General features: G+C 67.0%; 45 protein-coding genes, 1 tRNA gene and 1 riboswitch (2 of these 47 running past the window's edge). Of the genes, 21 read left to right on the top strand and 25 right to left on the bottom strand.

The window, feature by feature from the left end; all coding sequences use genetic code 11:
* From K368_RS0113830 to K368_RS0113820, 3 genes are all read left to right on the top strand, one after another.
* Positions 1–348 carry the 3' portion of a L,D-transpeptidase family protein gene (locus K368_RS0113830; protein ID WP_027172930.1) on the top strand. 1,755 nt of this gene lie to the left of the window's left edge, so 348 of the gene's 2,103 nt are visible here — the last part of the coding sequence; the start codon falls outside the window, past its left edge; it ends in the stop codon at positions 346–348.
* Between the two features lie 223 nt (positions 349–571).
* A complete protein-coding gene (locus K368_RS0113825; RefSeq protein WP_027172929.1) occupies positions 572–2,107 on the top strand; it encodes a DUF882 domain-containing protein in 1,536 nt (511 codons plus the stop codon).
* Positions 2,108–2,187: 80 nt separating this feature from the next.
* A riboswitch (Fluoride riboswitch) is annotated at positions 2,188–2,259 on the top strand.
* 25 nt (positions 2,260–2,284) lie between these two features.
* Positions 2,285–3,625 carry a voltage-gated chloride channel family protein gene (locus K368_RS0113820; RefSeq protein WP_197031017.1) on the top strand — a complete coding sequence of 447 codons (1,341 nt, stop codon included), beginning with the start codon at positions 2,285–2,287 and terminating at the stop codon, positions 3,623–3,625.
* A gap of 37 nt (positions 3,626–3,662) precedes the next feature.
* Here K368_RS0113820 and K368_RS0113815 read toward each other — a convergent pair whose 3' ends face one another.
* The 5 genes from K368_RS0113815 to K368_RS0113795 all read right to left on the bottom strand — a co-directional run bounded on the left by K368_RS0113815 (position 3,663) and on the right by K368_RS0113795 (position 6,805).
* On the bottom strand, positions 3,663–3,917 hold the full coding sequence (locus tag K368_RS0113815; RefSeq protein WP_027172927.1) for a hypothetical protein: 255 nt from the start codon (positions 3,915–3,917) through the stop codon (positions 3,663–3,665).
* 106 nt (positions 3,918–4,023) lie between these two features.
* Positions 4,024–5,346 carry an ATP-binding protein gene (locus K368_RS0113810; protein WP_027172926.1) on the bottom strand — a complete coding sequence of 441 codons (1,323 nt, stop codon included), beginning with the start codon at positions 5,344–5,346 and terminating at the stop codon, positions 4,024–4,026.
* Entirely contained in the window at positions 5,343–6,089 is a 747-nt protein-coding gene (locus tag K368_RS0113805; protein ID WP_027172925.1) for a response regulator transcription factor, read from the bottom strand. The genes K368_RS0113810 and K368_RS0113805 overlap by 4 nt, the downstream gene beginning before the upstream one ends.
* Before the next feature lie 58 nt (positions 6,090–6,147).
* Complete coding sequence (locus K368_RS0113800; protein WP_018044356.1) at positions 6,148–6,414, bottom strand: DUF2312 domain-containing protein; 267 nt, start codon at positions 6,412–6,414, stop codon at positions 6,148–6,150.
* An 82-nt stretch (positions 6,415–6,496) separates the two neighbouring features.
* Positions 6,497–6,805 (bottom strand): DUF1244 domain-containing protein, encoded by a 309-nt coding sequence (locus K368_RS0113795; protein WP_027172924.1) that lies wholly within the window; start codon positions 6,803–6,805, stop codon positions 6,497–6,499.
* A 355-nt stretch (positions 6,806–7,160) separates the two neighbouring features.
* On the opposite strand from K368_RS0113795, the gene K368_RS0113790 reads away from it, so the two are divergent.
* Entirely contained in the window at positions 7,161–7,433 is a 273-nt protein-coding gene (locus K368_RS0113790) for a hypothetical protein (RefSeq protein WP_027172923.1), read from the top strand.
* 90 nt (positions 7,434–7,523) lie between these two features.
* Here K368_RS0113790 and K368_RS0113785 read toward each other — a convergent pair whose 3' ends face one another.
* A complete protein-coding gene (locus tag K368_RS0113785; protein ID WP_027172922.1) occupies positions 7,524–8,270 on the bottom strand; it encodes an N-formylglutamate amidohydrolase in 747 nt (248 codons plus the stop codon).
* A gap of 205 nt (positions 8,271–8,475) precedes the next feature.
* Between K368_RS0113785 and K368_RS0113780 the strand changes: the two genes are divergently transcribed.
* Together K368_RS0113780 and K368_RS0113775 are read left to right on the top strand one after the other, a co-directional pair.
* Positions 8,476–9,804 (top strand): glycerate kinase, encoded by a 1,329-nt coding sequence (locus K368_RS0113780; protein WP_027172921.1) that lies wholly within the window; start codon positions 8,476–8,478, stop codon positions 9,802–9,804.
* Between the two features lie 124 nt (positions 9,805–9,928).
* Positions 9,929–10,276: a DUF1036 domain-containing protein gene (locus K368_RS0113775; RefSeq protein WP_245259688.1), complete on the top strand. Its 348-nt coding sequence runs from the start codon at positions 9,929–9,931 to the stop codon at positions 10,274–10,276.
* Here the strand turns inward: K368_RS0113775 and K368_RS26035 are convergent.
* Positions 10,245–11,738 carry a glycosyltransferase family 61 protein gene (locus K368_RS26035; RefSeq protein ID WP_081739575.1) on the bottom strand — a complete coding sequence of 498 codons (1,494 nt, stop codon included), beginning with the start codon at positions 11,736–11,738 and terminating at the stop codon, positions 10,245–10,247. The genes K368_RS0113775 and K368_RS26035 overlap by 32 nt on opposite strands.
* A 44-nt stretch (positions 11,739–11,782) precedes the next feature.
* Positions 11,783–11,938 carry a hypothetical protein gene (locus tag K368_RS26680; protein WP_155935144.1) on the bottom strand — a complete coding sequence of 52 codons (156 nt, stop codon included), beginning with the start codon at positions 11,936–11,938 and terminating at the stop codon, positions 11,783–11,785.
* Positions 11,939–12,295: 357 nt separating this feature from the next.
* Here K368_RS26680 and pyk point away from each other — a divergent pair, with 357 nt between their 5' ends.
* The gene (pyk, locus tag K368_RS0113765) at positions 12,296–13,732 is read left to right on the top strand and encodes a pyruvate kinase (RefSeq protein ID WP_027172918.1); all 1,437 of its coding nucleotides are present in this window, start codon (positions 12,296–12,298) and stop codon (positions 13,730–13,732) included.
* A gap of 7 nt (positions 13,733–13,739) precedes the next feature.
* On the opposite strand, the gene K368_RS0113760 is transcribed toward pyk, so the two are convergent.
* From K368_RS0113760 to K368_RS0113740, 5 genes are all read right to left on the bottom strand, one after another.
* Positions 13,740–14,753 (bottom strand): alpha/beta hydrolase, encoded by a 1,014-nt coding sequence (locus tag K368_RS0113760; RefSeq protein ID WP_027172917.1) that lies wholly within the window; start codon positions 14,751–14,753, stop codon positions 13,740–13,742.
* A 6-nt stretch (positions 14,754–14,759) separates the two neighbouring features.
* Entirely contained in the window at positions 14,760–15,398 is a 639-nt protein-coding gene (locus tag K368_RS0113755; RefSeq protein WP_027172916.1) for a hypothetical protein, read from the bottom strand.
* 82 nt (positions 15,399–15,480) lie between these two features.
* Entirely contained in the window at positions 15,481–15,606 is a 126-nt protein-coding gene (gene ykgO, locus K368_RS0113750) for a type B 50S ribosomal protein L36 (RefSeq protein ID WP_003601867.1), read from the bottom strand.
* Positions 15,607–15,837: 231 nt separating this feature from the next.
* A complete protein-coding gene (locus tag K368_RS0113745; RefSeq protein ID WP_027172915.1) occupies positions 15,838–17,181 on the bottom strand; it encodes an HlyD family type I secretion periplasmic adaptor subunit in 1,344 nt (447 codons plus the stop codon).
* On the bottom strand, positions 17,181–18,941 hold the full coding sequence (locus K368_RS0113740; protein WP_027172914.1) for a type I secretion system permease/ATPase: 1,761 nt from the start codon (positions 18,939–18,941) through the stop codon (positions 17,181–17,183). Before K368_RS0113740 ends, K368_RS0113745 begins: the two co-directional genes overlap by 1 nt.
* A gap of 415 nt (positions 18,942–19,356) precedes the next feature.
* On the opposite strand from K368_RS0113740, the gene K368_RS25600 reads away from it, so the two are divergent.
* Positions 19,357–19,770, top strand: coding sequence for a PilZ domain-containing protein (locus K368_RS25600; RefSeq protein ID WP_155935142.1), 414 nt, complete (start codon positions 19,357–19,359; stop codon positions 19,768–19,770).
* Between the two features lie 28 nt (positions 19,771–19,798).
* On the opposite strand, the gene K368_RS0113730 is transcribed toward K368_RS25600, so the two are convergent.
* The 3 genes from K368_RS0113730 to K368_RS0113720 all read right to left on the bottom strand — a co-directional run bounded on the left by K368_RS0113730 (position 19,799) and on the right by K368_RS0113720 (position 22,884).
* Complete coding sequence (locus K368_RS0113730; protein ID WP_027172913.1) at positions 19,799–21,034, bottom strand: DUF1501 domain-containing protein; 1,236 nt, start codon at positions 21,032–21,034, stop codon at positions 19,799–19,801.
* A 22-nt stretch (positions 21,035–21,056) separates the two neighbouring features.
* Complete coding sequence (locus K368_RS0113725) at positions 21,057–22,514, bottom strand: DUF1800 domain-containing protein (protein WP_245259576.1); 1,458 nt, start codon at positions 22,512–22,514, stop codon at positions 21,057–21,059.
* Positions 22,515–22,809: 295 nt separating this feature from the next.
* Positions 22,810–22,884, bottom strand: a tRNA-Val gene (locus K368_RS0113720).
* A 746-nt stretch (positions 22,885–23,630) separates the two neighbouring features.
* On the opposite strand from K368_RS0113720, the gene K368_RS0113715 reads away from it, so the two are divergent.
* The gene (locus tag K368_RS0113715; RefSeq protein WP_155935140.1) at positions 23,631–31,037 is read left to right on the top strand and encodes a type I polyketide synthase; all 7,407 of its coding nucleotides are present in this window, start codon (positions 23,631–23,633) and stop codon (positions 31,035–31,037) included.
* A 55-nt stretch (positions 31,038–31,092) separates the two neighbouring features.
* The gene (locus K368_RS0113710) at positions 31,093–32,466 is read left to right on the top strand and encodes an aminotransferase class I/II-fold pyridoxal phosphate-dependent enzyme (RefSeq protein ID WP_027172910.1); all 1,374 of its coding nucleotides are present in this window, start codon (positions 31,093–31,095) and stop codon (positions 32,464–32,466) included.
* A 189-nt stretch (positions 32,467–32,655) separates the two neighbouring features.
* Here the strand turns inward: K368_RS0113710 and K368_RS0113705 are convergent, their stop codons facing one another.
* From K368_RS0113705 to K368_RS0113695, 3 genes are all read right to left on the bottom strand, one after another.
* Positions 32,656–33,825, bottom strand: coding sequence for a polysaccharide biosynthesis/export family protein (locus tag K368_RS0113705; RefSeq protein ID WP_027172909.1), 1,170 nt, complete (start codon positions 33,823–33,825; stop codon positions 32,656–32,658).
* Between the two features lie 234 nt (positions 33,826–34,059).
* Positions 34,060–35,553, bottom strand: a complete 1,494-nt coding sequence (locus K368_RS24655; RefSeq protein WP_051439875.1) for an LTA synthase family protein — start codon at positions 35,551–35,553, stop codon at positions 34,060–34,062.
* On the bottom strand, positions 35,550–37,040 hold the full coding sequence (locus K368_RS0113695; protein WP_036267001.1) for a capsular biosynthesis protein: 1,491 nt from the start codon (positions 37,038–37,040) through the stop codon (positions 35,550–35,552). The genes K368_RS24655 and K368_RS0113695 overlap by 4 nt, the downstream gene beginning before the upstream one ends.
* Before the next feature lie 305 nt (positions 37,041–37,345).
* Here K368_RS0113695 and K368_RS0113690 point away from each other — a divergent pair, with 305 nt between their 5' ends.
* The 3 genes from K368_RS0113690 to K368_RS0113680 all read left to right on the top strand — a co-directional run bounded on the left by K368_RS0113690 (position 37,346) and on the right by K368_RS0113680 (position 40,497).
* Complete coding sequence (locus tag K368_RS0113690; RefSeq protein ID WP_027172907.1) at positions 37,346–38,653, top strand: capsular biosynthesis protein; 1,308 nt, start codon at positions 37,346–37,348, stop codon at positions 38,651–38,653.
* 222 nt (positions 38,654–38,875) lie between these two features.
* Complete coding sequence (locus K368_RS0113685) at positions 38,876–39,646, top strand: SDR family NAD(P)-dependent oxidoreductase (protein WP_027172906.1); 771 nt, start codon at positions 38,876–38,878, stop codon at positions 39,644–39,646.
* Positions 39,643–40,497 carry a formyltransferase family protein gene (locus tag K368_RS0113680; RefSeq protein ID WP_027172905.1) on the top strand — a complete coding sequence of 285 codons (855 nt, stop codon included), beginning with the start codon at positions 39,643–39,645 and terminating at the stop codon, positions 40,495–40,497. The genes K368_RS0113685 and K368_RS0113680 overlap by 4 nt, the downstream gene beginning before the upstream one ends.
* A 129-nt stretch (positions 40,498–40,626) precedes the next feature.
* Here K368_RS0113680 and K368_RS0113675 read toward each other — a convergent pair whose 3' ends face one another.
* The 5 genes from K368_RS0113675 to K368_RS26675 form a co-directional block, all read right to left on the bottom strand.
* Positions 40,627–41,493: a porin family protein gene (locus K368_RS0113675; RefSeq protein ID WP_027172904.1), complete on the bottom strand. Its 867-nt coding sequence runs from the start codon at positions 41,491–41,493 to the stop codon at positions 40,627–40,629.
* A gap of 391 nt (positions 41,494–41,884) precedes the next feature.
* A complete protein-coding gene (gene ettA, locus K368_RS0113670) occupies positions 41,885–43,537 on the bottom strand; it encodes an energy-dependent translational throttle protein EttA (protein WP_027172903.1) in 1,653 nt (550 codons plus the stop codon).
* A gap of 300 nt (positions 43,538–43,837) precedes the next feature.
* Positions 43,838–44,122, bottom strand: a complete 285-nt coding sequence (locus tag K368_RS0113665; protein WP_027172902.1) for a hypothetical protein — start codon at positions 44,120–44,122, stop codon at positions 43,838–43,840.
* Between the two features lie 19 nt (positions 44,123–44,141).
* Positions 44,142–45,056 (bottom strand): DNA/RNA non-specific endonuclease, encoded by a 915-nt coding sequence (locus K368_RS0113660; RefSeq protein ID WP_027172901.1) that lies wholly within the window; start codon positions 45,054–45,056, stop codon positions 44,142–44,144.
* The gene (locus tag K368_RS26675; protein WP_210164104.1) at positions 45,053–45,352 is read right to left on the bottom strand and encodes a hypothetical protein; all 300 of its coding nucleotides are present in this window, start codon (positions 45,350–45,352) and stop codon (positions 45,053–45,055) included. The genes K368_RS0113660 and K368_RS26675 overlap by 4 nt, the downstream gene beginning before the upstream one ends.
* Before the next feature lie 277 nt (positions 45,353–45,629).
* Between K368_RS26675 and dxs the strand changes: the two genes are divergently transcribed.
* The 7 genes from dxs (at position 45,630) to K368_RS0113625 (ending at position 54,745) form a co-directional block, all read left to right on the top strand.
* The gene (dxs, locus tag K368_RS0113655) at positions 45,630–47,591 is read left to right on the top strand and encodes a 1-deoxy-D-xylulose-5-phosphate synthase (RefSeq protein ID WP_027172900.1); all 1,962 of its coding nucleotides are present in this window, start codon (positions 45,630–45,632) and stop codon (positions 47,589–47,591) included.
* Positions 47,592–47,739: 148 nt separating this feature from the next.
* Entirely contained in the window at positions 47,740–48,780 is a 1,041-nt protein-coding gene (gene hpnA / locus K368_RS0113650; RefSeq protein ID WP_027172899.1) for a hopanoid-associated sugar epimerase, read from the top strand.
* Positions 48,777–49,691, top strand: a complete 915-nt coding sequence (hpnC, locus tag K368_RS0113645) for a squalene synthase HpnC (RefSeq protein ID WP_027172898.1) — start codon at positions 48,777–48,779, stop codon at positions 49,689–49,691. The genes hpnA and hpnC overlap by 4 nt, the downstream gene beginning before the upstream one ends.
* On the top strand, positions 49,688–50,542 hold the full coding sequence (gene hpnD, locus K368_RS0113640; RefSeq protein ID WP_027172897.1) for a presqualene diphosphate synthase HpnD: 855 nt from the start codon (positions 49,688–49,690) through the stop codon (positions 50,540–50,542). The genes hpnC and hpnD overlap by 4 nt, the downstream gene beginning before the upstream one ends.
* Entirely contained in the window at positions 50,542–51,858 is a 1,317-nt protein-coding gene (gene hpnE / locus K368_RS0113635; protein WP_027172896.1) for a hydroxysqualene dehydroxylase HpnE, read from the top strand. Before hpnD ends, hpnE begins: the two co-directional genes overlap by 1 nt.
* A 38-nt stretch (positions 51,859–51,896) precedes the next feature.
* Positions 51,897–53,894: a squalene--hopene cyclase gene (gene shc / locus K368_RS0113630; RefSeq protein WP_027172895.1), complete on the top strand. Its 1,998-nt coding sequence runs from the start codon at positions 51,897–51,899 to the stop codon at positions 53,892–53,894.
* 170 nt (positions 53,895–54,064) lie between these two features.
* Complete coding sequence (locus tag K368_RS0113625; RefSeq protein WP_027172894.1) at positions 54,065–54,745, top strand: phosphorylase; 681 nt, start codon at positions 54,065–54,067, stop codon at positions 54,743–54,745.
* Positions 54,746–54,840: 95 nt separating this feature from the next.
* On the opposite strand, the gene hpnH is transcribed toward K368_RS0113625, so the two are convergent.
* On the bottom strand, positions 54,841–56,004 hold the full coding sequence (gene hpnH / locus K368_RS0113620) for an adenosyl-hopene transferase HpnH (RefSeq protein ID WP_018044393.1): 1,164 nt from the start codon (positions 56,002–56,004) through the stop codon (positions 54,841–54,843).
* A 604-nt stretch (positions 56,005–56,608) separates the two neighbouring features.
* On the opposite strand from hpnH, the gene K368_RS0113615 reads away from it, so the two are divergent.
* On the top strand, positions 56,609–57,671 hold the 5' portion of the coding sequence (locus K368_RS0113615) for an MMPL family transporter (RefSeq protein ID WP_027172893.1). The gene runs 1,604 nt beyond the window's last position; 1,063 of the gene's 2,667 nt are visible here — the first part of the coding sequence; the start codon lies at positions 56,609–56,611; the stop codon falls past the right edge of the window.

Raw genomic sequence — 57,671 nt, 5'->3', positions numbered from 1 at the left:
TATTTCACCCTCGATGCGGACGAGCGCGGGTCTCTCCGCTCGTTTTCGGATCTCTACGGTCACGATGTGCGGATGAAGATCGCCCTCGGCCTCGCACCGGGCAGCCTGCTCGTCGCCAAGGCGCCGGTGAAAGCGCCGGCCAAGGTCGCGGTGCGGCCGACCGCTCCGGCACCGAGCGCGGCCGGGCTTTCGTCCGAGATTCGCCGCGCCGCGTCGCACCCTGCCCCTTCCGGCGCCAATCCCGCGCGGGCGGTCAGGGCGCCGGGCGCCAGGTCCGCCGAGGCGGCCCCCGTCGATCCTTGGGGGCCGGCCCCGGCCCCGGCGCCGGTCTCCCGCGGCTGGTGGTAGCGCCCAGTCATTGTCGTTGCGCGAATGTCACGCAGCGAGGAATGTGCGACGCCGCTCTTGCCGATGCTCAATCCTGCCGGTGGGCCGGCACGATTTCGCCACGGTTCAAACCTAGCCGTTTTGCCGACCGGCGAATGGCTGAGGATCCGATAACTGTCCGTTTACGGTTTTCGGTAACCTTGCGTTCACCATGATCCACGCGACAACGCGTGGTCTGGCAGAGGTGAGGACGATCGTGGGCATTCCGCTGCGTGAAGAGGCCCGGCCGGCCGACCGATCCACTCAGCCGATCTCCCGCCTTCGGGGCTATCTACGCGACGCCTTCTCCCATCCCCGCCTACGCCGTTCGATCATCGCGGCGTCGGGCATCGCCCTGGCGCTCGGCGCGGGCACGCGAGGGACGCAGGATGCAGTCGCCAACGGCGATACCCGCACTCTCTCGATCTACCATACCCATACGAAGGAGAGCGCCACGATCACGTTCAAGCGTGACGGGCGCTATGACCGGGCGGCGTTGGAGCAGCTCAACTGGATGCTGCGCGACTGGCGCATGGACGAGCCCACCAAGATGGACCCCCGCCTGTTCGATACGGTGTGGGAGGCCTACCGGTCGGTGGGCTCGCAGGAGCCGATCACCGTGGTCTCGGCCTATCGTTCGCCCGGCACCAACGCCATGCTGCGCCGCCGGTCGCGCGCGGTGGCCGAGTACAGCCAGCACATGCTCGGCAAGGCGATGGATTTCTACCTGCCGGATGTCTCAATCGACCAGCTGCGCGCGGTCGGCATGCGGATGCAGCGCGGCGGTGTCGGCTGGTATCCCCATGCCGGCTCGCCCTTCGTCCATCTCGACGTCGGCTCCGTCCGCTCCTGGCCGCGCATGAGCCACGACCAGCTGGCCCGCCTGTTTCCCGATGGCAAGACCGTGCATCTGCCCGCCGACAACCGCCCCCTGCCCGGCTACGAGCTCGCCCGCGCGGAGGTACTCGCCCGCGGCGGCACCGTGCTCGGAGTGACCCAGGTCGCGATGATGGACGAAGATGACGGCCCGAGCATCAAGGGCTTCTTCGCCAGTCTCTTCGGCGGCGGCGCGAAGGCGCCCGCCGCTCAGGCGGAAGCTCCGGCCCGCGCCCGTGCGAAGCCCAGCGTCCTCGTGGCCAGCGCCGATCCGGACGACCAAACCGGCACCCGCGAGGCCCTGGCCTATGCCGCTCCGGCCGCGTCCGATGCCCTCAAGGGTGCTCTCCTGCGCCGTGACGGACGCGATGCCCAGAGCCTCCTGACCCAGGACGTCTCCAAGCCGGCGATCGCCGCCGAGGCGGAATCGAGTTCGATCGACGTGCCGCTGCCGCCGCGCCGGCCATCGGAATTCGCGGCCGTGGCCGCCGCCCTCACCATGCCTTTGCCGCCGCCGCGTCCCGTCATTCAGGTGGCGAGCCTCGCGCCCACCGGGATGGCCGCGACGCCCCCCGTCACCGGGACGCCCACCCGTTTCGCCCGGCCCGTCGCCGCCGATGCCGATGCACGCACGCAGCTGCGCGCCCTGTTCGAGGTGGCCGCTGCGGAGACCGCGCCGGCCAGCCGGGCCTCGCCCGTTCACGTCGCCCCGGCCCGTGCCCGCGCCGATGCAGCGCCGGCCGGCCTCGTCGCCCAGGCGGAGAGCGGCGTGCGCAGCCGTTTCTCGGGACGCAGCCCCGGCGACGATCTCACCGCCGCACGCTTCACCGGCTCGTCCACCCGCGCGGTGGCTGCGGGGCGCTGAAGCTCCGCGATCATGATCTGCTACATCGTCGGCGCGGAGCCCCATCTTCGACTTGACGTTCCCTCTGCGCCGCGACACGAATGCCGAACGGCAATGGATTCTGCCGGGCGCTAAGCCGAACCGCCATAAGGGCTGATGATTCCTAACCCTTTTGCCACGCAGCAAGACGGTGGAACCATGCCTGTCTCTCTCAGGAACCGATTAGCCGACCTCAAGCGCGCCACGATGGTCCGCATAGCCTGGGCGATCGCGTTCGCCCGCTGGGCGGTGATCCTCGTGCCGATGGCCGCCGTGGTGGGCTCCCTCTGCGCGGCTTTTCTCTGGTGCCTCGACGTCGCCACGAACGCTCGGTTCGCGCATCCCTGGCTGCTGTTCCTCCTGCCGGTGGGCGGCTTTGCCGTCGGCCTGCTCTACCACCGCGTCGGGCGCGGTGTGGAGGGCGGCAACAACCTCGTCGTCGATCAGATCCATGAGCCTGGTGGCGGCGTTCCCCTGCGCATGGCGCCCCTGATCTTTCTCGGGACCGTGGTGACCCATCTCTTCGGCGGGTCCGCCGGCCGGGAAGGCACGGCGGTGCAGCTCGGCGCCAGCCTCGCCAGCGCCATCGGACGGCTGGCCAGGCTCGATCCGGCGGGCACGCGCATCGTGCTCATGGCGGGCGTGGCGGCGGGATTCGGCGCGGTGTTCGGCACGCCCATCGCCGGGGCCGTCTTCGCCCTCGAGGTATTGGCCATCGGCCGGGTGGAATATGCTGCTCTGATCCCCTGCCTGTTCGCGGCCGTCATCGGCGACTGGGCCTGCCAGGCCTGGGGCATCCACCATTCGCTGTTCCGCATCGCCTATCTGGCGGATGCGACCGGCCCCATCGCCCTCGATCCGATCCTGCTGGCTAAAGTCGCCGCTGCGGGCGTCGCCTGCGGGCTCGTGGCCCTCGTCTTCGCCGAGGCGAACCACATCCTCGGCGGGTGGTTGAAGCGCCTGATCCCCTACGCTCCCCTGCGTCCCGTCATCGGCGGCCTGGCGGTGATCGGCCTCGTCTACGCGCTGGGCACCCGTGACTATCTCGGCCTCGGCGTCACCGCGCCGGATGCGGCGGGCCTGAGCATCGCGAGCTTCTTCGGCCCGGAGGTCCATCCCTGGGCGTGGGCCTGGAAGATCCTCTTCACCGTCGTCACCCTGGCCTCGGGCTTCAAGGGCGGCGAGGTGACGCCGCTGTTCTTCATCGGTGCGGCCCTCGGCAACATCCTTGGCGGTCTGATGGGGGCGCCCCTCGACCTGATGGCGGCGCTGGGCTTCGTGGCGGTGTTCGCGGGCGCCGCCAATACGCCGCTCGCCTGCACGCTGATGGGGATCGAACTGTTCGGGGCGACGCACGGCGTCGCCATGGCGGTCGCTTGCTTTGCCGCCTATGCCTGTTCGGGCCATCACGGCATCTACCTGTCGCAGCGCATCGCCGTCTCGAAGGGCGGAACCGTCGAGCCGGGTTCCACCCTGCGCGAGGCGCGGACCCGGCGGTGAAGCGGCGGGAGGCGGCCACGCACCTCCCGCCCCGTTGTCACTTCTTGTCGTGGCTGTGGCCGTGGGCGTGGCCATCCTTGTCGGAATGCAGCGGCTTCCCATCGCGCCCGACCTCCTTCGATTCCCGCTCGCGCGGATCGTCGCGATGGGCCGGGCCGCCCGACACGGTACCGGTGTTCGGAGCCGAGACGGAGGGGTTGCTGGCGTTGCCGTGCCCATCGATGGCCAGGGCCGGCGCCGCGAGGCCGAAGAGGATGCCGGTGGCGGCGAGGCTGCGCGCGAAGCGTGTCATGGTCGGTGTCTCCGTGGTTGCGCGGCTGCTCCGCCGCGTCGATCCAGGAGATGGCGAAGCCGTTTGACGCCCGCGCGCCCCGTTCGTGACGAAGTGTGTCTCGGGCCTACGCTCGCGGCAGGATCAGCTCGGCCCGCAACCCGCCCTCCGCCCTGTTGGTCAGGGTGAGGCTGCCGCAATCGGCCTGGATCGCGCGCCGGGCGATGGTGAGGCCGAGGCCGGTACCACCGGTATGACGATTCCGCGAAGCCTCCAGGCGCGTGAACGGCGCGAAGGCGCCCTCCACGTCCTGGGGGACGATACCGGGGCCGTCATCCTCGATTCTCAGGACGATCGCGTCCTCGCGGACCTCCAGGGTCATGCCGGCCCGATCGCCATAGCGCACGGCGTTGTCGACGAGGTTCTCCAGTGCCCGGCGCAGGGAGACGGGTCGGATCTCCGACAGCGCCCTGCCGGGGCCGTCATACGTCACGGGCCTGCCGGCATCGGCGGCGGCATTGGCGACGCTCATCGCGAGGCTCGCCACGTTGGTGATCCGGCGCGGCTCCGGGTCCGTATCGCCGCGCAGATAAGCCAGCGTCGAGTCGATCATGGCCTGCATCTCGTCGAGGTCCCCGGACATGGCCTGCCCCTCATCGGCGTCAGTCAGGCGCTCGATGCGCAGGCGCAGCCGGGCGATGGGCGTGCGCAGATCGTGCGATACGGCCGCAAGCGCCTGAGTCCGTTCGAAGACCAGACCATGGATGCGCTGCTGCATGGCATTGAGCGCGCGGGCGATCCCGCGCGTTTCGTCCGGGCCGGCCTCCGGAACGGCGACTACGGGGCCGTTGCCGATCGCTTCCGTGGCACGGGTGAGGCGGCGCAAGGGCTTGGCGATCCGGTGCACCAGCAGCACGGCGGCGAGGCCGACGAGGATCGCCACCGCCGTCGAGACGAAAGCCCAGGCCCCCAGGCGGGCCAGGTTCGGGGCATGGGCGGATCGGAAGGTGAGCGTGCCGCCATCCGGCAGGGAGAGCGTCCCGCTCAAATCCTGTGCGTGCAGCGCATCCTCCCCCTCGCCCATGGCGAGGACGAGCCCGGATCCGAGCCCCGGCTGGAGGGTCAGGATACGGGACCGGAGCGACCAGAGGACGGGATCGTCGCGCTCCGGCGGGCGGATCGCAGGGGCTTTCGACCATCCGATCTCGAAATGCGGCGAGGACAATGCCCTCGCCTCCGTGTCGCGCTCCGTCACCGGCCGCCGGATCAGGCCCTCCCGCGCTAGAGCGAGCTGAGTGGCGAGCTGCTGTGCGAAGGCCTCGTCGGCGGCCGCGACCGCCGATTGACGATAGAGCAGCAATGCGCCGGCATGGACGACGACGATGGCCACGAGCAGCACGGCCATGGTGCGTGCCTCAAAGCTGCGCGCCAGGGCGAGCAGGCGCCTCACGCCCGCTCGACCGTCGCGCTGAAGATATAGCCGGAGCCACGGACCGTCTTGATGATCGCGGTCTGGCCATCCGGCGGCTCCAGCTTTCGCCGAAGCCGGCTGACCAGCGTGTCGACGCTGCGGTCCGACGGCGAGCCGAGGCGGGCGCGGGACAGTTCCAGGATCTGCTCGCGGCCGAGGACGCGGTTCGGATGGTCGAGGAACACAAGGAGCAGGTCGTATTCCGCCCCGGACAGGTCGACGCCCGCGCCTTCGGGGTCGCGGAGCGAGCGGCTGCGCAGGTCGAGACGCCAGCCGTCGAAGCCCAGGCTCTCGCTCCGGGACGCATCCGGAGTGGTGGCGGCGATCCCGGAGCGCCGGAGAACCGCGCGGATCCGGGCAAGCAGTTCGGGCCGGCCGAAGGGCTTTGCCACGTAATCGTCCGCCCCGAACTCGAGGCCGAGCACGCGGTCCGCCTCCTCGTTGCGGGCGCTGACCATGATGACCGGAACCGTGCTCTTCGCGCGCAGGTTCCGCAGGAGATCGATGCCGGAGGCGCCGGGCAGCATCACGTCGAGGAGAACGAGATCGATGCCGCCCTCCGGCAGGAGCCGCCACATCTCCCTGCCGTTGCGGCACCCGGTGACGCGGTAGCCGTTCTCCCGCAGCATGCGGGTGACGAGCATCCGCATGCCGTCGTCATCCTCCACGAGGAGGATGTGAGTTGTGCCGGCGAGGGAAGGCGTGTCGAGGAGCTGAGGCATCGTCGCTATCGCCCTGCCCTGCGCTCGAGAGGATGGGCCGGCACGCCGCGATGTCGGCCTACACCATGCCGAGGGCCTGCATGTAGAGTTCCAGGATCGCCTCTTCCTCCTGGCGCTCGGCATGGTCCTTCTTGCGCAGGGAGATGATCTTGCGCAGGGCCTTCACGTCGAAGCCGGTGCCCTTGGCCTCGGCATAGACGTCCTTGATGTCGCCGGCGAGGCCGGCCTTCTCCTCCTCCAGGCGCTCGATGCGCTCGATGAAGCTCTTGAGCTGGTCGGCGGCAACCGAGGAGGCATCGACGGCGGGTGCGGCGGAAGCGGCCATGAGCGTCTCAATTCCTGATCTGACGCGCATCGGGTCGGATGCGCCGGAGGAGGCTGGTTAAGCGATCACGCTTACCGGAAGCTTAGTGCGGCTCGGCTTGCGCCGTCGCGAAGGCCGCCTGTTGCTCGGGCGAGGCCTCGGCCTGGTTCAGCCGCTTCCATTCCTCATAGGGCATTCCGTAGACGCGCTCACGGGTCTCGTCCTTGGTGAGGCTGAGGCCGCGCTCGTCGGCAGCGTCCTTCATCCAGTTCGACAGGCAGTTCCGGCAGAAGCCGGCCATGTTCATGAGGTCGATGTTCTGGACGTCGCCGCGCTTCTGGAGATGCGCCACCAAGCGTCGGAAGACCGCGGCTTCGAGTTCGGTCCGGGTGGCGGGGTCGATCTCGGTCATCGTGAAATCCTCTGAAGGCGATTGCGGTCGGGCGCCGCTGTGTCCGCTGCAGAATACACCATCGCTCACCTGCGGTCCTATTTCCGTGCGGGGGGGCGATCTTTGCCCTCGAACCGGCACCATGGCGTCACCAGCCGCGTGAAGCGCGTGCTGTCGATGGCCGGGGCCGTCCCTGCTCCGGGCTTCGTGCATCCCGTGCAGGACAAGGCCTCTCATCGGTGCTGGCCAGTCGCCTCGTGCTTGGGGTGCCAAACCGCACGACATTGCGACGGTGGTCGTCCTACATCAGGCCTACACAAGAAATCACGGCCCACCGCCCTATGACGGAGACCGCGAAACTTATTAGGACTCAGTCATGAATACCCGTCTTGCTTCCGCCATCGCTGCCGTCGTTTTGAGTGCGGCCGCCGTTGCTTCTCCCGCTCTTGCCCAAAGCTACACGGCTCCTGCCGGTATCTCGGCCCAGGTGGCTCCCGGCTATGCCGGTCGTCAGGTCGCCGTCGATGACGATCTGACCACGGGCTCCGTCGTCAGCCGGCGCGACAGCGACTCCGCTCGGGAAGGCAATGCCGAGCAGAACAGCTTCCCGGTCTGGCAGTATGGCCGTACGTCCGGCGGCCCCCGCTGAGCCCGGCACCACGGCGATGACGAAGGCGGCGGGGCGTGAGCTCCGCCGTTTTTTCGTGCGCGCACTCGTCTCGTCGCCGCAGGGTGAAAGTCAGCCGGCTTTCGGCATCAGTGGGTGCAGAAGCTTGGCGAATCGTGCCGCCCACTCGATCTGGCCCGGCTCCAGGGCGATCAGATCCTGTCGGATCTCCACGAGGGCGTTGGGCAGGCCGCGCGCGATGGCGTGGCGGTCGATCGTATCCCCCGGCAGGCCGCCGCCATAAGGCTCGTTGTCGCCCACCGTCAAACCGGCGGGATCGGCGCGCAAGCCTGCGATGAGGGGCGCGCTCATCCGGTCGTCCCCATCCCACAGGATACCCACGTGCCAGGGCCGCAGGTAGCCGCGCCAGGACGCGGTGAAGCTGTGCATGGTGACGATGATGGGCGGTGCGCCCGCCTCCGTGGCCTGCGCGACGGCTGCATTCACCGCTTCGTCGAACGGCACGTAGAATCGTCTGATACGCTCGTCCTTGCCGGCCTCGTCGATGCGGGCGTTGCCCGGCACCACGGCACCATCCGACAGGCGCATGACCAGGGTCGGGTCCTCGCGTCCCCGGTTGGGGTCGATGACAAGGCGCGAGAACCGTGTGAGGACGGCCGGCGCACCGAGATGCGCCGCCAGACGCCGCGTCACTTCGGCCGCGCCGATATCGTAGGCAATGTGACGCTCGAATTCCCGTTCCGGAACGCCCAGCTGCGCCAGATCCTCTGGAACGTGATTCGAGGCGTGCTCGCAGATGAGAAGGAGGCCGGATGCGGGATTGCCTGGGATCGTCTCGACGGGATGCGGCGGAAACATGAGGCGGGCACGGTCCTTCGGGGCCGATCGGGAGAAAATCCCCCTGGGCAGGCAGGAAACACGCCGCCGGTCGCGCCATCGTACGCTTGCCGAGGCGGCAGGGCTCGGGCACAGCACGTATAGGCGATCGCGCCGCCACGGCAATAATCCGGCGGACAAGCAATCCGGCCCGCGCGATCGGACCTTGATGAGACACGGACACGCCATGACCGCGCCTTCACCCACCTCGCCCGCTTCCTCTCCTTCGTCCCATGATGCCGCCCGCGGCCTGCTTCTCGGTTTCCTCGACCAGGCGATCGCCGCCGCTCATCCCTCCCGCTGCCTGGTGCCGCACCTGCCCGCGCCTGGGCCCGGCCGGCTGATCATCCTCGGTGCCGGCAAGGCCGGCGGCAGCATGGCCGCCGTGGCGAGCCGATTCTACCGGGAGCAGCACGGCGTCGACGAGAGCCGCATCGTCGGCTTGGCGGTGGCCCGCCACGGCTACGGCGAGGAGGCGCCGATGATTCGTATGGTCGAGGCCGGGCACCCGGTGCCGGACCAGGCCGGCATCGACGCCACCATCGACGCCCTGAAGATCGCGGCCGATGCCGGTCCGGAGGACGACGTGCTGGTGCTGCTCTCGGGCGGCGGGTCGGCCAACTGGATCGCGCCCGCCGGCGACCTCACCCTCACCGAGAAACAGGCGGTCACCAAGGCGCTGCTGCGCTCGGGCGCGCCGATCAACGAGATCAACGCAGTGCGCAAGCACCTCTCCCGGATCAAGGGCGGACGTCTCGCCATGATGGCCCGCAACGCGCGCTCGATCCTGACGCTGGCCATCTCCGACGTGCCGCATGACGATCCGGCGGTGATCGCCTCCGGCCCAACCGTGCCCGATCCCTCGACGCTGGCCGATGCCCGCGAGATCTGCGATCGTCGCAACATCCCCCTGCCCGAGACCGCCAAGGCCCTCCTCAACGACCCGGCCAACGAGACCCCGAAGGCGGGCGACCCCTCCTTCGCCCGAGCCGAGTACCGCATCATAGCCCGTCCCATCGACGCCCTGGACGCGGCGGCGGACGCGGCCAAGCGCGCCGGCTACGAGGTCGTGATGCTCGGCCCCGACGTGGAGGGCGAGGCCCGCGAGGTCGCCGCGGAACACGCCGCTCTCGCGAAGGAGATGAAGGCGGCCGGCCGCAAGGTGGCGATCATCTCCGGCGGCGAACTCACCGTGACCATCGTCGGCGAGGGCCATGGCGGTCCGAACCAGGAATACGCCCTTGCCCTCGCCATCGGTCTCGATGGCGAATCCGGGATCCTCGGCATCGCCGCCGATACCGACGGCACCGATGGCGGACGCGGCGAGGCCACCGATCCGGCCGGCGGTCTCGTCGACCCGACGACGCTGGCACGTGCCCGTGCCGCCGGCCTCGATCCCGCTGCGATGCTCGCGGACAATGATTCGACGAAGTTCTTCGCCACGATCGGCGATCTCGTCCAGCCGGGTCCCACGCGCACCAATGTCAACGATTGCCGCATCATCCTCGTCGGTTAACGGCGTGAGCCGCCGCCGTGCGACCCCCTCCCCGCTGCGTGTGGGGAGGGGGAAGGTTCTCTGGCTCGCCCCTGCGCTGGCCGCCCTGTTTCTCACCGCCTCGCCCGCCCGCGCCGATCTGCGGATGTGCAACCAGACCGCAAGCAAGGTCGGCGTCTCGCTGGGATATCGCGATACGCAGGGCTGGGTGACGGAAGGGTGGTGGGACGTGGCCCCCAAAGGGTGCGAAATCCTGCTGCGCGGAGCCCTGGCGGCCCGCTTCTATTACGTCTACGCGGTGGACTATACCCGCGGCGGCGAGTGGAACGGTCGCTCGCTCATGTGCACCCGCGACACCGAATTCACGATTCGCGGCGTCGAGGATTGTCTCGCGCGAGGCTACGACCGCAACGGCTTCTACGAGGTCGATACCGGTGAGCAGAAAAGCTGGACGATCCAGCTCACCGACCCGAGCCAGCCTGCGGCGCCTTGAGAGTCTTCTTGAGGAAAGTGGTGAAGGCCGGCAAATCGACTGTCCATGCATCGAAACCAGGATGCTGGGGTTCGAGCCACGCCGAATATCGATGGCCCTTGACGATTGAAAGGCGAGCGTAATTGAAACGCAGCTGGTACGTCCCATCCATGATTGGAAGGATTTCGATCACTTGAAGGCCAGGTTTCGCGACAACGATGTGAGATAGTCCAGCGCCGTGAGGAGACATCATGACCGAGGCATGCCGGGCGATAGCGAATTGGTGCCAGAGAGGGATCTTGGAGAACTCCATCACGGTGAATCCGAGCTTTCTCGCTACGGCTTCCACATCGGCTTCATTCTTCATCACACGCCGGACGGCGTCTCGTCGTGTCACGTAGACGCGATCTGGCAGTTCAACGTTGTTGTTTGCGGCCAAGGTGCTCGCGCGTTCACTAAGTTCTTCGTAGATGCTATCTAGATGACGCCATCCTGACATGCCACGGAAACCGACCCGCGCGACCAACAGGCGTTCGACGAAGACCGATCTGTCTAGCTTTTGAACTGCATTTCCAAGATCGAGCATTTCAAGAGTATCTTGCTCGAAGCCGGACCGCGCAGCGTTGAGAAGGATTTTGCATCCCTCGTTTTCCATCAAACCACTGCTTTTGATCCATGCTAGTCTCGGAAGATAATCAATGAGCCAATGATATATTCCGCGGCTTCCACGATTGAGACCAAGCGCGAGCGGTATGTTCTCCGTCTGGGTCCTGTCGGTGACATCGAGGGGGAACCCCTTCGAAACGACGATCGCTTTATTCTCGGTCCAAATTTGCCCGGAGGGATGGGTGAAAACGTTCCTGTACTCGGAAACTGTGGGTTTCAGGGGGCGTGCAATGAGACGATTGAATACTGCAACTTCGCGTTTCAAACCCTTGAGGTGCCGCGCATCAGTGTTGGATGAAGCAACGAGCTTGACGCTACCGAAAACTTCCTGAACAGGCTGAGGAGCAAAGCTCAGTTCGGATACAGTTGGTTTTATCGACGATCCGCCTCCACTCACCTTCGCGACCAGATCAAGAAGTTCCCGTTTGATCTTGGTGTCGCGCAGGTGCTTAAAAACGAGGCCAGTCGACTTGAGGAAACGTGTCGTATCGTGAAGGGATGGCGTATCTATGAGTAGGCGGGCCGCCAGATGTGCGCGCTTGTTAACAGCAAGTTGCCGCACAGTCGCAAACTTTACCGCTTGCGGAAGCGCTGCGTTGGGAAGATCCTTTAAAATGCAACCGATAATATCGTCGTCAGAAAGGATGAAAGCAGCCTGCAAGCGTTGAAGAAGCAGCTGTGGCTGTTGTTTAATCAACTCAGAGTTGTTAGTAATTGCTATTACTTGATCCCAGCGATTGGCTGCTGCCTCTTCGCGGCAGGTCTTTACTGCTTCTCGTGCACGAATAATAATTGTGGAAGGGGCGCCAAATAGCACTGATCAATAATCCTGTTGTTAATCGAAAGTTTAGTTGAGGAGATTCAGAATTTTTCTGCCTCTGCTGTGCGGATAGCAATACGCTTCTGTTTACGTTCCGCCTTCCGAGTCTCAATGTGAGAGTCCTTGCGCACCCTTATGCGGGCCTGACGCTTCATTTCAGCTTTTTCCGAACGAGGAGGGGCATGTTGTTCGCTCATCGAACTCACTCCTGTCTAATCTCGACTCAGACCCGACTGGGCGTCCGGCATCGCACGTGCGGGGTACAGCATGCCGGACAATTCTGTAAACCCGAACACCTTCCCGCAGCAGGTGATTTTGGGTTGGCAAGGTTCGAGTGTGGAGCCCATGATCCACGCGTATCGTCTTGCGGCTTGCGAGGCCGGCGAACGTGCCCTTCACTCACGTTGCTCCAAAGGCGGCACCACCCCCCTCGGTGGTGCCGGAGAGAACGAGTTTCAGCAGCTTGACGTGTGTGCCGTCGCAGTGCTTCTGCCCCCCTACCCCCAATCGGCCGATCGAAACCGACGGGTATCCTCGAAAAACTGGAGACCGGAGTGAAACGCTCGCGCCGCACGAAGATCATCGCCACCCTCGGTCCGGCTTCCGACACGCCGGAGATGATCGAGAAACTGTTCCGCGCCGGTGCGGACGTGTTCCGGCTCAACATGAGCCACCTTCCGCGCGAGAAATTGCCCGAGAAGATCGAGGTGATCCGCACCATCGAGCGCGAGTTGCGCCGGCCCATCGCGGTCCTGGTGGATCTCCAGGGGCCGAAACTGCGGGTCGCTGCCTTCGCCGACGGCAGCGCGATCCTCGAGAACGGGGCCTCCTTCGTCCTCGATTCGGATCCGACGCCGGGCGATATCCATCGTGTCTACCTTCCTCACCCCGAGATTCTCTCCGCGCTGGAGCCGGGGCACGTCGTCATCATCGATGACGGAAAGCTGCGCCTTGTCGTGACCGAGGTCTCCGAAGGACGTGCGGTGACCGAGGTCGTCATCGGCGGCAGGATTTCCAACCGCAAGGGCGTGTCCCTGCCCGACACCGTGATTCCGGTGGCGGCGATGACCGAGAAGGATCGTGGCGATCTCGAAGCCGGGCTCAATGCCGGGGCGGATTGGATCGCGGTCTCCTTCGTCCAGCGTCCCGAGGACGTGGCCGAGGTGAAGAAGGTCGCCGCCGGCCGCGCCCTGGTGATGGCCAAGATCGAGAAGCCACAGGCCCTCACCCGCCTCGACGAGATCATCGAGATCTCCGACGGGATCATGGTCGCGCGCGGCGATCTCGGCGTGGAGATGCCGCTGGAGCAGGTGCCCGGCGTGCAGAAGCGGATCACGCGTGGTGCCCGTCGTCTCGGCAAGCCCGTCGTGGTTGCGACGCAGATGCTCGAATCGATGATCACGGCACCGGTGCCGACACGCGCCGAGGTCTCGGACGTGGCGACCGCCGTCTACGAAGGCGCCGATGCGGTGATGCTGTCGGCCGAAAGCGCGTCCGGCGCCTTCCCGATCGAGGCGATCTCGATGATGAGCCGCATCGCCGAGCAGGTGGAGCGCGACGCCCTGTATTGGACGATCCTCACGGCGCAGCGTTCGGAGCCCGACGCCACCGCATCGGACGCCATCGCGGCGGCCGCCCATCAGATGGTCGACGCCCTCGGCCTCACCGCCATCATGGCCTGGACGCATTCGGGATCGACGGCTCTGCGCCTTGCCCGCTCGCGCCCCAACGCCACGATCATCGCGCTGACCCCGAAGCGCGAGACCGCCCGGCGTCTGGCGATGTGCTGGGGTACGCACCCGATCGTCACCAACGACGCCAGCGATGTGGACGACATGGCCTTCCGCGCGGCGAAATTCGCCGTTCGCGAGCGCTTCGCCGAGATCGGTGATCGCGTCATCGTGGTGGCCGGCGTGCCGTTCGGGACGCCGGGCGCCACCAACCTCGTGCGGATCGCCTTCGTCACCCGCGATCACGCCGCGAGAGCCTGATCGCCTGTCAGGGCGCGACGGGCTCATGTCTCGTCGCGCCGATCCGGGTGGCGAGCCCTTCGACGGCATCTACGAGGGCGTCCGTTGCCATGTAAGGCACCATGTGGCCGATGCCGGGCAGGAGAATGAGCCGGGCGCCGGGGATGATCCCGGCGAGGGGTTCGGCATGGCGCGTTGCCGGAACGGCGGCATCCGCATCGCCGGAGATGATCACTGTCGGTGCGGCGATGGTGCCATAGCGCGGAGCCTGGGCCGCCAGGGCGGCGGGCAGGCCGATCAGGTCTTCGAGATTTGCGAGCATCGTCGAGGGGCGCAGCACCAGGGCTGAGCGGCTCCGCTCGAGATAGTCCCCGGGGATTTCCTGCGGCCGAAAGGCCGCACGGCCTGCGCGTTCGAGATAGTAGAGGCCGATCGGTGTCGCGACGGTGCGGCTGAGCAGCCATGCGACCGGAGGCTTCAGGGCGAGACGGTAGTACCACGGCAGGGGCGCCATGGCGGGAAACGGCATCGCCACCGGTGCAACCAGAACGAGGCCCGAGACGACCTCCGGATGGTCGAGGGCGATGGCGCCGGCCAGGGCGCCGGACCAGGAATGTCCGAGCAGGATCACGGGGCCCGTCCCCATCCGCTCGATCGCCTGTGCGATCGCATGGCCCTGCGCCGCCGGGCTCGCCCCATCACGACCGCCAAGGCGGTCGCTCCAGCCGTATCCGGGCCTGTCGAAGGCAATTACGCGAAAGCCGCTCTCGGCGAGCCTGCGGCCGACACCTTCCATCGGGTCGGCCGCGTTGGCGGAGGCTCCGTGCAGGAGCACGACAGTCCCCTTCGACGACGCTTTCGGGCCGGCCTCGATGGTGGCGAGCCGCCCGCCATCCACCTCAATGAAGGGCCCTTGCGGCGGAAACCGGGTGCCGACCCGCAATGTAACGATCAGGGTGACGAGGGCTCCGGCCGCGAGCACGCAGACGATCACCCCGAGCATCGCGCCCGCGATCAGTCCGAGCCAATGCAAAAGTATCATGTCCGGCTAGAGATCCCGCCCGTCAATCTCCGGCGCCAATCGATCGATGGCGCTCTGAAGCTTCTCCATGCGCGGATAGATTGCGGAGGCGCGGCGGAAGGCATCCAAGGCGCGACGCTTGTCATCCATGGAGAGATAGATCCGTCCCAAAGCCGCCCAGGCCTCGTAATGCCGTGGTTCCAGCACCAGCGTCCGCTGCAGATCGGCCACGGCGTTGGTCTGGTCGGTGAGAAGCCAGAACACCGTGGCCCGCCGGTTCCAGCCCTCGGCCCATTGCGGTTCTAGATGGGTGGCGCGGTCCATCAACTCGACGGCGAGGGCATAGTCGCGGCCCGACATCGCCTGACGGGCGCGTTCCGTGAGAAGGTCGGCGGTGGCGCTGCCGGAGCGGCCGAGGCGCTGCTCGATCAGACGGGAGATGCCTTTGGCCTCGGCATCGTCCTCGGACGCCTTCAGCCTCGCATACAGATCCTCGAGGCTCGGCGCCTGCACCTTCCTGGGTGCATCCTTGCCGTCTCCCTTGCCCTGTCCGGTCTCCCGGCCCGCTTGCGGAAGCGCGTCGGCGGACGATAGCCCATACGAAAAAAACGCGGCGCTCAGGAGCGCAGCGTTGACAAGAATTCCGAATGGCCGGGACAGCGTCATGACAGCGAGCTTCCTCGCCCTTCACGCCGCCGTCAACAGGCAGGCTTGACGCGGCTGCCCATGTTCCGGGCAGCCCGCAGCCTCAGCCCTGGCGGGCCTTGAAGCGCTTCTGCGTCTTGTTGATGACGTAGACGCGGCCCTTGCGGCGCACGAGCTGGTTGTCGCGGTGACGGCCACGGAGGGACTTGAGGGAGTTGCGAATCTTCATCGGTCTCACGTCGGCCGGGTTTGAGCCCGCCGCCTGTCCATAGGGTCTCGGGGACGAGGCACCTTGGAAAGGCGTCCTCGGCGATGGCAGTTCACACATCGCGGAAAGGCGGTTGCCATATCAGGCTTGAGCGCCTGAAGGCAAGGTACAACCGACCTGCCGGTGATGCGGATTCTTCAAACTTTTGCGCTGGTGCACGTCCGGGGCCTCATTGTCCGTCGTTCGAAGCCTTCAGCGCTCTCGCCAAGCCTTGGCGATCTGATCGGTCAGGGGCTTCGTCAGGTAGGAGAGCACGGAACGGTCTCCGAGCTGCATGTACGCCTCCACGGGCATGCCCGGCACGAGCTGGACCTTTCCGAGGCGCTCCACCTGATCCTCGGGCAGACGAATGCGCGCGGTGTAGTAGGTCATGCCGCTCTTGGGATCCTGGGAGACGTCGGCCGAGACGCGGCTCACGATCCCGTCGATCTCGGGCGTCACCCGCTGGTTGAAGGCCGGAAAGCGCAGGACCGCTCGCTGGTCCACGCGCACGTTGTCGATGTCCTGCGGTTGGATCCTGACCTCGACGATCAGCTTGTCGGCGTCGGGCACGATGAGCATCGCCGGCTCGCTGGGCACCACGAGACCGCCGATCGTGTGCACCGTCAGCTGGTGGACCGTGCCGTTCTGGGGCGAGCGCATGTCGATCCGCTTGAGCTGATCCTCGGCGGCGATTCGCTTCTCCACATATTCCGACCAGCGACCGCGGATCTCGGCGAGCTCCTTGCCGGTCTCGGTCCGCATGTCCTGGTCGATCTGGAAGATCTGCAGCTCGATCTCGGTGATCTTGCCCTTGGCCGATGCGGTGGAAGCGATGAGCTGCCCGCGCTCGCCCTGCAGGCGGGCGCCGTCCCGTTCCAGAGCGGTGACGCGCGAGAGCGGCACGAGGTTCTTGCCATAGAGCTCGCGCACGCCCTTCAGCTCGGTTCCGATCAAGGCCGTTTCCCGCTCCTTGGCGGCGGCCTGCTCGGTGAGCCCCTTGATCTCCTCGCCAAGCTGGGAAACGCGCTCGCGCAGCTGTGCCTTCTGGCCCTCGCGGCCAGCGACGCGGGCAAGGAACAGGCGGGTTTCGCTGTCGACCAGATGGGCGACGGACGGATCCTTGGCCTTGCGGGCCAGGAGATCCGGCGGGAAGGCGATCTCGGATGCGCCGTCGCGCTCGGCCTCGTCGCGGGCCCGACGGGCCGCGAACTCATCGAGCGCCTTCAAGATGATGTCGAGATTGGCCCGGGTCTGGGTCTCGTCCAGGCGGATCAGGATGTCGCCGGCCTTGACCCGCGCGCCTTCCTTCACCCGCAATTCCCCGACGACTCCGCCGGTGGGGTGCTGCACCTTCTTCACGTCCGATTCGACCATGAGCTGGCCCGGCGCGATCACGGCACCGGAAATCATCGTGAAGGTGGCCCAGCCGCCGACACCGATGACGAGGACGGCGCCGACACCGATCGCCGCTGCGAGATGACGGCGGATCGACCCGTTGGCGGTGGAGCGGATTTGAGCTGCGGGGAATCCGTTGGGCGACAGTGCGATGGCCATCACGCGCTCTCCTGCAGGGTGGCGACGTTCGCGCCGGTACGTTGTGCGGCGACTGGCTCGGCGGCGGGAGCCGGCGTCGATCGAAGGACGCGCTTGAGCACCTCGTCCTTCGGGCCGAAGGCCTGGGCGCGCCCATCGGCCATCATCAGGATCATGTCGACGGCCGCCAGAGCGCTGGGGCGGTGCGCCACGACGATGCAGATGCCGCCGCGCTGCCGTACCCCGACGATGGCCTGGGTCAGGGCGTTCTCACCCTCCCCATCGAGGTTCGAGTTCGGTTCATCAAGCACCACGAGGAAGGGGTCGCCGTAGAGCGCCCTCGCCAATCCGACCCGCTGGCGCTGCCCCGCCGACAGCCCCGCCCCGCCCTCTCCGATCCGGGTGTCGTAGCCTTCCGCCAGACGCAGGATCATCTCATGGATGCCCGCTGCCTTGGCGGCCGCGATGACCGCGCCCGACTCGGCATTGGGGTCGAACCGGGCGATGTTCTCGGCGATGGTGCCGGCAAACAGCTCCACCTCCTGCGGCAGGAAGCCGATATGGGGCCCGAGATCGGCGCTCGACCATTGGTCGATGGCCGCACCGTCGATCCTGACCTTGCCGCGCACGGGCGGCCAGACGCCGACGATGGCGCGGACGAGGCTCGACTTGCCCGAGGCGCTCGGACCGATGATTCCGAGCCCCTGCCCCCGCTGCAGGGAAAGGCTGACATCCTGTACAACGATGCGCTGGGTCCCAGGCGGTGCGAGGGTGACGTTTTCGGCCACGAGGCTCTGCGACGGCGCGGGCAGAGCGTGGGGCTGTTCGACGGCGGGCAGGCGGGCGAACAACTCCGAGAGCCGTGCCCAGCTCTGGCGCGCCTGCACAAATCCCTTCCAGTTGGCGATGGCGAGTTCCGCCGGTGCCAGGGCCCGGGCGACGAGGATCGACGAGGCGATGATGACGCCGGCCGAGGCGAGATTGTTGATGACGAGCCAGGCGCCGAGGGCGAGCACGCCCGATTGCAGCGCCATGCGGAACACTTTCGAGCCCGCGCCGAAACCGCCCGCGACGTCCGAGACGGTCATCTGGGACTGCATGTAATCGCGGTTGGCTCCGCCCCAGCGATCGGCGAAACGCCCCTGCATCCCCATGGCGGCCAGCACCTCGGCGTTGCGGCGCCCGGCTTCCGCCAGGCCGTTGCGACGCATGCCGTGGGCAGTGGCGGTCTGGGTCGGGGCGCGGGTCGACCGATCCGTGGTCAGGGCCAGGACCGCCAGGACCGCCGCGCCGACGAGGGCCGCGATACCGATGAGGGGGTGGAACAGGAAGCAGATGAAGACATAGATCGGCATCCACGGCAGATCGAAGAAGGCCGACGGGCCCGTGCCGCCGAGGAAGGCGCGCAACTGGTCGAGGTCGCGCAGGGGCAGCAGCCCGTCGCCCGGGGTCGCGCCCTTCAGGGGGGCCCGCACGACGATGTCGAACACCCGCGCACTGAGAGCTTCGTCCAGCGACGCGCCGACGCGCGCGAGGATGCGCGAGCGGATCGTCTCCAGGACGCCCTGAAATCCGTAGAGGACGAGGGCGAGGATCATGAGGCCGACGAGTGTCGGCACGCTCCGGCTCGGAATGACGCGGTCGTAGACTTCGAGCATGAAGAACGAGCCGGTCAGATACAGAATGTTCACCAGCCCGCTCATCACCGCGACGCCGATGAACGCGGCCCGACAACTTGCCAACGCCGAAATGATTTCGGCCGATTCCCGCCCCTTAGCCACTGCCGCCCCCGCCGTCGCGTTCGATTGTCAAGTTTAGATGGGATAGTATTCTGTGATACCGTTTGGGAACGGCGGTCCGACACTCGCTCCCTTTATAAGAAAAGCGAGAAATCGAGAACTCGAAAACATGCTTCTGCGGTTGGATTATGGCCGTCTGTGTCCAGCGGGTGCGTCTCTCGCGACGTATGCCCCCCGGATCTCGCGGCCTCAGGGGGGAGATGAATCGTTTCATCCGCCCGAGACACGGCGTTCGTATTGGGAAGAGGAAACGATGCCGCCGGCAGGGGTGGGTGGCCGATGACTTGCCTGCATGGGGCGGCTGCTGAGCCCGTGAAGAAACCCTCAGTAGGCATGGTCCGTAAACGTTCTCAGTCTATGTCGATCTGAGAAACGGTGAAGCGCCGGAGCGTCTTAAGTGCGGTCGGACAAAGAAACGGATAAGGCACCAGAGCCGGTATCACGGCGCGAGGACCGAAGCTCGACCAACTGGATTGCCAACGTCAGGCTTCCCGATGGCCGAGAGATCCCGTGCACCGTGAAGGATGTGTCAAAATCCGGCGCCAAGCTCGGTATCCCCGCCTACCACGCTCTGCCCGACTCGTTCCTGCTCCGCATCATTGGCCGGGACTTCGTCTGCATGGTGAAGCTCGCCTGGAGGCGCGGCGACTATGTCGGCGTCAGGATCGAGCGCGTCGGCAAGGTGGCGCCACCGCGCGTCCAGGCCGCGGCGCCGCAGCCGGTGGCCACCTCCTCGGACCAGCCGCAGGCGATCGACGAACCGGGCGGCGTCGGTATTCCTTCCCGCAGGCGAAAGCCATCGCCCTTCTGACGCGGGACCGAAGCGGTCTCCGATCGCATCAGGCCCGGATCAGGTCCCTCATGCCGGGCGCCTTCTCGCTGCCGGGGAAGATCGTCTCGGAGAGGACCTTCTCCTCGAAACCGAACTGGTCGATCAGCAGGCCTTTCATCACGGCACGCAGATCCATCGTCGGCGCGAGATCGCGGCCTTCGAACAGGGCGCTCTCCTTGAGGCTCGGCCAGTCGGCGATCACCCGCCCCCCCGCCACCGCCCCCCCGACGAGGAAAGCGACCGTGGCCGTGCCGTGATCCGTGCCGGAGGAGCCGTTCACATGCACCGTGCGGCCGAATTCGGTGACGATCAGCACCGATGTCCGGGCCCAGGAGGCACCGAGCCCCTCCTTGATCGCCGCCATGCCGGCATCGAGGGAGGCGAGGTTCTTGGCAAGGCGCCCTTCATAGGGGCCTTGCGAAGAGTGGGTGTCCCAGCCGTCGAAATTCATCACGGCGATGCGGGGCCCGGTCACCGGGGCCATGAGCGAGGCCGCGGCGCGCGCGGCTGAGGCAAAGCTGTTGGGGCCCTTCAACGGCTGCTTGCCCATCGCCGCCATGCTTGGATCCGATGCGATGAAGTCGTCGACCTGCACGCCCTCCCGGAGGGCATTGGCCAGGGCCTGGTCCTTGTCGTCGTAGAGAGCCTGGAGGCGCATCAGCGTATCCGCCGCGGCGTAGGGCATCGTCTGCGGTTGCCAGGTCTCCACCTGGGCCGGACCACGCAGGATCAGCGGCGTCGTCGCGCTCACGGAGAGGGCCTTGGTCGGCCGCAACTCGATGCCCTTGGCCTTGGGAATGAGGGACAGCGCCCGATTGAGCCAGCCGGTATCGATGCCCGAACTCGCGCGCGTCATCCCGTTCTCGAGGACCTGCTGCGCGTCGAAATGAGATCGGGCGCGATAGGGGGTGGCGACGGCGTGGAACAGCGTGGCCTCGCGCTTGGCATAGAGGTCCGCCAGGTTCGGCATCGCCGGGTTGAGCGAGAACAGCGGGTCGAGCCGAAACGGCGTATGTGTCGGGGACAGCTTGAAGTCGGAGCGGATCGCCGCGAATTGCGGATCGCCCACCGGCATCACCGCCGAGAGGCCGTCGAGGCCGCCGCGCAGAACCACGACGAGAAAGCGCGGGTCGCGCCCCGAGGCGGCCCAGACCTTGGGCACATAGGGCCATGCGAAGAGCGCACCGGCGCCGAGCAGCAGGTTGCGGCGCGTCGGCAGGTGGGCATGTTCCTGAGGGTTCATGGGGTCATCGCCTCTCGACCGGCTAGCGCCGCTGGAATTCCGGGCTCAGCATCAGCAGGGCCAAGGCCTGTTCAGGGCTTTCGCCCTGCCTGATCACGCGCCGCGTCTCGACCGAAAAATAGCTGCCGATCCGGTCGTCCACGAGTTTGCGGATGTCGACGTGATCGGCGTTGAGCGTCGCGCATTGCTGCGCCCAGTCGATCCGGCTCTTGATGCCGTCCGAGGTCACCCAGGCATCGTCCTCCTCGGCCCAACCCTTCGGCGACGGGGCGGCCAGGAAGGGCTGGCCCATGGCGAGGAGCGAGGCGTTCGGCGATGGCTTGACCGGAGCTTGCCCGAGGAGGCGGCCGGTTGCGGCGAGGAACTCCATCGGCGGGCGCAGCTTCACGGGGGCGGCGGTCCAGGCTTCATCAGCCTGGATCAGGGCGGCGGTCACGGCCTTCAAGTCTCCGTCGCTGTCCATGAAGACCTTGGCGAGGCTCTTCTGCAGCGAGTCCGACACCTTTTCCGAGACGAACGCACGTGCCATCCGCCGCGTTACGTAGCGCGCAGTCGATGGGTGACGGGCAAGATCGGTCAGGACGGCGAGGAACTCACCGGCTCCCGCCTCGGCGTAGCGCTTGCCGAGGATGGTCTTCGGCCCCGGCTGATGCTGGCGCTCGCGGAACACCACTTCTCCGAAGGTCTCGGAATGCGGCTTGAGATCCACGGTCCAGCCCGTGAGGACGGTCGCCAGCGCCGTGACGTCGGCCTGGCTGTAGCCGCCGTCGACGCCGAGGGTGTGGAGTTCAAGCACCTCGCGCCCGAGATTCTCGTTGAGACCGGATTTCTTGATGCGGCCGACTCTGGAATCAGGGCCCGTCGAGGCCGTATTGTCCAGGTAGTAGAGCATCGAGGGGTGCAGGATCGCCGCTTTGGCCATGTCGTGGAAGCGGCCAAGGATGAACGGCCGGATCGCTTCGCGCTGGAATGCTCCCGCAGTGAGGCTCCCCTTGCCTTTGCCGGTCGATACGGTGAAGTGGTTGCTCCAATGCAGGAACAGCCGCTCCTGCAAGGGGGCCCTCGTCGTCGCGGCCAGCCTGAGCCAGGCGATCAGTTCGTCGGGGTTCTTCGTGACCGGACCCAGCGTGACTTGGCTCTCGGCCTCGTTCTCCATCATGCCGCCGCGCATCGACGGTTCAGCGCGGGGCGCCATGGCCATGGCGCCATCCTCCATCGAGCCACCCTGCATGCCGCGGCCCTGCTTGACCTTGGCGTCGCCGGATCCGGCATCCTCCATCGCCTCGCGACGCTGCCTGGCGATCTGACGGCGTTGCATCATCGCCTGCAACTGGTCGCTGCTGGACATCAGCTTGGCGTCGGGCGCCATCAGCGGCATGTCGAGTTGAGTACGGACGTAGCCGCGCGGATCGTCGACGGCGGGCAGATCGAGGGCGCTGCATCCGAGACCGAACCGTCCGACCGCATTCGAGAATGCCAAGTTTCGGCTCATCATCATCTCCGGCATCCGGGACCGCGGGCCGAGATGCCGGGCGCCGAATGAAAGCGCTCGTCTTACACGATCTGTCTGAGGCGGTTGTGTGACCGGGCCGGTGGCTCACGCAAGCGTGACGGTGGCCGGCATCAGGCAACGGGCCTTCGCCGATCATGCCGCGATGGGAGCGGAGACTTCGCCGGACGAGCAGGACCTGCGTGGTCGAAGAGGCTCTGCGTCAACGAGAAAAGGCCCCGTTCCCGGGGCCTTTTTTCTCTCGTCCATTCCACTGAGGCAGGAATGGTGGGCGCGACAGGGATCGAACCTGTGACCCCTACCATGTCAAGGTAGTGCTCTCCCGCTGAGCTACGCGCCCCGGCTGAAGCGTTTCCGCTGCAGCGAGGAGCGGCGTATAGCTTTCGGCTTGAACGGGCGTCAAGGGCCTTTTGCCGGAAAGGAAGCGTTTCGGTCGCCAAGGCCACGCTTTCTCCAATGATCCCCGCTTCTACTGCGCGCTTCGGGATATCGTCCTTATGCTGCGCCGCAGCAGAACGGTGCCGAATTGAGCGGGTCATTCCGGAGAAAAGGGGATGTCCAAATCGGGCATAAGTGGCGACAAAAATTCAATGGAAAATTTTCAATTCAGCTCACAAATAGATCGCTGGATGTGATGCATTATAAGATTTTAATCAAGATAGCTATACATTATATATAATAGTTGCGTTTTATATGTTTACATGGTTTGGCAATATCATATCGATCTAAACGCAGAAATAATAATTGATAGAACTTATTGTTCTATAAAATCCAATAATATTATAAATACATAGGTGTTATAAAGCGATTTCATCGATATCCATCATGATATTGATCAAGTTTTTGACGGATCAATCGGGCTGCTGGTGGGGTGATTTATATTAAAAATGAGCATGGTAGTGAGTGTGTGATTTTTATCAGCCCTCGAAACTGTCCGGATCTTGAAGCCCATCCCGTCTCTGTGCTGCAGCAAAGCTGCCATGGGTTGGACACGGTTCCGACTGCATATTATGCATCAAAGGGTCGACCGTTCGTTGCAAGTGCGAGACGGTGGCGTCCTCGATCAAGAGCGTGTGCGAATCGAACGTGATCAAGCGTACAGACATAGCGATCGTCGGCCGTTCGTGCCGGTTGCCCGGCGCTGCCAGCGTCGATGGCCTCTGGCAGCTTCTGAGCGAAGGACGGTGCGCCGTTGGCCGCATCCCTGAGGATCGCTGGTCGCTGGAGCGCTTCGGTCACCCGCGCGCTCAGGAGCGCGGCAAGAGCTACACTTGGTCGGCGGGCGTTCTCGACGACATCTGGTCGTTCGATCCCGGCGTGTTCGGCATCTCGCCGCGCGAGGCCGAGCAGATGGACCCGCAGCAGCGGCTTCTCCTCGAACTGACCTGGGAAGCCCTGGAGGATGCGGGCCTGCGTCCCTCCGCCGTGGCCGGCTCGCAGATCGGCGTGTTCGTGGGCGCTTCGTCCCTCGATTACGGCAACCTGCGCGTCCTCGATACGTCCTCGGGCGATGCCTATGCCGCGACGGGCAACACGCTCTCGATCCTGTCGAACAGGATCTCCTACATCTACGACCTGAAGGGCCCGAGCTTCACCGTCGATACGGCCTGCTCCTCCTCCCTCGTGGCGCTCGATGCCGCCGTCGCGGCGATCGCCAGCGGCCGGATCGATACCGCGGTGGTTGCGGGCGTGAACCTGCTCGCGAGCCCGTTCAACTTCATCTGTTTCTCCAATGCGCAGATGCTGTCCCGCACCGGGCTCTGCCAGGCCTTCTCGGCCAACGCCGACGGCTATGTCCGGTCCGAGGGCGGCGTCGTTCTCGTGCTGAAATCGGCGCGTCAGGCGGCCCGCGACGGCGATACCGTCCGCGGCGTCATCGCGGCCAGCGGCGTGAATTCCGACGGCCGTACCACCGGCATCTCCCTGCCCTCCGGCTACGCGCAGGGTACCCTGCTCGAACAGGTCTATCGCGAGGCCGAGATTGATTTCGACGCGGTGGCCTTCGTCGAGGCGCACGGCACCGGCACGGCGGTGGGCGATCCGATCGAGGCCGGCGCCATCGGCGGCAAGATCGGACGGCCCCGCAAGGAGCCCCTGCCGATCGGCTCGATCAAGAGCAATATCGGCCATACCGAACCGGTCTCGGGCCTCGCCGGCCTACTCAAGGCGAGCCTCGCCCTCGAGCACGATCTGCTGCCGCCCTCGCTGCATGCTGCCGTGCTCAATCCGGACATCCCCTTCACCAAGCTGAATCTCTCGGTGGTCACCGCACCGCTGGCGCTTCCACGTGGCCGCGGCGAGCGTTTCGCCGGCGTCAACTCGTTCGGTTTCGGCGGCACCAACGCCCATATCGTCCTCACCGATGGAGCGCCGGCTCCTGCCACGAGCGAGGCCGGACGCCCGCCCGAATTGCTGCTCCTCTCGGCCCAGAGCCGCGCGGCCCTCAACGAACTCGCCCTCGACTACGCCGAGCGGTTCGAACAGGCCGATGAGGCAGAGACCGTGCGCATCGCCGCCGCCGCCGCCCATCGGCGCGAGCGCCTGTCCACCCGTCTGGCCATGCCCCTCGACGCCGACCTGCCCGCCACCTTGCGCGCGGTCGCCGATGCCGAGGAGACCGACATTGCCCGGGTCGGCACCGCCGTCGACCGCAATGCGGACGTGGCTTTCGTCTATTCCGGCAACGGCAGCCAATGGGTCGGGATGGGCCGCGAGGCGTATGAGCGCAGCGCCGCCTTCCAATCCGCCTTCGACCGGATCGACGTCCTGTTCGCCGAGATCTCGGGCTGGTCGTTGAAGGAAGCCCTGTTCGCCGAGGATCTCGCCGAGCGCATGGTCCTCACCCGGGTGTCGCAGCCCCTGATCTTCGCGATCTCCAGTGCGTCGACCACGGCCCTGAAGGCCGCCGGCCTCGTCCCCTCCTTCGTCCTCGGCCACAGCGTCGGCGAGATTGCGGCCGCCGAGGGGGCCGGTATTTTGAGCCTGGAACAGGCGGTGAAGGTCATCTTCTACCGCAGCCAGCATCAGGAGACGACGCGGGGCCTCGGCACCATGGCGGTGCTGCTGGCGCCCGTCGAGGAGATCGAGATCTTCCTCAAGGATTATCCGAGCCTCGACATCGCGGCCTACAACAGCCCGAAGGCCGTCACCGTGGCGGGCCCCGTCGCCGATATCGACGCGGCGATGAAGGCGTTGGCGCGCAAGCGCCGCCGTGGCCGCAAGCTCGACCTCGCCTACCCCTTCCACGGCCGGCTGATGAACCCGACCGAGACGCCGTTGCTGCGCGATCTCGCCGGACTCAAGCCCCATCCCGGCGCCATCGCCATGGTGTCCACCGTGACCGGCACCGTGCTCCCCGGCGGAGAGTTCGACGCCGGCTATTGGTGGCGCAACATCCGCGAGCCGGTGCGCTTCTCCGATGCGGTCCAGGAGGCGACCCGCAAGGGAGCCCGGATCTTCGTCGAGGTCGGCCCGCGGGCGACCCTGCTGCCGCATATCGGCGATTGTATCGAGCCCCTCGGCATCGAGAACGCCACGGTGGGCGTCCTCACCAACAAGCCCGTCGGCAGCGACCCCTTCGCCCGCGCCCTGGCCTCGGCCCTCGTCCACGGTGCCGCCATCGACGAGGCGATGGTCTTCGGCGAAAATCCGAAGGGCGACGTCGCCCTGCCCTCGTATCCGTGGCAGCGCCGGCCTTTCCGCCTGTCCGAGACGTCGGAGGGCGTCGGTGCGGCCACCGCTCGGACCTATCATCCGCTCTACGGTTCGCGTTTGTCTCCGGACGGGCTCGAATGGCTCGGCCACGTGGATATCGCCACGGTGCCCGATCTCGACGATCACCGCATCGACGGTCAGGCGATCCTGCCGGGTGCGGCCTTCATCGAGATGGCGCTGGGCGTCGCCCGCGAAGCAATGCGCAGTGATGACGTCGTGCTGGCCGAGTTCGAGATCCAGTCTCCGATGGTCTTCGCCGAGGAGGCCCTTCGCGAGGTCGCCGTTCGGCTCTCCGGCAGCGGCAACCAGATCCAGATCCTGAGCCGGCCGCGCCTGACACAGGCGGGCTGGCAGCTGCACGCCTCCGCCAAGGTCGTGGATGGCACCTTCGCGGCCCGTCCGCGACAGGACATCGACATCCCGGCCGAGAACGCCGTCGAGGGGGCCGGGCTCTATCGCCTCGCCGCCGCCTCGGGCCTCGATTTCGGGCCGAGCTTCCGGCAGGTCGCGCTCAGCTCACGCGTGGACGAGACGACCATCGTCTCGCAATTGAAGCCGGCCGAGGCAGACCTCCGGTTCGGCCTCGTGCCGGCGCGGCTGGACGCCTGTTTCCACGGCCTGATCCTGCTCTTCGCCGACCTGATGGGCGAGGGCTCGACCAAAGCCTACGTTCCGGTGCGCTTCGGCGAGATCAGGCTGATGCGCCCGGGCGCCGTCATCGCGCGGGCGATGATCCGCACCCGGCGCTGCAACGAGCGCAGCATCCTGGCCGACTTCACCCTGGTGGACGAGGCGGGCGAGGTGATCGCTACCCTGCGCGAAGGCCGCTTCCAGGCCCTGCGCACCAAGTCCGGGCAGGATCTCGCCGCCTATGCCATCGCGCAGCGGTCCGAACTCGCCACCGAACCCACCGCGATCCCCCTCGACCGTCGCGCCCGCATCGCCGATGCCGTTCGCCCCGGCATCAAGGCGGCTCTCGCCCCGGCGGATGCAGCCCTCTCGCCGGGCCATCTGCTTCTCGAAGGATGGGCCACCTCGCTGGCCTACCGCATGGCCGAGGGGCTGCAGCGCTCCGGCACCGTCGCCATCGACGAGCGCGTGCCGGAGGCAATGCGGCCTTGGCTCCTGAACGCCCTCTACGCCCTGGAGAGCAGCGGCCTCGCCACCCTCGACGGAACGCGCTGGACCCTGCGCAAGGACGTCACCCTGCCCGCGCCCGACGAGATCATGCGCTGGATCGCGGCCGACCATCCCGAGCTCTCCGCCGAACTGGTGCTCACGGCGGATCTCGGCGCCGTCGTCGCCCGCCTCGTGGCCGGTGAACTCGTGAGCCTACCGACCCTGTCGCAGAACGCCCTCGACGCCTTCGTCCTGCGCAGCGCCACCGCCCGCGCGTCGTCCGATGTCATCGCCGCGATCTGCGAGGGAGCACGTGCGGACCTGCCGAAGGACCGCGCGCTGCGCCTCCTCCAGGTCGGGTTCGGGCCGCTTTCGGCCCAGGCCGCTGCCATCGCCGACGGCATTGCCGCTCAGCTCACCGTGTTCGAGACCGATCGGCGCCTCGCCGAGCGGGCCCGCCTCGCTCTGCCTCGCGGCGTCACCGTGATCGAGGACGAGGCGGATCTGACGGAGAGCGGTTTCGACGCGATTCTGGCGAGCAACGTCCTGCACCGGTCAGAGCGCGGCCTCCTCGGCAAGGTCGCCGATGCCCTCGCCACCGGCGGCTTTCTTCTGGCGGTGGAGCCGGGTGCGTCTCTGTTCCGCGATCTCGTCTTCGGCCTGATGCCGGATTGGTTCGAGAGCATGGACGGGATGCCGCTGGGTCGCCTCGACGACATCACCGGTTGGCAGCGTTCGCTCAGCGATACCGGCCTCGTCCGCATTGCCGTCGACCGGGCTGCCTCGGCCAATGGCGACGATCTCCTGTTCCTCGCCGAGGCGCCGGTACGGGCAAAGGCCTCCACAGGTCAGACCTTCACCTTCATCATCGGCTCGCAGGATTCCTTCGCCGCCGAAACCGCCTCCTCGCTGGCGACGCTCCTCGTCGCCGCCGGCGTCCATGTCTCGATCATCCTCGATTCGGAACAATCCCTGCTCGAACTCGAACGTGAGACCCCCGACACGGTGGTGTTCCTCGCCGGGGCCTTCGGCTCCGATGGCGAATCCGCCGACCGGCTGCGCGAGCGCTGCCTCGGTCTCAAGCGTTGCGTCGAGCATCTCGGCACGCGCCAGACCCGTCTCTGGGTCGTCTGCCCCGGCGCGACGCGCCACGACGGTGCGGGCGCAGTGGAAGCCGGTCTCTGGGCCTTCACCCGCACCCTCGCCAACGAGGTCGCCAATCTCGACATCCGCCGCATCGACCTCACCGAGGCCATGCGGACCAAGATCGCTTCGGAGCGCCTGCGCGACGTGATCCTGTCGGGCACCCCCGAAACGGAGATCGTCCTCGACGTCGATGCCACCCGCGTGATCCGGTTCTCGCCGGGGCAGCTCTCGCGCCGCCCAGCCGTCGATGCCGTGCCCGCGCCGGCCGCGCAGCTGGAGCGCAGCGCCACGGGGGGCCTCAACGACATGCGTTGGGGACCGACCGAGCGACGCGTGCCCGGGCGTGGTGAGGTCGAGATCGCGGTGGAGGCCACCGGCCTCAACTTCCGCGACGTGCTCTGGGCGCTCTCCATGCTCCCCGAGGAAATCCTCGAGGACGGCTTTGCCGGACCGCGCCTGGGTCTCGAAGTCGCCGGCCGCGTGGTCTCGGTGGGCAAGGGCGCTGCGGCGTTCAAGGTCGGCGATCGCGTCGTCGCCTTCGCCCAGTCGGGATTCTCGACTCACATCGTCGTGCCCGAACTCGTGGTGGCGCCGAGCCCCCCCGGTCTCGATCCCCAGGCGGCGGCCACGGTGCCGGTGGCCTTTCTCACCGCCTATTACAGCCTCGTCAGCTGCGCCCGCCTGCGGCGTGGTGAGTGGGTGCTGGTCCATGGCGGAGCCGGCGGCGTCGGGCTCGCCGCCCTGCAGATCGCCAAGCTGAAGGGTGCGCGTGTCATCGCCACCGCCGGCTCGCGCGAGAAGCGAGCCCTCGTGAAGGCGCTCGGGGCCGAGCACGTCCTCGATTCCCGCTCCCTGGCCTTCGTCGACGAGGTTCGCCGCATCACCGGCGACGGCGTCGGCGTGGTGTTGAACAGCCTGTTCGGCGAGGCGATGGAGCGCAGCCTGAACTGCCTGAAGCCGTTCGGCCGCTTCATCGAACTGGGCAAGCGGGACTACGTCGCCAACACCCATATCGGCCTGCGGCCGTTCCGCCGGAACCTCTCGTATTTCGGCGTCGACCTCGATCAGGTGCTCCAGCACCAGGGCGAGGACGGAGCGCGCCTGTTCCGCGAGGTGATGGCCCTGTTCTCGGAAGGGGGCCTCAAGCCCCTGCCGTTCCAGCCCTTCACCGCCGACGAAGTCTCCGACGCATTCCGACTCATGCAGCAATCCGGACATGTGGGGAAGATCGTCATCGCGCCGCCGAAGCCCGGCAGCATCGTGGTCGAGCGCAAGTCCGATTTCCGGGTCTCGGCGGAGGGCGTGCACGTCATCACCGGCGGGCTCGGCGGCTTCGGCATCGAGGCGGCCCGTTGGCTCGCCGACCGGGGAGCCCGTCACCTCGTCCTCGTCGGACGAAAGGGCGCGTCGAGCCCGGAAGCCAAGCAGGTGGTGGCCGATCTCGCGGCCCGCGGCGTCAGCGTCGCGGCGATGGCCTGCGACATCACCAGCCGCCAGGCGGTGGACGACCTCATTGAGGAGGTCGAGAGCGGCGGCCGCAAGCTCGCCGGCGTGATCCACGGGGCTATGGTGCTGCAGGACGGCCTCATCGCCAACCTCGATACCGCCTCCCTCGACGCGGTGATCCGCCCGAAGGTCGTCGGGGCCGAGCATCTCGACGCCGCGACGCGGGGCCGGTCGCTCGATTACTTCGTCCTGTTCTCATCGGCCACGACCTTCATCGGTAATCCGGGCCAGGGCGCCTACGTCGCTGCCAACGGCTTCATGGAGGGCCTCGCCCGTCGTCGCCGGGCGCTGGGACTGCCCGCTCTCGCTGTCGCCTGGGGCGCCATCGGCGATGTCGGTGTGCTCGCCCGCAACCGAGCGGTGATGGAGACCTTGGCGGGCCGTGTCGGCGTGACGCCGATGGATGCCCGCCGCTCCCTCGACCTCATGGCCGAGGCCCTGGAAGGACAAAGTTCGTCACCCGACGACGCCGTTCTCGCCATCGCCTCGATGCACTGGGGCAAGGCGCGCGAGCGCTTGGCCACTATGCGCTCCCCGAGCTACGGCGACCTTGGCTCGGACCAGCAGGCGGAAGCCGGTACGGTGGCCACCATCGACATCGGCGGCCTGCTCAAGACCCAGGATCTCGACGCCGTGCGCAAGACCGTCTCCGACGCCATCGTCGAGGACATCGCCCGCATCCTGCGTCTGCCCAAGGACGATATCAGCCGCGTGCGCCATCTCTCCGAGATCGGCCTCGATTCGCTGATGGGCGTGGAGTTGGGCGCCAGCCTGCAGGAGCGCTTCGCCCTCGATGCGCCGCCTTCGGGCATCTCCTCGGGATTGACCGTGGTCGAACTGGCGGAGACCCTGATCCAGTCCGTGGCCGCCCCCGTGGACGAAGCGTCGGCGGCGGTGATGAGCCTGGCCCAGCGCCATGCCAGCGAGGGCGTCGACGTGCGTACCCTCGAGCCGTTCCACGAGCTCGTCGAGCAGAACAGCCTCCAGATCAAAGAGATCCTGCCGTAAAGGAGGGCTGGCCCGAGCCAGCCCTCATGATCCGCAACCGGAAGACCCTATCCGTATGTCCAACCCACCCCGCCCCGACGGTGGCCGCGCGGCACTCGCGGGCTTCGTCACCAATCGCCTCGGCCGCAACGCCAACCGGCAGGCCGCCCCGCGCCCGGAGGCGAAGGCCACGGACGCCTCGGTCCAGAAGTTCGAGTCCCTGCCGGGCTACCGGGAATTGCGGCTCCAGCGTTCAGCTGCCGACCTGATCGGCCTCGGCAATCCGTTCTTCCGGGTCCACGAGACCAAGGCCGGGGCCACCACGCGCATCGCGGGCAAGGGCTTCATCAACTTCTCGTCCTATGATTACCTCGGCCTCAACGGGCACCCGGACGTAAGCCAGGCGGCGCGGCGCGCCATCGACGACTATGGCACGTCCGCCTCGGCGAGCCGGATCGTCGCGGGCGAGCGGCCCGGACATCTCAGCCTCGAACAGGCGCTGGCCGAGCATTACGAGACGGAAGCCTGCGTGGTGATGGTGAGTGGGCACGCCACCAACGTCACCACCATTGGCGCCCTGCTCGAACCCGGCGACGTGATCTTCCACGATGCCTTGAGCCACAACAGCATCGTCACCGGGGCCCAGCTCTCGGGCGCCCAGCGCCGCTCCTTCGCTCATAACGACCTCAACGCTCTGGAAACCCTGCTCGGCGCCACCCGCCACGAGCACCGCCGCGCATTGATTGTGGTTGAGGGCCTCTACAGCATGGACGGCGACGCGCCGGATCTCGCCGGCCTCATCGCCCTGAAGCAGCGCTACGACGCTTGGCTGATGGTGGACGATGCCCACGGGCTCGGCGTCCTCGGGCGGACCGGGATCGGCCTCGCCGAGCATTGCGATGTGGACCCGCGCCTCGTCGACATCTGGATGGGCACGCTGTCGAAGACGTTGTCCTCCTGCGGCGGCTACATCGCCGGTCCGGCCGCGCTGATCGAGTATCTCAAATGCACCGCCGGCGGCTTCATCTACAGCGTCGGCTTGTCCCCGCCCCTGGCCGCCGCCGCCGAAGCCTCACTTGCCCTGATGCATGCGGAGCCGCACCGGGTCGAGCGCCTGCGCCAGAACGGCCACCTGTTCCTGTCCTGCGCCAGGAAGCACGGGCTCGATACCGGCACGAGTCTCGGCCTCGCTGTCATTCCCGTCATCGTGGGGGATTCGCTGAAGTCGGTGACCCTGTCCGACCGCCTCTACAAGCGCGGCATCAACGTGCAGCCGATCATCCACCCGGCGGTGCCCGAGCGCTCGTCGCGCCTGCGCTTCTTCATCACGTCCGAGCATACGCCCGAGCAGATCCGCGAGACCGTGGCGGCCGTGGCCGAGGAACTCGCCGAGATCGAGAAGGGCGGCTCGCTGATCGAGCAGCTCATGGCCAAGCGCGGCAAGCCCTGAGATCTTCCTGCCGACTCGGCCGACCCGGTGGCACGGCATGTCCCGCCACGGGCATGATCCCGAAGCCGGGACCGTCGGCCGGGTGGCTCGACGACGAAACCGGCCTAGCCGCATCGCGAGGGCCGCCCGCGATGCCCGGACAGTCCGTCGTCTTGCCGCTGAAGGCCTCCGGCCGTCTTGCCTTCGCCGTCAGAAAGCGCTGCCCACGCGCACGCCGGTCGTGATCGGCTGGGATGCGGCGGCGAAGACGGAAAGGACCTTCTTGATCTCGGTGAACGGCGCGTTCGAGACGTAGATCATGTCGCGGTTGCGCATGCGGAACGCCTGGGTGAGGAACAGGCTGTTGGGGTCCCGCATGTCGACGCGATAGACCACCGGCACCAGCGGCGTGCCGAGGAGCGGACTTCCGGGCTTCAGGCGGCGCACCACCGGGGCGGGCTCGAAGCGGAACAGGAACGTGCCTGTGGGGTCGGCATCGGCATCGCTCTGGCCGCGTGCCTTGGCCAGCGCCTGCGCCAGGGTGATGCCCTCGGCCTGGAACGGAATCTCGTTGGAGGTGCCGAGCGCGCCGATGGCCAGGAAGGTCTGGGGATCGCGCACCAGGGTGAGGTTGTCGTTGGGGCGCAGGTAGATGTTCTCTTTGGGGTTCGACACCACCGTCGTCAGCGGCACCGTCGCCGTCCTGCCGTTGCGCGACAGGCGGACGAAGGTCTCGCTGACCGGGGCTCTCACGCCGCCAGCCGTGGCGATGACGTCGAGGATGCGATCGCCCTGGGTGCCGAGCGGGACGCGGGCGCCGCCCACCGCCTCACCCCCTACGGTAACGGATTGCGAGACCGGCCGGCTTACGGTGACGATGACCTGGGGCTGGATCGCCTTGCCGGCGAGTTCGGTCTCGATCAGCGCCTGGACGTCCTGAGCACGTCGTCCTGCGACTTTGATCCGGCCGGCATAGGGGACCGAGATGGCGCCATCGCGCGAGACGATCTGCTCTGGCAGCTGAGCCGCCTTCGAGCCCGCGGACATCGAGTTGACCGTGAGCGGACCGGAATAGAGGCCTCCCGAACCTGCTTCGAACACCGAAACGGCGACGGCGTCACCGATCCCGATCACCGGTTCCGAGGGCATGCGTCCGTCACCGAACGAGGAGAGCAGGCTGTCGAGGGGACGTCCGCGCAGGGCCTCGACCACGGCGGAGTTCACGTCGATGAATTCGTAGCGGGCGAAGGTCCCCTCGCTCGTCGCCTGATCCGCGCCGTCCACCACGGCCGAGGTCGACGGGCCGGCGGCGGGCAGGAAGGCGTTGCAGCCGGACACCGTGACGGCGATGGCGATGGCCAGCGTGGCTTTGGGAAACATCGAACTCTCCTCAGACCCGCCCCCACGACGAGTGTCTTGTCGGATCACGTGTCGGTCGGCGGATACGAACCGTCCGTCAGCGCCGGTCTCGGTCGCCGGCCATGGCGGCCGGTGCGCGACCGGTCGTCACGAACGGTCCACTCTTGATAGCGCCAAATCTCTTCGATCGTTTAACGATCGTTCCACTATCGCATTGTCGGAACGTTGCGCGGGGTCGCCTCGGTCACGTTCGTGTCAGCACGATGGTGAGCCGATAGCCGATCGTGGCAGTTCTACCGAGCACCCCGCGACGACTGATCGGAGGAAACGACCGAGCTCGTAGGCGGCGGCATCGGTGCGGTGGGGATCGTCCCTGAAAGTCCCGAACCCGAAGACCGCATATTCCGTGGCCGTGTCGCCGAAGCCCGGCCGGCAGGTGGGCAGGGACGGGGCGTGATCGCCATACACGCACAGGATTGCATCGCGCCCTTCTAGGCCGGCGATCAGGGTCTCCATGGCCCGGCCGGTATGGGAGACGTGGTGAAGGTATTGCGCCAGCGGATCGTCGATGCCGTCGAGCCGGCCGGGCTTCCACGGGCCATGGTTCTCCATCGTCACGGCGAAGACCAAGACGGGTGTCGGTGCCGCCTCCACCTCCGCGAGGATGCGCGCCGCCAGGGCCTCGTCGCCGATATACGGCCCGATGCGCGGAGCTCCGGCGAAATCCTCCTCCATTACCAGGCGCGCGAAGCCGAACCGCCGCATCACCTCGGCGCGATGGAAGAAGTCGCGATGGAAGGGATGGACGAACACGGTGGCGTATCCCGCGGCCACCGCCCGCCGGGCGATGCTCGCCGGCTCGTCGCCGCCGTTGCTGAGGTAGGGATCGTAGCGTCCGAAACCGAGGCTCTCCGGCTCTCTCCCGGTGAGCACCGCGTGTTCCGTCCGCATCGTGTAGGCGCCGTGGGCCGGGACCGTCAGCCGGCCGTGGCGCGAGGCGCGGGTCCGGATCGTCTCCATCAGCGGCAGGGCCGGCCCGCCGAGCCGGGTCGGGTCGATGAAGGATTCAAGCTGGACGACGACCACCACCGGCGCCGGGCTAGACCGGCCGAGCGAGACGTCGTCGCCCGTCTCCACAGGCAGCGGTTCGCTTCTCCAACGCAGGGCATAGGCGATGATCGTGGCCGGCAGCCCGTAGCGGGCGCAATGCGCGTCGAGATCGGGCCGGGGAAATCGGGCCGCGAGCCATGGCGCCAGATTTCCGGTGCTGAGGGCGGAAGCCAGCCCGACGAGGAGGCAGGGCAAACCGATGAGGGCGACGAGGGCGACGCTCGGCTCTTCGGGCAGTGCGGTGGGCTCGATCCAGTACCAGAGGGCGACCAAGGCGAGGCTCGTCCCGAGGGGGATGGCCATGCGCGGATCGGTGAGGGGCCGCGTATAGTAGAGGTCGGGATGGCGCGGTACCTGCCGCAGCAGGGCGAAATCACTGAACACCAGCGGCTCGCCGATCACTGCCTGCTTCAACCGGCTGACCACGACGAGGATCGTGACGGTGAGAAGGCAGGAGAAGGCCGCGAGCCAGGGGCGCCACGAGAAGCAGAACCAGAAAACCGTGAGCAGCGCGTAGCCGGCGAGGCGCAGGGCCAGCTCGGCAGGGCGGCGTCCGATGGGCCGACGATCCGCACCGTCCCACGCCTCGACGGCGAGGGAGCCGATCAGTGCCGAGGCGAGAGCGATGAGGATCGTCATGCCTTGTCGCCTCCTCGTCCGATCCCCCGTCGCGCCCGGATCAGGCGGACGATGGGGTTCAGCACGGCGTAGCGCATTCGCATGATGATCTGTGCCCGGCGGCTAAGGGCGAGTTTCGATGGTGACGCGGCCTCGCGGCTCTCGCTCAGCCGGTCGAGGAGCTGTTCGGGCGTGCAGGGTTTCATCGCCACGGGGTCGAGATAGAGCGGGTAGACGAGGAGTGCGCCTGCCACGAGTTCGTCGAGGGCGAGCCGCCGCCCCCTGTCGGCGCCGGGTGCGAGATCTTCGGTCAGCCCCCAACCCGCATAGAAGGGACGGCCGTGGACCGCCACGCTCAGGCCCCGGATCAGGGCCTCGAACCCCGCGAGCGAGGTCATCGTCTCCACATGATGCGCCCGGTCGAGGAGATCCACGATGGAGAGGCCGGCCACGATCCTGTCGGCCAGGTCCAGAACCTCGGCATCCGGGATCGCGCCGGGCCGGAACCCGGCCTCCACGTCGGGATGCGGTTTGTAGAGGAGGAAGCCTCTCGGATTGCGGGCTCGGGCCGCGCGCAGGAGTTCGAGATTCGAGCGGACATGCGGTGAGCCGTACCGCACCGAGGCATCGTCCTCGACCTGGCCCGGCACCAGCACGATGCGCCGGTCCTCGGGCCAGCCCGATGCGTCTCCCGCAAGTCCGACATTGTATTTCGTCAGGCGCCGTTCGACCACGAGCCGGCGCAGGACGGCAGCCCGGGCCACGAGTTCGGGCGAGAAATCCTCGCTCTTGAGGATGCGGGCGAGGCGGCTATCGGTGCGCGGGTCGTAATAGATGCCGCTATCGTCCACCACGATGGAAGCGCCCGGCTGCAGGCTCGCCCCGAGGCCGACCGAGCGCAGGAACCCGTCCTCGATCCGCGCAAGGGGAATGCCCTGTTCCGTACAGAGCGCCGGCAGTCGTTCAGGCATCCGCGTCGCCCAGGCGAGGATGCGAGCATGACCGGTCCTAGCCTTCGCCACGGCATCTTCGGCGTTCATGGCATGGACAGGCTTGCCGGATGGGCCGCCGACGAAGACATCGAGGGCCGGCCGTTTCCAGCGGGAGATGCCGACGAGGACGGTGGGGCGGTGGTTGTCCCGGAACCGGCCTTCCAGCCATGCTACCTTGTCCCGGCATTCCTCGAACGGGATTGGCCGCCGCGTCCACGGGTCGAACGCGTGGATCCCGGCCTCCCCACCGAACGGGGCGCCGTCGAGGGTGAGACGCAGGGTCGATAGGCCCGTCGCCGGCGAATCGTAGGGGCTGAGCAGCGGCCCGGGGTCGACGGTCAGGATCGTGCGACCGGCCAAGCGCAGGCTCGATGCGGCAAGGCCGCCCCGCCCCCAGACCACTCCGATCGTCCCCGGCTTCCAAGCCGAGCCAAAACCGAGGCCCGTGACGGCTTCGATCTCCGCTCGCAGGGCTCGGACGGGCCGGCTCGTGGCGAGCAGCGATCGTGTGGCGATGGATGCGGCCGAGGGAGATGGCGTCGAAAGGATGGGCAACGGCGCTCGCTGATCCGGTTCGGGGAAGCTTCAGCCATACGACGATCCGTGCCGTCAGGCGATTCGATCTCGTCTTCCGAGGGACGATCGGGGTGGGGTTTCGAAGGGGCCAACAAGGTGCCTTGTTGCCGACACATCACGCCCCCAGGAATTCCGTTAACAAGGCCGTGCTACGGAATTGCCGCGATGCACCAATTCGTGCGATCAGGGCAGTGTACGTGCCCATTCGACACGCCCTTCCCGGGCGCAGGAGCAAGCACTTCCGCATGTTGCCGAAACGCGTAGACACCACACGCGACAGGCCTGCGACCTTCCTGTTTCTGCAGGGGATCGCCTCGCCGTTCTTCGCCGATCTGGGCCGTGCGCTGCTCAAGCGCGGCCATCAGGTGCGACGTATCAACTTCTCTTCAGGCGACTGGTTGTTCTGGCGACTCGGCTCGGACAATTATCGCGGCCCCCGCGAGGGTTGGGACGCCTACGTCGGCGGCTACATGGTCGAGCACGGCGTGACGGATATCGTCCTGTTCGGCGACTGCCGGCCCTATCATGTTGCCGCGCGCGAAGCCGCCGAGCCTCTCGGCATCCGCATCCACGTGTTCGAAGAGGGCTACCTGCGGCCGAACTGGGTCACGTGTGAACTCGGCGGCGTCAACGGCCATTCCTCGTTACCCCGCTGCCCGGACGAGATCCGCGCCATTGCCCGCCGCCTGCCGCGGCCCGGACGCGCGATGCCGGCCAGCGGCGACATGGCCCGCCGCAGCCTGTGGGACGTGGCCTACAACATCGCCAATATCGGGTTTCCCTACTTCTTCCCGCATTTTCGCAGCCATCGGCCGATCCATGTCGCGGCCGAGTATGTGGGCTGGATCAAGAAGTTCGCCGGCCGGAGCCGCACACGGCGCCAGGCACGGGAGCTCAACGAGATCTATGCGGCGCGCAAGGAGGACTATTTCCTGCTGCCGCTGCAACTCGACAGCGACTATCAGATCCGCGTCCACTCGCCCTTCCTCGGGGTGGAAGGGTTCATGGATCGTGTCATCGCGTCCTTTGCCGCCCACGCATCGGAAAGGTCGAGGCTGCTGATCAAGCTCCACCCGCTCGACAGCGGTCTGGTGAACTGGCGCAAGCATGCCCGTAACTCCGCCAGGCGGCACGGCGTGGACGAGCGGCTCGATTTCATCGATGGCGGCGACCTGCCCAACCTCATCGCCGGCAGCAGGGGCGTGGTGCTCGTGAACAGCACCGTGGGGATGCTGTCCCTCGAGCTCGGACGTCCGACCGCCGCTGCGGGCGAGGCGATCTACAATCTGCCCGGCCTGACCCACCAGGCCGGCCTCGACACGTTCTGGACGAAGCCCGAAGCCCCGGACATGGCGCTGATGGCGGATTTCCGCCGGGTCGTCCTCCACCGGACCCAGGTGAATGGCGGCTTCTTCTCTCGCCCGTCCATCGACCGGGCTGTGGCTGGCAGCGTCCTGCGACTGGAATCCCGCCTTCCCGCGCCGGCCCTGGCTGCAGCTCAAGCGATCCGCGAACACTCGACGAGAACCCCGGAACTCGCCCCCGTCTATTGACCGAGTGCCGAGCCTCGGTTCGTTCCCGGCAGGCCGCTGCGTCACGTTATCGGCGCGGCATGAACTTGTCCGAGACCGGGTTCCCGCGTGCCGGAACGATGCCCTAAGCAGGTTCGCATTGGCAAACCAACGCTTCACCTCGCTTAGGCCTTTGAAGTGCCGCAGGTTTTGGGACGCAAAACCGGTGACCACTTTTGCTAAAACCTGCTTAGAACAGGCCCCATGCCCGTCATTCTCATCACTGGTGCGTCGAGCGGTATCGGCGCGGCCCTTGCCCGGCATTACGCCGCGCCCGGCACACACCTCGTCCTCAATGCGCGCGGCATCGAGAGGCTGAATGCCGTCGCCGCCGCGTGCCAAGCCCTCGGTGCAACCGTGGCGACCCGGTCCCTCGACGTGCGCGACAGGCCGGCCGTGGCCGATTGGCTGCGCCAGACGCATGCGGCGTCGCCCCTCGATCTCGTCATCGTCAATGCCGGCATCAATGGCGGCCATCCCGGCGGTGAGATCGAGACCGAGGCCATGGCCTTCGAGACCGTGGACGTGAACCTCAACGGCGCCCTGAACGTCGCCCTGCCCTGCGTCACCCTGATGCTGGCGCGCGGGAGCGGCCAGATCGCCCTGATCTCGTCTCTCGCCGCCTTCGCACCCCTGCCCGACGCGCCGGCCTACAGCGGCACCAAGGCGGCGCTGCTCGCGCATGGACTGGCTTTGCGCGCCAAGCTCGCCCCCCGCGGCATCAAGATGAACGTCGTGACACCCGGCTATGTGAAGACCACCATGGGCGGGGATTACGAGGGCTGGCGCCCGATGGAGATGAGCGCCGAGGAGGCGGCCTCCCGCATCGCGCGCGGCCTCGCGCGCGACCTCGACATCATCGCCTTTCCCGAGCCCCTCGCCTCCCTGGCGCGAGGGTCGGCTCTGCTGCCGGAAGGCCTGCGCCGCCGCTCCATGCGCGGCTTCCGGTTCAAGGTCGGACGCGGCAAGCGATGATCCGCCCGCGCATCGCGCTCTTCGTGCTCGAAGCCCTGCCGAATGCCCGTGCAGTGCGCCGTTTCGTGCGGGACCACGCAGGGGAGATCGCTTTCGTCGGCTTGTCGAATGCCGAGCGTCCGAGCTCCGGCGGTGTCACCGGTCAGGTCCGGCGCCATCTCGCCCGCTCAGGCCCGGCTTTCCTGCCCTATCTCGCGGTGAATTTCGGCCTGCCCGACCTGTTGGCTCCGGCCTCGGGACTGCTGCGGCGCCTGACCGGAGCTGGAGATTCGGCCACGGCGACGCCGCTCAAGGCGTCGTGCCGGACACTGGGCATTCCGACCCTGCGCATCGACGACGTCAACGGGTCGGACGTGGCCCAAGCCTTCGCGACCCATGCGCCGGATCTCATCGTCGCGTTTCATTTCGACCAGATCTTTTCGGCTGCGACCCTGTCGCTGGCGCCGCTCGGGGGACTGAACGTCCATCCCGGCCTGCTGCCGCGCCATCGCGGGCCGGTACCGACGATCCACGCTCTGGCTGAAGAGGATCCCGCCTTCGGCGTCACGATCCATCGCCTGACGCCCGCCATCGACGCGGGGGCGATCCTCGCCCAGGAAGTCTTGGACTTGCCGTCCGGCACCACCGCCACCCGAGCCGCGATCCTGTTGCATGAGCGGGGTCGGATTCTCCTCGACCGGGTGCTCGGCGATCTCGCCTGCGGTTCCCTCGGCGAGGGCGTGGTGGCCGAGAGACTGCCCTATTGCCCGTTTCCAGACCGGGCCTTGCTGGCGGGTCTCGCGAGGCGAAACCGAAAGCTCGTCGATGGCGCCGACCTGCGCGCCGCGCTGAGTGTGAACGCGGCGACCTGAAGGCGCGGACCGGTCGGCGCAGCGGAATCCTTTCCAAAAAAGAACGGCCCGGTCCTGGAGACCGGGCCGTCTGATGACCGTCGCCGACATGGTCTGACGAAGCGAGAACCGCTCCGGCAGACGATGACTTCAGAGGCCGCCGAACTTGTAGTTGAAGCCGGCCTTGATGAGGTTGCCCTCGGTGCTGAAGCGCGAGGTGTAGGAACCGGTGGAGGGAGCGCCGAGGCCCGTGTTGTTCACCAGCACGTTGCGGCTGCCGAGGTCGTAATGCAGGTACTCCGCCTTCAACGTGATGGCGCTGGCGCCAATGAAGCTGCCGATGAAATTGAATCGGTTGAGGAAGCTGTCGGTGGGGATCGCCCACTCGATGCCGCCGCCATAGGCGTAACCGGTCTCCATGTCATTGTAGCGGCCGGCATAGGCCAGAGCGCCGGCGCCGTTGAAGAAGTTGGCGCCGTAATTGACGTTGCCGTAGGCGAAGCCGCCGGTGCCGTAGACGAGGACCGTGTCGAAGGCGTAGCCGATGCGGCCCTGGACGGTGCCGAGATAGTCGAGGCGCTGGCGCAGGTTAGCGGGGTTGAGAGGGCCGCCGGGGGTGCTGCTCGGGCCGAAATAGGCGTAGCTCTTGCTGATGTCGGTCCAGGTCACGTCGGCATTGACGCCGAGGACGAAGCCCGAACCGGGGGTGAGCTGGTAGTTGTAGCCGATACCGCCGCCGACATTGCCGATGCCGTCCTGTTCGGAGCGGAAGGTGCCGGGGCGACGGTCCAGGCGCACGTTCTCGCGCGTGTTGAATTCGTTGCCGGTGGTGCGGATCGTCTGGTTGTCGCTCCAGGCGTAGGAGCTATGGGTGCCGAGATAGAAGCCGGTCCAGGTGAAGACCGGGACGGGGGAGAACACCACCGGGGGGGCGGCGCGGCGCGGAAGATCCGCGGCCGAAGCGGCGCCGGCCAGAAGAACGGAGGCGGTGCCGGCGAGAAGAAACTTCGCGATCATGATGTGGATGTCCGTGGGGGCTGACCTTGAGGTCAAATTAGCCCCTCCCCCACCGCTCGCCTATGACCCGCGAGCCACACCCTGACGTAGAAACGGCTGCCGTCGGCCGATCTCCATCGATACGGCTGCGCAGCCCGTCAGAAATACCGTTCGACATGGCGAAAGGCCGAAGACATCTAGGCCGGTAACGTTTCGATCACCTTTGGTTGAACGCTGAGCCTTCTACCGAGATCGTGCCGGCCGGTGCGAGGACTGGACAACGATTTCATAAGTCGGAGCAAAAACGATGCCGCTGTTCGCGCGATAGGGTGCGGCATCGTTGCTTCAGCCTCCCGCCCGACACACAAGTCGAACATACGATAACGGCCCGGTTCTGGACCGGGCCGGGTCGTCAGCGCGAGAACTTCTTGTACTTGATCTTCTTCGGCATCAGGGAGTCGGCGCCGAGGCGGCGCTTCTTGTCCTCCTCGTAATCCGAGAAGTTGCCCTCGAACCATTCCACGTGGCTCTCGCCTTCGAAGGCGAGGATGTGGGTCGCGATACGGTTCAGGAACCAGCGATCGTGGCTGATGATGACAGCGCAGCCGGCGTAATCCTCCAGTGCCTCTTCGAGGGCCCGCAGGGTCTCCATGTCGAGGTCGTTGGTGGGCTCGTCGAGGAGCAGCACGTTGGCGCCGCCCTTGAGCGTGCGGGCCAGATGCACGCGGTTGCGCTCACCGCCCGACAGGGTGCCGACCTTCTTCTGCTGGTCGGAGCCCTTGAAGGCGAAGGCCGCGCAATAAGCGCGGGAATTGATCTCGCGCTTGTTGAAATAGATGATGTCGTTGCCGCCCGAGACCTCCTGCCAAACCGTGGCACCGGGATCGAGGGCGTCGCGGGACTGGTCGACATAGCCGAGATGCACGGTCTCGCCGACGGCGATGGTGCCGCCGTCGGGCTTCTCCTGGCCGGTGATCATCTTGAACAGCGTCGTCTTACCGGCGCCATTCGGGCCGATGACGCCGACGATGCCGCCGGGCGGCAGCTTGAACGACAGGTCCTCGATGAGCAGCCGGTCGCCGAACGCCTTGTTGAGGTGGTCGAACTCGATGACGTTGTTGCCGAGCCGCTCGTCGATGGGGATGACGATCTGGGCCGAAGCGTCGATCTTGTCGTTCTGCTTGGCCACCAGCTCGTCGTAGCGGGTGATGCGGGCTTTCGACTTCGACTGGCGCGCCTTGGGCGAGGCCGAGATCCATTCCTGCTCGCGGTTGATGGCGCGCTGGCGAGCCATGTCCTCACGGCCTTCCTGGGCGAGGCGCTTCTGCTTCTGGATGAGCCAGGCCGAGTAGTTGCCCTCGTAGGGGTAGCCGCGGGTGCGGTCGAGCTCGAGGATCCAGCCGGTGACGTTGTCGAGGAAGTAGCGATCATGGGTCACGATCAGGATCGCGCCGGGATACTGCTTCAGGTGGCCTTCGAGCCAGTTCACCGTCTCGGCGTCGAGATGGTTGGTGGGCTCGTCCAGGAGGAGCAGTTCCGGCTCCCAGAGCAGCAGCTTGCAGAGCGCCACGCGGCGGCGCTCGCCGCCCGACAGGGTGGCGACGGGCTGCTCGTCGCTGGGGCAGCCGAGGGCCTCCATGGCCTGATCGACCTTGGAATCGAGCTCCCACAGGTCCTTGGCTTCGATCTGGTCCTGGAGAGCGGTCATTTCGTCCGCCGTCTCCTCGGAATAGTTCATGGCGAGTTCGTTGTAGCGGTCGAGGAGCGCCTGCTTCTCGGCGACGCCCTCCATCACGTTCTCGCGCACCGACTTGTTCGGGTCGAGCTGCGGCTCCTGCGGCAGGTAGCCGACGCGGGCGCCCTGGGCGACGAAGCCTTCGCCGGTCCATTCCGTGTCGATGCCGGCCATGATCTTGAGCAGGGTCGACTTGCCCGAGCCGTTGATGCCGAGCACGCCGATCTTGGCGTCCGGATAGAACGACAGATTGACGTTGTCTAAGATCTTCTTGCCGCCGGTATAGGTCTTGGTCAGACCCTTCATATGGTAGATGAATTCGCGCGCCATGAGCGTCCGGTATCCTTGACTGTTGCTGGGCGGCTTGGCGCGTGGGCGCTGGATCGGCCGCCGGGAATGGCGTGGGTGGGCCTTGCCGCGGAGGTCGCGCGCCATGAAAAGCGGCGCGCGTTGCTCCGGTCTGCCCGGGCCGTCCCGCGTGCGGCGGCGTCGGACGGCGGCGAGCCGTCCTCGAAACCGCACCGCGTCGGACGATGGCTGGAAGTATCAGGGCGGCGGGTCAGCGGCAAGAACGGGTATGCTGCGGGAGCGGGCGACGGCCGGTCTTTCCGAGCCCGCCCCGTTGTCGGATCACGCGAACGGGTTCTCGACCGTCCGGGAGTTTGATGCGGAGCGCGGCGCCTCTTCCGGCAGGTCGCTGGCTTCGAGCGCGGCCACGATCGCGTCGGCGACCGCCTTGAGCTTGCGCGCGCGATCCAGTCCCATCCTGTCGCGCGGCAAGTCGAGGCTGCCGTGAACGGCGATCGACTCCGACCCGTTCTCCACGGAGAGCCCCCCGATGGTCTCGACGGTGGCGTCGTCCGCGAAGGGGGTGAAGGTCGGGGCGGGCGCCTTCGTCTCGGCCGTGCTCTTCATCTCTGTCTCCAACGAATCATCAGAGGATCGATCTCAGGACTTCGCGGAGTAGGCGCCGCGCGATGCGGTGAAGCGCTGCGAGTGCCCATTCGCTAAAACCCGGTTCCTCGCGCACGCGCCCTTTCGGACGGTCGCCGTCCGTGGCGCCTCTGGAATAGGTGCGCGGCTCGGGCAGGTCCATCGCCGTCGCGACGAGGCCGGGAAAGACATCGATGCCCGACAGGGTGGTCAGTTCGTCGAGGGGGACCGACCGCCATTCCGCATCGGCGCGGTTCGCCACGAGATAGGCCGCCGCTTCCCGACGCACGGGATCGTAGACCGCCTTGAACAGCGATGTCGGCACGAGGACGCGGCCGTCGAGGGAGTCGATCGTGCTGCCCGCATAGATCGTCCCGGTGACGACGAAGAGGCGCCCCCGCGCGACAGCGAGGCGGCGGACGCTCTCCTCGATCGCGGCCCACAGGCCCCGGTTCAGGGTGCGATCCTGGGGCACGACGTTGGCGAGGCTGAACGACTCGGCTTGCGCCGCCGCGCTTGGCATATCTCCGGCCGGTGCCATGTGGCCCCGGTCGAAGCCGCTCCGGACGTAGTCCTCGAGCCGGGCACGGTCGGATTTCGACAGACGGTCCTCCTCGTGGAAGGAATCCGTCCGGTCGACGGTGCGCGCCCTGGCGACGCTCGCCCGAGTCAAGAGTTCGGAGGCGTAGACGGGGGTGCGCGACATGCCCGAATGCAGCACCGCGAAGGCTTCGTAGCAAAGGCTCGTCGTCTCGCGGGCGAGCTTGCGGTTGGCGAGAACCGGGGCTTGTCCCTTCGCGAAGCTGGAGGGGCAGGCAAACTCCGCTCTACCCTCGCTGGCCGGCCACGCGACGCAGACGAGGAGAAAGCACGCCGCAGCCGAACGCCGTCCGTTCCGCCGCATCGGGAGGGTCAATGGCAGATCCGCACCTTGCGCGTGCCAGAGGGCGTCGGTCGCCAGCGATAGGCGCAGGGCCGCCCGAGGGTGCCGCCGAAAGGCTCGACCCGGCGGTCGGGTTGCTGCGACGAGCCGTGGTTCCGGCAGCCGTCGAGCCTGTCGCAGGGCAGTCTCAATTCGAGGACGGGCGCCGGGATCGAGAGCGGCGAGGCCGACGAAGGGTCAGGACAAAGCGTCACACAGGCTGAAAGCCCCATCGACAGCAGCGCGGACAGGCGGCGAAAGCAGTTCATCTCGGCTCGCGGCGAAGTCATCGATGGCGGAAAAGCCATTCTTCGACATTGATCGATCGGTCGCAAATCCCTACCTCCCGTGGCCATTCGAACGCTCAAAAGCTTGGGAAGCGGTCAGCGGACCTGCAACGTCGGCGTGGTATTGACCGATAGTGGCGTTATAGTGCGCAGCGGGCATGGCGGCGCCGCAGCGCGGAATGTTGTCATCGTCAGGATCGTGGGCCCCTGCCCGAAGCCGATAGCGGCAGGTGGGGCGCCCTGTCGATCCGTTATCCGATTCAAAGAAGTGAGTGAGCCATTGTCACGGATAGAAACCTCGATCCTCGACGGGCTTGACGAGACGTCTGCTCTTCGGGCGCTTCCCGAGAGCCGGCTTCAGGCGGTGGCGGACGCGGTGCGTCAGGAGATGATCGACGCGGTGTCGGTGACGGGCGGTCACCTCGGGTCGGGCCTGGGCGTGGTCGAGCTGACGGTGGCCCTGCATCACGTGTTCGAGACGCCCGACGACCGGATCGTGTGGGATGTCGGGCATCAGGCCTATCCGCACAAGATCCTGACCGGGCGGCGCGACCGGATCCGGACCCTGCGCCAGCCGGGCGGGCTGTCGGGCTTCACCAAGCGCTCGGAGAGCGTCTACGACCCGTTCGGGGCGGCGCATTCCTCGACCTCGATCTCGGCGGCTTTGGGCATGGCGGTGGCGCGCGACCTCGACGAGGCGTCGGCCAAGGCCAAGGGGGCGCCCGCGCCCAGGCGCCGCAACATGATCGCGGTGATCGGCGACGGCTCGATGTCGGCGGGCATGGCCTACGAGGCGATGAACAATGCCGGCGCGCTGCATTCGCGGCTGATCGTGATCCTGAACGACAACGACATGTCGATCGCCCCGCCGGTGGGGGCGATGTCGGCCTATTTCGCGCGTCTGGCCTCGGGCGGCACGTATCGCGGCCTGCGCGAGACCGCCAAGCAGCTCGGCAAGCTCCTTCCGAAGGCGATCTACCAGCGCGCGGCGGCGGCCGAGGAATATGCCCGCTCCCTGGTGGTGGGCGGCGGCACGATGTTCGAGGAGATGGGGTTCCATTACGTCGGCCCGGTCGACGGCCATAACCTCGACCACCTGCTGCCGATCCTGAAGAACGTGCGCGACTCGGACCAGGGCCCGATCCTGCTCCACGTGGTGACGCAGAAGGGCAAGGGCTACGCCCCGGCCGAGGCCTCCGCCGACCGCTACCACGGGGTGGTGAAGTTCGACGTGCTGTCGGGGGTGCAGGCCAAGGCCAAGCCGAACGCGCCGGCCTATACCCGCGTCTTCGGCGAGAGCCTGATCAAGGCGGCGGATGCCGACGACAAGGTCGTGGCGATCACCGCCGCGATGCCGGGCGGCACCGGGATCGACCTGTTCGGCAAGGCGCATCCGGACCGGACCTTCGATGTGGGCATCGCCGAGCAGCATGCGGTGACGTTCGCGGGCGGTCTGGCGACGGAGGGCTACAAGCCGTTCGTGGCGATCTACTCGACCTTCCTTCAGCGGGCCTACGACCAGGTCGTTCACGACGTGGCGTTGCAGAACCTGCCCGTGCGGTTCTGCCTCGACCGGGCGGGACTGGTGGGCGCGGACGGGGCGACCCATGCCGGCGCCTTCGATCTCGCCTATCTGTGCTGCCTGCCGAACATGGTCGTGATGGCGGCCTCCGACGAGGCCGAACTGGTGCACATGGTGGCGACCCAGCATGCCCACGATACCGGCCCGATCGCCCTGCGCTACCCGCGCGGCGAGGGGGTGGGCGTGGATCTGCCCGAGCGCGGCGAGGCCCTGCCCATCGGCAAGGGCCGGATCGTCAAGCGCCCCGAGAATGCACGGGTGGCGCTGCTGAGCCTGGGCACGCGCCTGTCGGAGGCTCTGAAGGCCGCCGACCTGCTCGAGAGCGCCGGGGTCGCCGTGAGCGTGGCGGATGCGCGCTTCGCCAAGCCCCTGGACGAGGCGATGATCCTCGATCTGGCGGCGAGCCACGAGGTCCTGGTCACCCTGGAAGAGGGGTCGGTGGGCGGCTTCGGCGCCATGGTGCTGCATCTCCTGTCGGAGAAGGGCGCTCTCGACACGGGCCGGGTGCGGGTGCGGACGCTGACGCTGCCGGACACCTACCAGGACCACAACAGCCCGGAGGCGATGTACGCCGAGGCCGGCCTCGACGCCGACGGCATCGTCAGGACCGTCCAGGCAGCGCTGCCCGAGCAGAAGGCCGGGCGTCTGCGTCTCGCCTGACCCTCCTGCCGGGCGTGTGGCCGCGCACGGAACTCTCCGTGTGTGGCAGCGCTGCGCTTGTTCGCCTTCCCGTTCGATGGGAAAAGGCCGGGCATGACGTGCCGATCCGGCACGTATTCCTATCCGATTCCCAGACCTTACGAGAGACATGACAGAGGCCCCCCCTCCCGGCAGGTTCGACGAGAGCCGTTTCGATGCCGGCCCGGTTCTCATTACCGGAGCGAGTGGGTTCCTTGGTGCCGCTCTCGTGGACGTGTTCCGCAAGGCCGGCTTCTCCGTGCGGATCATGGTGCGGGCCTCGTCCCCGCGCACCAACCTCGTCTGGAACGACGTCGAGATCGTCGAGGGCGACATGCGCGACCGCGTATCGGTCGCCGCCGCGCTCGCTGGCCAGCGCTACCTCGTCCATGCCGCCGCCGATTATCGGCTCTGGGCGCCGGACCCGGAAGAGATCGTCCGTACCAACCGCGACGGCGCCGTCATCCTTATGGAGGAGGCCCTCCGCGCGGGTATCGAGCGGATCGTCTATACGTCGAGCGTCGCCACCATAAAACCGCATGACGACGGCACGCCCGCCGACGAGACGCGGCCCCTCACCCCCGGCACGGCCATCGGCGCCTACAAGCGCAGCAAGGTCGTCTCCGAACGTGTGGTCGAGGAGATGGCGGCCCGCAACGGCCTGCCCGTGGTCATCGTCAACCCGTCGACGCCCATCGGCCCCCGCGACGTGAAGCCGACGCCGACCGGGCGTATCATCGTGGAAGCGGCCCTCGGGCGGATGCCGGCCTTCGTCGATACCGGCCTCAACCTCGCCCATGTGGACGATGTGGCCTACGGCCATCTTCTCGCCCTGCGCCATGGCCGCACCGGTGAACGCTACATCCTCGGCGGCGAGAACGTTCTCCTGTCGCAGATGCTCGCCGACATTGCCGGCATGGTCGGCCGCAAGCCGCCGACGATCAACCTGCCGCGCGCCGTGGTCTATCCGATCGCGTTCGTCTCCGAGCAGCTCGCGCGGATCACCGGCAAGGCTCCGTTCGCCACCATCGACGGCATCAGGATGTCGCGCTACCGCATGTTCTTCACCGATGCCAAGGCACGGGCCGAGCTCGGCTACACCGCGCGGCCCTATCGCGAGGGCCTGTCGGACGCCCTCGCCTGGTTCCGCCAATCGGGGTACGTGAAGTGAGTGCCCATCTCGACACCGCGACGGATGCGCGATCGGGCAAGGGGCACAAGGACGAGAACTTCCCCGTCGCCTCCCATCTGATTCATCCGAAGAATCGCGGCGCCATCCTGGCGTTCTACGATTTCGTGCGTGCGGGCGACGACGTCGCCGACCATGCCGAACTGTCGTCCGAGCGCAAGGTCGAGCTTCTCGACGATCTCGCCGACGCCTTGACCGGTAAGGGGCCCTCCGACCGCGAGGCGGAGCCGCTGAAGCGGGAACTCGCGGCGCGCGGCCTTCCGGCGACGCATGCCCTCGAACTGCTCGACGCCTTCCGCCTCGACGCGCGGAAGAACCGGTATGAGGATTGGGACGACCTCATCGCCTATTGCCGGCTCTCGGCCATGCCCGTGGGGCGCTTCGTTCTCGACGTCCATGGCGAGGACCCGGCCGTGGTCTGGGGGCCGTCGGATGCGATCTGCGCCGCGCTCCAGATCATCAACCATCTCCAGGATTGCGCGAAGGATTACCGTCGCAACGACCGGGTCTACTTGCCGCGGGACGTGCTGGAACGCCACGGCGTCTCCGTGGAGGCGCTTGCCGCCGACAAGGCATCCCCTGCCCTGCGCGCCGTTATCCGTGAACTCGCCGAGCGGACCATGGTCCTCCTCGACGAGGGCGCCGTGCTGCCCGACCTGATCGACGACCTGCGCCTGAGCCTCGAGATCGCGGCGATCCACCGCCTCGCCGTGGTACTCACGAAGGGGCTGCTTACCCGCGACCCGCTCTCCGAGAAGGTGCATCACGGCAAGGCGGGGTTCGCCCTTACCGCTCTCGGCGGGATCGCCGCGACCCTTGCGCGGCGTCCGCTTCGCTCGCGCATTCTCCGCCGTCAAGCCACGCGTGTCGCGAGCCACGGAGCCCGGCCATGAGCGCCACCGCATCTCCCGCTTCCACGGCCTCGGAGGCGCAGGACGCCTCTCTGCCGGCGGCCGGCTCTTCGTTCTACACCGCCATGCGGCTGCTGCCGAAGGATCGCCGCGAGGCGATGTACGCGGTCTACGCCTTCTGTCGCTCGGTGGACGACGTCGCCGACGATGGTGGGCCCGCGGCCATCCGCGCGGCGGAACTCGACCGCTGGCGCGCCGATATCGACGCCCTCTATGCCGGCAATCCGGCTGCGCGCGTGCGCGACCTCGTGGTGCCCATCCAGCGCTATGGCCTCATGCGGGAAGATTTCCAGGCGGTTATCGATGGCATGGCGATGGATGCGTTCGAGGACATCGTCGCCCCTGACGAGGCGACCCTCGATCTCTATTGCGACAGGGTCGCCAGCGCGGTCGGGCGACTGTCCGTGCGAATCTTCGGCCTGCCGGAGGCCGACGGCATCCGCCTCGCCCATCACGAGGGCCGCGCTCTGCAGCTCACCAATATCCTGCGCGACATCGATGAGGATGCCGAGCGCGGCCGCCTCTACCTGCCCCGCGAGAAGCTTGCCGCCATCGGCCTCGCCGATCCGACGCCCCAGGCCGCCATCGCCCATCCCCGCATCGGCGAGGTCTGCATCGCCGTGGCGAGGGAGGCGCAAGACCATTACCGCGAGACCTGGACGATCATCGACCGCAATCCGCGCAAGGAGACGAAGGCCCCTCGCCTGATGGCGGCGGCTTACCGGCTCTATCTCGACGCGGTGCTGAAGCGCGGTTGGGCCATGCCCCGCGCCCGCGTGAAACCCTCGAAGCTCGCTCTTCTGGGCGTTGCGCTTCGTCACGGGATCCTGTGATGACGGGAATACAGACCGGAACGGTCCATGTCGTCGGCGCGGGGCTCGCGGGGCTGTCGGCCGCCGTGTCGCTTGTCGATCAGGGGCGCCACGTCATCGTCCACGAGGCCGCCAAGCAGGCGGGCGGGCGCTGCCGGTCCTATTTCGACCCGACGCTCGGCCTGACCATCGACAACGGCAACCATCTGCTGCTGTCGGGCAACCGCTCGTCCCTCGACTTCCTGAAGCTCGTGGGCGCCCCCGCCGATGCGCTGACCGGGCCGGACGAGGCAGAGTTCCCCTTCGCCGACCTGAAGACCGGCGAACGCTGGACCCTGCGGCCGAATGCCGGACGGGTGCCGTGGTGGGTGCTGCAGGCCTCGCGCCGCGTGCCCGGCAGCCGGGCCATGGATTACCTCGCGCCCCTGAGCATTCTCCGGGCAGCCTCGGGCAAGGCGCCGGGTCGCGGCGGCACGATCGGCGAACGCATGGAATGCTCGGGGCCGCTCTACGAGCGCCTCTGGCATCCGGTGCTGCTCGCCGCCCTCAACACCGATCCGCAGGAGAGCGATGTCGGCCTCGCCGCCACGATCCTGCGCGAGACCCTGGGCGCGGGCGGCGCCGCCTGCCGGCCGCTCATCGCCGTCGGCGGCCTTTCGGTCGCCTTCATCGATCCTGCCCTTGCCTATCTGGCCCGTCACGGCGCCGAGATGCGTTTCGGCCGGCGCCTGCGCGGTCTGGGTGCCGATGCCGGTCGAGTCGATACCCTGCTGTTCAGCGACGAATCCATCACGCTCGGCCCCGACGATTCGGTGGTGCTGGCCTTGCCGCCCTGGGTGGCGTCCGATCTGCTGCCGGGCCTGGCCGTTCCGCAATCCTACCGATCGATCGTCAATGCTCACTTCGCGATCCTTCCTCCACAGGGCTCGCCGTTATTGCTCGGCGTGGTGAATGGTCTGACGGAATGGCTGTTCGCCTATCCGGACCGACTGTCGGTGACCATCAGCGGCGCCGATCGCCTGCTCGATGTGCCGCGCGAAGACTTGGCCAGAAGGATCTGGGCCGAGCTCTCGACTTTGACCGGACTTGCACCGGAACTGCCAAGCTGGCAGATCGTCAAGGAGAAACGGGCGACCTTCGCGGCGACGCCCGAAGAGGCTGCACGGCGCGCGAGCGCCGTGACGGCCCACGACAATCTCGTCCTGGCAGGCGACTGGACCGCGACCGGCCTGCCATCGACGATCGAGGGGGCGATCCGTTCGGGAACGACGGCCGCACAGGCGCTTCTCAAGGGAGCGCATGGACGCGGTGAAGCTATGACGCGCGGCGCGGCGTGAGGGAGGGGCCGCGTCAGGCGGCGCTTGAGGCGAGGACGATGCGAGAGGCATTCAAGAAGGTCGAGACGCTCCAGCGTCCCAAGACCCAGGAAATTTCCCTGGACGACGTCGAGCATGGAGTCATGCGGGCGACGCAGGCCCTGACGAAACTCGTCCACGCGGACGGCCATCTGTGCTTCGAGCTCGAGGCGGATGCGACGATCCCGTCCGAATACATCATGTTCCACCAGTTCCGGGCGACGACCATCCCGCCCGACCTGATGGCCAAGATCGGAAACTATCTGCGCCGTACGCAGGGCAAGCATGGCGGCTGGTCGCTGGTCCACGACGGGCCGTTCGACATGAGCGCCAGCGTGAAGGCGTATTATGCGCTCAAATTCGTCGGCGATTCCATCGAGTCTCCGCATATGCGGCGCGCCCGCGAGGCCATCCTGTCGCGCGGTGGGGCCGCCAATTCCAACGTGTTCACGCGCTTCCTGCTGGCTTTGTTCGGCGAGGTGCCATGGCGCGCCGTGCCGGTGATGCCCGTCGAAATCATGCATCTGCCGAAGTGGTTTCCCTTCCACCTCGACAAGATCTCCTACTGGGCGCGCTGCGTGATCGTGCCCCTGCTGGTGCTGCAGGCCAAGAAGCCCCTCGCCAAGAACCCCCTCGGGCTCGGCGTCGCCGAATTGTTCGTGACGCCCCCGGACCACGTCCGGTCCTGGCCCGGCAGCCCGCATGCAACCTGGCCCTGGACGCCGATCTTCGGCGCCATCGACCGGCTGCTGCAGGTTACGCAGGATTATTTCCCGAAGAAGCGGCGTCAGCGCGGCATCGACAAGGCCGTGGCCTGGACGAGCGAGCGGCTCAACGGCGAGGACGGCCTCGGCGCCATCTTCCCGGCCATGGTCAACACCGTGCTGATGTACGAGGTGCTCGGCTATCCCGCCGATCATCCGCAGGTGCGGATCGCCTGCGAGGCGGTCGAGAAGCTCGTCGTGGTCAAGGAGCACGAGGCCTACGTCCAGCCCTGTCTTTCGCCGGTCTGGGACACGGCCCTGGCCGGTCATGCCCTGCTGGAAGCCGGTGGACCCGATGCCGAGCATCAGGCACGGCGCGGCCTCGACTGGCTGCGTCCGCTCCAGGTGCTTGACATCAAGGGTGACTGGGCGGCCGGACGCCCCAATGTCCGCCCCGGCGGCTGGGCATTCCAATACGCCAACCCGCACTTTCCCGACCTCGACGACACCGCCGTGGTGGTAATGGCCATGGACCGGGCGACGCGCCAGCACGGTCTCGTCGCCGACGTGCCGGATTACGCCGTCTCCATCGCCCGCGCCCGCGAATGGGTCGAGGGCCTGCAATCGAGCGATGGCGGCTGGGCGGCCTTCGACGCCGACAACAACCACCATTATCTCAACAACATCCCGTTCTCGGATCACGGCGCTCTGCTCGATCCGCCAACTGCCGACGTTACGGCACGCGTCGTCTCGATGCTCTCGCAACTGGGCGAGACCCGCGAGACCTCGAAGGCTCTCGATCGCGGCGTGAAATACCTCCTCGACGATCAGGAGGAGGACGGCTCCTGGTACGGCCGGTGGGGCATGAACTTCATCTACGGCACTTGGTCGGTGCTGTGCGCCCTCAACGCCGCTGGCGTCGACCCGGCCTCACCGGAGATCCGCCGGTCGGTGGCCTGGCTCATCCGCATCCAGAATCCGGATGGCGGTTGGGGAGAGGACGCCTCGTCCTACAAGATCGATCCGGCCTTCGAGCCCGGCTACTCTACCGCCTCCCAGACCGCCTGGGCACTTCTGGCGCTGATGGCAGCCGGTGAGGCCGACGATCCGGCCGTGACGCGGGGCATCAACTACCTCACGCGCACGCAGGGAGCCGACGGGTTCTGGTCTGAGGAGCGCTACACGGCCACCGGTTTCCCGCGGGTGTTCTACCTGCGCTACCATGGTTACCCGAAGTTCTTCCCGCTCTGGGCCATGGCCCGCTACCGCAACCTCAAGCGCAGCAACACGCGGTCCGTCGCATACGGGATGTGATCGGCCAGCTTTCGTGGCTGTCTCCTTCTCCCCCCTTTGCGGGAGAAGGTGGCCACGCGCTGGGTCGGACGAGGGGAGTGCCACCTCCAGAGAGGTCGTCTCCTCTCCCGCCTGCTCCGCAGGCACCCTCCCCCGCAGAGAGGAAGGGACTTCGCGTTCCGGATCATCGCATGCTCCCCATCCTCGCCGTCACCGGCCTCTCCAAGGAAGCCCGGCTCGCCGCCGGTCCCGGCGTCGAGGCCGTGGGAGCGGGTGGATCTCCTCAGCGCTTGCGCGCCCTGCTCGACCTCCGCAGGGAGCCCGGATGCCGTGCCGTGATCAGCTTCGGCATCGCCGGAGGGCTCGCTCCGGCCCTGGTTGCCGGTGACGTGGTCATCGCCACCGGCATCGTCACCGAGACAGGGCGTCGCGAGACCGATCCCGGCTACCGCGACGCGCTCGTCTCCGCCCTGTCCCGGGGGGGAGTAAAAGTCTTGGCCGCCGACCTCGCCGGTGTCGATGCCGCGATCATGAGCGTCGAGGCGAAGGCCGGTCTCCACGCCCGCACCGGCGCGATGGCGGTCGATATGGAATCCCATGTCGCCGCAAAGTTCGCGGCCCGACATGGGATTCCCTTCGCGGCGATCCGGGTGGTCTGCGACCCGGCCGACCGCGCGCTGCCCGCCTTCGTCGCCACAGCGTTGAAGCCGAACGGCGATCCCGACATTCTCGCCGTTCTTGCGGCACTCGCCCGGCGACCCTCGCACCTGCCGGCGCTGATCCGCCTCGCCCGCGATTCGGGGCGAGCCTTCGCGGCACTCTCCCAGTGTCGGGTCACCCTCGGCACCGGCTTCGGCCTGCCAAGCCTCTGACGCTTCCGGACGTCACCTCGGCGCACACGAAAAAGCCCCGCGATGCATCGGCATCGCGGGGCTTTCGGTTGAGGCACGGATCGCGTGCGGCGGGTTCAGGCCGCCGTGCGGTTGCGCGCCTCGCGCTTGGTGTCGACGCCCGAGGCTTTGATCTCGGACAGCTTCTGAGCGACGTTGCGCGAGAACACGAACTCGGCCGGGCGCTGGTTCTCGAGGCTGACCTCGGGAGCCATCTCACCCTCGGTCTTGATGCCGCGGATGGCGTGGATCAGCGGCTTCCAGGGCTTCTTCACGGAATCGACCACCGAGGATGCCTCGTAGCCCGAATGGACCATGCAGTCGGCGCACTTCTCGTAGTTGCCGGTCCCGTAGGAATCCCAGTCGGTCTCCTCCATCAGTTCCTTGAAGGTCGCCGCGTAGCCCTCGCCGAGCAGGTAGCAGGGCTTCTGCCAGCCGAACACGGTGCGGGTCGGGTTACCCCAGGGGGTGCAATGGTAGGTCTGGTTGCCGGCCAGGAAGTCGAGGAACAGACCCGACTGCTGGAAGGTCCAGTTCTGGCGGCCCTTCTCCTTGCCGTGCCGGAACACGCCGCGGAACAGGTCCTTCGTCGCCTTGCGGTTGAGGAAGTGCTGCTGGTCGGGCGCGCGCTCGTAGGCGTAGCCGGGGGAGACGGTGATGCCGTCGATCCCGAGCTTCGTCACGGTGTCGAAGAAGTCGGCGATCTTGTCCGCCGAGGAATTGTTGAAGAAGGTGCAGTTGATGGTGACGCGGAAGCCCATCTCCTTCGCCTTCGCGATGGCCGAGACCGCCTTGTCGTAGACGCCGCGCTGGCACACCGACTGGTCGTGCATCTCCTTGTCGCCATCGAGATGGATCGACCAGGTGAAGTAGGGGCTGGGCTTGTAGTCCTTGATCTTCTTCTCGAGCAGCAGAGCGTTCGTGCACACGATCGCGAACTTCTTCTGCGCGATGATGCCCTCGACGATCTGCGGCAGATCCTTGTGCAGAAGCGGCTCGCCACCGGCGATCACGACCATGGGTGCGCCGCACTCACGGACGGATTCGAGGGCGTCGGCCACCGGCAGGCGCTTGTTCAGGATCTCGTCCGGATAGTCGATCTTCCCGCAGCCGGCGCAGGCGAGATTGCAGCGGAACAGCGGCTCCATCATCATCACGAGCGGGTAGCGCTTGCGACCGGTGAGGTGCTGCTTGAGAATGTAGCCGCCAATCTTCGCGACGTAACGGAGGGGAATACCCAAGACGCGGCTCCTTGTTTTTGGCCCCGATATGAACCGGTGCATTACCGCGAAAAGCGGCGAAATTCCAGCGTACTAGGCTGGAACAGATCTTGATCCGCTCACGCGGCCAGCGCACGATGCGTGATTGAGCGGTGATGGGGCAATACGGCCACAGGGGAAGCGCATGTGGTCGGGCTTCCGATACTGGCGATATCCTGTCCTTATGTCGAACCGTGGTGCTTTTTCCTATTCGGCCAGCGAATGTCAGAACTGCGCGACCTCAATGCGACGGGTGTCCCGCCCACGGCCTTGGACGACGTTCCGTCGAGGCGGCGGAATGGTGCGGTGCGCGGGCGCACATGGCTTCGACCGCAGGACGAGAGGATGAGGCCGCGTTGCATTTCCGCCTGCCGATGAGTACGGACACCCTCGTTCGAGGCTGGCCGTCGCAGAGGCATGACACGTCTCGATATACCACCGGGACTCGTGGATTGCCTCGACAGGTGGTAACCGACCCTTGGACCAAGACCGGTCCTGTGCCGAGATTCTCGCCTGTCCCTCGCATTCGCGAGACCGGCCGGTTTCGTTCGGGCGGGACACGCGTCGCTAGTCAGGCAGGATACTTGTGATCGAACGTCTCGTTGCGTTTTCCGTCCAACGCCGCTGGTTGGTCATCGGCCTGGTGGCGCTCCTCACCGTCGGAAGCGCGGCGCTTGCCGCCCATCTCTTCCGCATCAACACCGATGTCGAGCGTCTCATCGACACGGATGTGCCCTGGCGCCAGGACGAGATCAACTACGAGAAGGCGTTTCCGCAACGGACGGGAACCCTCGTCGCCGTCATCGACGGCAAGACGCCCGAGGTCGCCGAACAGGCCGCGGCCACATTTGCCAAGGCCCTCCTCGACCACCCGAATCAGATCGAGACGGTCTACCGCCCGGATGGCGGTCCGTTCTACGACAAGAACGGCTTCCTGCTGATGCCGCAGGAAGAGCTGACCAAGACCATGGATCAGCTCGTCCAGCAGCAGGGGCTGCTCGGTCCGCTTGCCGCCGACCCGTCCCTCCGCGGCCTCATGCGGGTGCTCGGCCTCGGTGCACGTGGCATCAAGAGCGGCGACGCCAAGCTCGAGGACCTCGAAGGTCCGATGACCCGGATCGACGAGGTGCTGCGCAAGGTTCTGGCGGGAGAGCCGGCCCGCCTGTCCTGGCAGCTGCTCCTCTCCAACGGCAAGGCCCAGGGTACGGAACTCCGCAAGTTCATCATGATCCAGCCGAAGCTGGATTACGCGGCGCTCCAGCCGGGCGCAGAGGCCTCCGCCCTGGTCCGGCGCATCGCCACCGACCTGAAGATCAACACGCTCGGCGGCCTCGACGGAGCAGACAACCCACGCATGCGCCTGACCGGCCCGGTGGCCGTGGCCGACGACGAGTTCGCCACCCTCGCCGAGGACGCGTTCCTCAACTATAGCGTCACGGCCGGTGCCATCATCCTGTTCGTCTGGCTGGCCCTGCGTTCGGCCTCCCTCGTCGGCGCGGTCCTGATCACCACCTTCGCAGGCCTCATCGTCACCGCGGCCCTCGGCCTCCTGATGGTGGGCGAGTTGAACCCGATCTCTGTCGCCTTCGCCGCCCTCTTCGTAGGGCTCGGGATCGATTTCGGGATTCAGTTCGCAGTGCGCTACCGGG

Source organism: Methylobacterium sp. 10, assembly GCF_000519085.1.
Lineage (GTDB): Bacteria > Pseudomonadota > Alphaproteobacteria > Rhizobiales > Beijerinckiaceae > Methylobacterium.
The sequence above is the reverse complement of the archived record's forward strand: the minus strand, read 5'-3'. Positions and strand labels throughout refer to the sequence as shown.

Coding starts and splice junctions, on each gene's coding strand:
- K368_RS0113820 (WP_197031017.1), top strand. CDS start 2,285: ATGCCTGTCTCTCTCAGGAACCGATTAGCCGACCTCAAGCGCGCCACG.
- K368_RS0113815 (WP_027172927.1), bottom strand. CDS start 3,917: ATGACACGCTTCGCGCGCAGCCTCGCCGCCACCGGCATCCTCTTCGGC.
- K368_RS0113805 (WP_027172925.1), bottom strand. CDS start 6,089: ATGCCTCAGCTCCTCGACACGCCTTCCCTCGCCGGCACAACTCACATC.
- K368_RS0113800 (WP_018044356.1), bottom strand. CDS start 6,414: ATGGCCGCTTCCGCCGCACCCGCCGTCGATGCCTCCTCGGTTGCCGCC.
- K368_RS0113795 (WP_027172924.1), bottom strand. CDS start 6,805: ATGACCGAGATCGACCCCGCCACCCGGACCGAACTCGAAGCCGCGGTC.
- K368_RS0113790 (WP_027172923.1), top strand. CDS start 7,161: ATGAATACCCGTCTTGCTTCCGCCATCGCTGCCGTCGTTTTGAGTGCG.
- K368_RS0113785 (WP_027172922.1), bottom strand. CDS start 8,270: ATGTTTCCGCCGCATCCCGTCGAGACGATCCCAGGCAATCCCGCATCC.
- K368_RS0113780 (WP_027172921.1), top strand. CDS start 8,476: ATGACCGCGCCTTCACCCACCTCGCCCGCTTCCTCTCCTTCGTCCCAT.
- K368_RS0113775 (WP_245259688.1), top strand. CDS start 9,929: ATGTGCAACCAGACCGCAAGCAAGGTCGGCGTCTCGCTGGGATATCGC.
- K368_RS26680 (WP_155935144.1), bottom strand. CDS start 11,938: ATGAGCGAACAACATGCCCCTCCTCGTTCGGAAAAAGCTGAAATGAAG.
- K368_RS0113760 (WP_027172917.1), bottom strand. CDS start 14,753: ATGATACTTTTGCATTGGCTCGGACTGATCGCGGGCGCGATGCTCGGG.
- K368_RS0113755 (WP_027172916.1), bottom strand. CDS start 15,398: ATGACGCTGTCCCGGCCATTCGGAATTCTTGTCAACGCTGCGCTCCTG.
- ykgO (WP_003601867.1), bottom strand. CDS start 15,606: ATGAAGATTCGCAACTCCCTCAAGTCCCTCCGTGGCCGTCACCGCGAC.
- K368_RS0113745 (WP_027172915.1), bottom strand. CDS start 17,181: ATGGCCATCGCACTGTCGCCCAACGGATTCCCCGCAGCTCAAATCCGC.
- K368_RS0113730 (WP_027172913.1), bottom strand. CDS start 21,034: ATGAACCCTCAGGAACATGCCCACCTGCCGACGCGCCGCAACCTGCTG.
- K368_RS0113710 (WP_027172910.1), top strand. CDS start 31,093: ATGTCCAACCCACCCCGCCCCGACGGTGGCCGCGCGGCACTCGCGGGC.
- K368_RS0113705 (WP_027172909.1), bottom strand. CDS start 33,825: ATGTTTCCCAAAGCCACGCTGGCCATCGCCATCGCCGTCACGGTGTCC.
- K368_RS24655 (WP_051439875.1), bottom strand. CDS start 35,553: ATGACGATCCTCATCGCTCTCGCCTCGGCACTGATCGGCTCCCTCGCC.
- K368_RS0113690 (WP_027172907.1), top strand. CDS start 37,346: ATGTTGCCGAAACGCGTAGACACCACACGCGACAGGCCTGCGACCTTC.
- K368_RS0113685 (WP_027172906.1), top strand. CDS start 38,876: ATGCCCGTCATTCTCATCACTGGTGCGTCGAGCGGTATCGGCGCGGCC.
- K368_RS0113680 (WP_027172905.1), top strand. CDS start 39,643: ATGATCCGCCCGCGCATCGCGCTCTTCGTGCTCGAAGCCCTGCCGAAT.
- K368_RS0113675 (WP_027172904.1), bottom strand. CDS start 41,493: ATGATCGCGAAGTTTCTTCTCGCCGGCACCGCCTCCGTTCTTCTGGCC.
- ettA (WP_027172903.1), bottom strand. CDS start 43,537: ATGGCGCGCGAATTCATCTACCATATGAAGGGTCTGACCAAGACCTAT.
- K368_RS0113665 (WP_027172902.1), bottom strand. CDS start 44,122: ATGAAGAGCACGGCCGAGACGAAGGCGCCCGCCCCGACCTTCACCCCC.
- K368_RS26675 (WP_210164104.1), bottom strand. CDS start 45,352: ATGACTTCGCCGCGAGCCGAGATGAACTGCTTTCGCCGCCTGTCCGCG.
- hpnA (WP_027172899.1), top strand. CDS start 47,740: ATGACAGAGGCCCCCCCTCCCGGCAGGTTCGACGAGAGCCGTTTCGAT.
- hpnD (WP_027172897.1), top strand. CDS start 49,688: ATGAGCGCCACCGCATCTCCCGCTTCCACGGCCTCGGAGGCGCAGGAC.
- hpnE (WP_027172896.1), top strand. CDS start 50,542: ATGACGGGAATACAGACCGGAACGGTCCATGTCGTCGGCGCGGGGCTC.
- shc (WP_027172895.1), top strand. CDS start 51,897: ATGCGAGAGGCATTCAAGAAGGTCGAGACGCTCCAGCGTCCCAAGACC.
- K368_RS0113625 (WP_027172894.1), top strand. CDS start 54,065: ATGCTCCCCATCCTCGCCGTCACCGGCCTCTCCAAGGAAGCCCGGCTC.